Here is a 57,671-nt window from a genome sequence, read left to right as displayed (position 1 = left end):
AATCGCCTTGTCGACCGTATGATGCACTAAAGCCATCATGTCGGTAACGGATCGGGTCGCTAGGATTGATAGATCCGTCGATTTCCGGTCGCTGAACAGCTGGTGGGCTTGAATGCCTCTTAAGCTCAGTACAAAATAAGCCATCTGGAGGAAATTCATTTGAAATTGCCGCAATGCTTGCAAGTCCATGCCGCCCGTCTTCGTCAAGCGGTCCAAATAATCCGCCGCTTCGTTTAAGATGCGTTCTTTTGCCCCGCTCTTGAGCATGGTCGACCAAAGGTTCATGTCGGGAAGTCTTACTTGTCCGTCCGTGCGCGCTATTCCTTGCCAAAGGAACACCTTGTTGTCGAAAGCGACGTTGTTGTATTCCAATGCGGCCAAGTTCTCATACATTTCGGGTATCTCGTGCGCTTGAACCACCTTGCCGATATAGCAGCACAGATCGCAATAAAAATAGCGGCGGCAGCAGTCGATATACGTCTCGCAATGCCGTTCCAGTTCTTCCGGAACGGCTATGTCCCCTTCCCCCAAGGCGAACACGAGCAGCAATCTGCCTCTGTCCAGCGGAACGATAGCGGCTTTCGAATCCGAGCCCACGATGATTTCCTCCGCGCACTTTCGCAAGGCGTATTCCATGATTTTTACATCGCGCGGGCTTAGCTCTTTGTGCCACCTCTGAACGCTGACGATAACGGGGAGGAAAGTCGTCCGGTCCGTATAAGGGAGATTGCGTTCTGCCATCTTTTCTTTAACGGCCACCGGATTAGACGGTATCGTACGATGCAGGAGATCAAGCCAGAAGCTTTCGATAATAAGCGGGTGATGCCGGATCCACAAACGATGATAATGGTTGGCCTCGCTCGTCTGGTGGATTTTCCCCGTCGCTTTGCCGATCGCTCTCTCTAGATCCGAAACGAGCACCGGTTTGAGCAAATAATCCAGGCTACCTAGCTCGATGGCTTCCTTAGCGTATCGAAAGTCCGCATGGCTCGTCACGAACACGGTTTCGGTCTGCGGATAATGCTCGTTTACCCAGGCCAGCAATTCCAATCCGCTTCCTTGCGGCATTTCGATATCGCACAGCAAAATGTCCACGGGATGCCGCTGGAACACTTCCTTGGCTTGGCGGACGTTAAAAGCGGTATATAATTCGGAAATCCCGAGTTTTTCCAAATCGAGATCAAACGTAATCCCTTCGACAACATGGATGTCATCGTCAACGATCAATAATCGGTACATTTTATAGTCCTCCTTTGCCTCCTTCTAGTTGAAGAGGCAATACAATATCGATAGCAGCGCCGGAGGGATTCTCGTTTGCGAAGCGAATTGTCGCGACTTTCCCGTACAGCAATCGTAGCCTTCGCTGGATATTCCAGATTCCGATGTGCTCCCCTTTGTCGTTCGAAACGGAATTCCCTTTGTTCAATTCCTCCAGGATACCGGGCGGAAAACCTTTCCCCGTATCCCTGATGCTTATGCTCAGAGAAGAGTCCGACTGGTCGGCTTTTACATCGATTTCGATCACGAGCCGAACGGGGCTGTCCAATGTAACGGCATGCTTGACGACATTCTCGACGAACGTTTGCAAGATCAAGGGAGGAACGGGTGTATCCAACAAAAAGTCGGGAACCCGGACGTCGGACGTCAAGCTTCCCGGAAACCTTAGCTCCTGAATGCGCAAATAGTTTCGAGTGTGCTCTAGCTCGTCTTTTAACAACACGAAGGTCATCGAGCTCCGGTAGATGAATCGGAAATGTTGAATCAAGCACATCGTCATCTCCATCATCAGGTCGACCTTGTTCGTTTTGGCCATATTGTACAGGATCGTAAGCGAGTTCAGGAAAAAATGTGGGTTCATTTGAAGCTGCAACCGATGCAACTCCTCCTTTTGTTTGCTCAACTGCTCCTCGTACACGTCGATTTTGAGCTTCTGGATTTGATCGATCATCTGATTAAACGTCTCGTTTACGATCCGGAAATCGGATGCGGCCGGGAGATCGTCGATCCGCGTGTCCATATTGCCTTCGCGAATCTTCTTCATGGCGGCAATCAGCCTATTGAGCGGAATCAGGATCGTTCTTCTAAGTAGAAACAGCCCGATCGGAATCAAAGCGAGCGAAAGAAAAGGAGACAACGAGACAATCCGTTGTATGGCGGGCAGGTTCTCCAGTATTTTATCGTCGGGCGTAACGGCGATCAGACTGAAGTTGCCGTTTCTTGACGTCTTCCCTACGATCAGGTAAGCGTTGCCGTGCCCCGAAAGATAATATTCCTCCATATCGTTCCGCAGCTCGATGCCATTATGTTGAATCAACTCGGCATTCGTAATCGGCTTACTTTCGGAGGCGAACAACGCTCCTCCTTGCTCTCCGAATTGGATAAGGTTTAGCGGAATCATCAATTTGTTCGCATCGATTGCGGAAGCCATGTACAGATCGTTAAATTTAATGACATGAATCAAATAATACGTTTCACCGATCCGCACGACTTCCCACCCAAATGAATGATATTGCTCCATCTTGTCGGACATTTGTGCGATCTGCCTAATATGAGATCTGAGACTGTCCTGCTCTTCGTAGCTTTTCAGCCCCCGGTACACCTCAAGAAAATCGTCCTGATTCGCGCCGTATACAAACAAAGAGCTGAGGGACTGGTACATGAAGATATCTTTGGACATTTGATTGAACAGCAGGATTTTGGCCGTGAAATACCGATCATTGAGAGGCGTTTGGGCCATCGTAGCGAAATCCGCGTTGAGTGCGACGACGTTGTTCATATATTTGTCGATATCGTCTAGATTGTTGTCGATTTGATTCATATACAATTGCATCATCTTGTTATAAGAATCGGCAACTTGGGTGCGGACGACTTGAATGGCGTAAAAATTGCTGTAAATCAACATCCCTACGATAGGCAATGTCAAGATCAAAACGCCAATGACCAACTTTACCCGGATCGTGTGGAATGCCATTCGGCCGTTCCAGGACATCACGTTGCGCCACCGCCTTTTTATAATGTTCATGCATTTTACCATAATAGCAAAAAGTCCATCAGATAGCCTATGCAGGCTTTTCCAGCTGGACTTATTCCAAAATGATTACTCGATGGGAACAGATGGAATCGGCGATGCGATTCGCTCTTCGTATTGACTTTTTAACCGAAGCAATTGTTCCATGCTTCGCGCAAGGCCGCCTTCTCTGTTCCTTTGTCGCCAGATCGATTGTAATTTTTCCGACAGTTCTTCGTTTTGTTTAATTAGCCGTTCGAGAACATGCGTTCTTTCGGAGAGTGACAAGCTCTTCTCCGTATCGTTATATCTGTACAATTCCAGCGAGTGCTCCAGAAACTGAATCGCATTGCGCAGCTCCTCTTGCATTAGCGCGCCGTTTACGCCCGTCCACTCGATTTCGTTCAATCTGATTTTCGTTTGTTCAACGAATGCGGATAGACCATCAAGATCGAGAGTCATTTTGAGTTCGAATTTCGTCTGGTCCGTTCCGAAGATAGACTCGATCACGGACGAAATAAGTTCGATTCGCGACTTGTTCGATTCACTACTCGTCAGTCCGCCCATCATAGAAAGCGTCATAAATACGGCGGTTAAATTCTGCAGGTTGGAATTCTCAAACCGGTAATAGTTACCTAGCTCCGATACGATTCGGCCCGCCCGTTCATTGCGATCCTCGAATACGAATTTATCGAGATAGGCTATCCATTCCGATTCAGCATGCACGTTACGTTCAACTTGCCATCCGCATGCGGCAGCATAAGCGTATCCGGGGAAGCTGAACGGTAAATGTTGCCAATGCCCCATGTCTCCCCAGTCCGTCAACAGAATGCCTTGCGCGCCGAATCTTCGGGCGTTAATCGCTGCGTCTGCCACGTTGCCCTTCATGTTGTCCGTCCGACCAGTGATCGAATTCCAAGCGCTTGTTCCGGGACAAAATAAGAAAGGGAAACCGGATTGCTGAAGAGTTTCTCCGTTCTTCTCGAACGATCTCGTCGCTTCGTAATTCCAATCAAGCAAGATGAGATCCTTTGGCATATCGGATAGGAGCTCGGGATGAGCGAATATGACGTCAGCCCACAGCATCGTTTTCTTTCCGTGCTTTTTGGCGATTCCGTTAACGATTTGCAAGAAGTGGAGAAACAAAGCCCCTGTGCCTTCTCGCTCGGCCCATTCTTTGTTCTTCCCTTTGCCCATCTCGAAAGGCTCGTCGAAATTGATGTTGACCAGTCCCGAAGTGAAGTTGGGGAGCAGCTCACTGAATAACGTATTGACTAGTTCGGCGGAGCCGGGGTCACTCACGTCGAGCGTCGTCACCATGCCAGGCATGCCTGGCATCATGGAGATGCCTTCGGGCGTTTCGGCCAGATGGGCGAAACGCGGGGAAGCCAGCCAATCCGCCATATGCCCCAAAGAGTTCTGATTCGGAACAAGATCGATGAACCGTTCTTTGCAGTAACGATCCAATGCCCGAAACTCCGCTGCGGTAATCGGAGTCGCATCTGGGAAAGCGGATCGGTAAGTCTCGTATTCGAAACAATACCCTTCCATATAAAGCTGAAGATGATTGATTTTCAATGCGGTCAACATGTCGACGATGCTATATAGCGTTTCCATCGTCGGAATTTTGTTGCGGCCGATATCGATCATGATGCCCCGGATGTTCAAATCCGGTTCGTCCTCGATCCGAACGGTCGGAATTTCGGAGCCGGATTGACGCACAATTTGAGCTAGGGTCACCATGGCGTAGAATAGTCCGGCTAACCCGCCGTAATGAATTTCGATAACGTCCGTCTCGACGATAAGCTCATAGGCTTGATCTCCAGCCTGTCCAGAATGCCGGAATTGGAACGGAATGGGACGTCCGAGTTTGGCGACGGAGTTTTCGGCCTGTATTCCAAGGAGTGCGCTTAAGCGATCTGCGACCGGGAATGCCTCCTCGTGAACAGGTTGATTCTCCGCTGGATCGATTTCGAGTGAAATTCCATTCGAGATCGGGCAGGTGTCCTTTCCCCAGACGAGGGACTTTGGAAGCGGATAGATAATCGGTTTCATCGGTTTCAACCATGACACTCTCCTCACATGTTATCCTTTTACTGACCCGACGACAATTCCCTTGACGTAAAATTTCTGGAAGAACGGGTACGCGATAAGAATCGGGATTACTCCGATTACGGCGATCGCCATCTTCACCGTCTCGACCGGCGCAGCGGAGGTAAGTTCACTGGCATAGGAGCCGAAATCTCCGCTAGACAGAAATTGGGCATCCGACAGAATGCGGTTGAGCAAATTCTGAATTCCGTAAAGCTTGGAGTCCGTCAAATAGATCATTCCGTTGTTCCAATCGTTCCAGTAAATGATCGTTTGGAAAAGACCTATCGTCGCCATGATCGGCATAGACAGTGGAAGGACGATCGACGAGAATGTTCTCCATTCTCCCGCGCCGTCGATTTTCGCCGATTCGATGACCGGCATCGGGATGGAGGTTTGGAAAAACGTCCGCATCAGCATCACGTTAAAGCCGTTCATCAACAGCCCGGGGACGATAAGCGCCCAGATCGTGTTTTTGATATCGAATAACTGAGTATACATCAGATAACTCGGAACCAAGCCACCATTGAAGAGCATGGTGAAGAAGACGGCGAACGCCATGTAATTTCGCACCGGGTAATCGCCCCGGGAGATCGGATAAGCCAGTAAAGACGTAATAATCAAACTGATAGCGGTACCGAACACTGTGACGAAAACGGTAATCCCGTAAGCACTGAAAATTTCCGATCCGCCTTTCCACAAATAGTCGTATGCTGCCATGCTAAATTCCGATGGGAAGAAGGAAAAGCCATTCTGAACAATCACGTTCTCATCCGTGAACGATGAGACAACCAGAAGAACAAAAGGCAAAATACATGCAAGAGTAAACAATAGATAAAGGATATGTCCGAACAATCGCCACACCCGGTTTTCCGTTTTCATCGATATCCCTCTTTCTTAGAACAAAGCATTGTCTTTATTGATTTTTCGTACGATCAGGTTGGCCGTGATAACCAATACGAACCCGACAATCGATTGATAGAAGCCTGCCGCGGCCGACATCCCGATATCTCCCAGCCCGAGCAATCCGCGGAATACATAAGTATCGATGACGTTCGTCGTATCGTAAAGCGGCCCGGAATTCATCGGAACTTGATAGAACAGACCGAAGTCGGAGTAGAAAATACGTCCGATCGAAAGAAGCGTCAGCATGATGATTACCGGAGAGAGCAGCGGAATCGTAATAGACCGGATCTGCTGCCACTTGGAAGCTCCGTCAAGCCTGGCCGCTTCGTAATATTCTTCATCGATTCCGATGATGGAGGCGAAATAGATGACGATGGAAAATCCAAGCCCTTTCCAAAAGTGGACGATCGTCAAAATAATCGGCCAATACTTTGGTTCGAAATACCACGATATCTCGTCCATTCCAAGCGCCGGAAGCACGACCTTGTTCAATAACCCCGTATCCAAGCTGAGAACGGCGTAAACAATATAGCTGACAATAATAATGGAAATAAGCTGCGGAAGCAGAATAACGCTCTGGTAAAATCGTGAGAAAAACTTGCTTCTGATCTCGTTGAGCAGGATCGCAAGAACGATCGACATCAGGGTGCCGACAAGGATCCATACGAGGTTGTACGCGATCGTATTTCGGGTAATGATGTACGCATCCGAAGTCTTGAACAAATACTCGAAGTTTTTGAATCCGACCCAATCACTTCCCAGGATGCCTTTCGAGAAATTTACGTTCTTAAACGCGATGACAATCCCGAACATAGGCAAATAGTTGTTAATCAGCAAGTATGCCAATCCCGGCAAAGTCATAAGTGTGAGAGGCATGAATTTACGGAATCGGTTCGACTTTTTCGCCGCGCTTATGGTTGCGGGCACCGTTCCGGTACTGGCGGTCTGTGACATTTGCATCCCCTTCCTCTAATCTGTTAGTCAAGACCTATAATATAGGAAAGCCAGTATAGTCACTAACGTTCTGCCGACTATTTCACTATTGCTTTCACGACTTTATTCCGGACTGCCCAATCGATAGAAGAGTTAGCATTATTATCGCTGGTGCGATCAGTGGAACCGTAGTAAAGCGAAGATGATGCCATTTGCTGGCGCCATCTAATCTTGCTGCTTCGTAGTATTCTTCGTCGATCCCGATAATGGATGCGAAGTAGACGACAATAGAGAAGCCGAGCCTTTCCACAGGTGAACGATGGGCAGAAAAAGATCATTTTTTTCGTCTTCTCAATGTGGGATGGCAAACCTAATTACCACACTGTACCCCTTGTTGTGCTCATGCCCCACTTTTTACTTACTAATAGGCAAAAAAAGAACCTTCGTCTCCACTCTCACGGTGGTTTTGAAGGTTCTTTCTGCATATGTATGGGACTCACTCTCTCAGGCTTCCTATATGTTTACAAATTTAAGGGACGCCTATACCTTTGGCTTATATCAGTATAAAGCCTACCCTTTATCTTAAGGGGTGGGCTTTAATTTACACTCATATTGGTACTAAGCAGGTTAGTTCTATCTAATCATTTAATCCCTTTCCACCCAGAATTTTCTGCATACATTTTTCAACCCTTGACTCTCGAGTTTTGGATTGTTTGGGTTCAGAATAATAAAGAATGTATGCTCTTTGCCGTCCGGGCGTCAATGCTTTAAAAGCAGTTTTCAAGGCAGGGATTTCATCGAATTTATTTTGAAGTTCTTCAGGAATTATGAATCTGTATTCTTTTTAAAATCCACTTCCAAATCGGCTTTTCCAACTTCAATAGCTTCATAAATATAGGCTTTCAAGATGGTCTCCATTTCAACTATTTCTCGAACATTGGTGAACCGAATCTGGCGCCCCGCTTGTACATTCTCCGTTTGTTGGATTAGGATACCATGGGCATCTCAACCTTAGGATTCATGTTTGAAAATCAGGCAAATACCTGATTATATTTGTTTTCCTGTATCGTTCATGGTAAAAACACCCTCAAACGAAGCTCTCCCTGTTACTAAGACTTCAATGATTCGGATATCTTTCTTTCAGAAACTTTACAGATTGGTTTATTAATGCACCTAATACATCTACATTAATATCTGATACCTTATTGATGTAGACACACGCTTTGGCTTCCGTATGTTTTCCGAAGTCCTTTAACAACGCTTCCCGCCCTGTGTCACCTGTCGCAAAATACAAACTGATCTTTGCCTTACGAGGTGAAAAACCTACTAGTGGTGCATTGCCTTCATGACCGGATTCATATTTATAATGATACGAACCAAAGCCAATAATACTCGGCCCCCACATCTTCGCTGGGTAACCAGTCGTTTCAGTAAATATATCTAATAGCTTATAGGCATCTTCACGTTTCTTAAGATTTTCGACATTTTCAATAAACTCAATAACACTATTGTCTGTTTCTTTTGTTTTCTGTTCATACATAGGTAGAACCTCTCCTTTCAAGTGGGTACATATTCATATTTATTATAACACCACTGAGCAGAAGAGCGATTACACTCATAAATATTACATCTCAACAGCACTCTGCTTAAGCAAAAAGGCCCCTCACGGAGCCTTTCAAGTAGCGATATTTATAGATAATAGCAGCAAGAAGACAATCGTTATTATTATTCTGGTTGTGTCTTTTTTAAATAGGCCCGCCACGTAATGCACCATTGCTTCGGATCATCGAGGGATGATTCATCGTTACGGTGAACGGTACTGTTATGCGGAGCTGATTTCACAATATCCGGCTGCGTATAAGCTTCGTTTGAGATATGCTCCAGCGCCCCAATATATTCGTCCAAGTCTTCTTTGGAATAAGACTCTGTCGGCTCTAAAGTGAAGGGCTGCTTCACGATATACGGATGGTGGGAAGTCCAATAATGGAGGCCAAAATCACACATGCGACGAGTGATATCCTCGGTTGTGACACCCGTTTCCTCGGTAAGCTGCTTCCAGCTGTAACGAACCTGCTCAAGGCGGCGGCCTTTGATATAAGGTGCACTCGCTCCGCGGATTTGCAGGATTTTGTGATAGAGATAGTTATTGTTTAGAACTGCGGTTTGCGCAACATCCTTTAGTCCATCTGGACCCAGACTCATAATCCAAGCGTAAGAGCGCAGCACCGTTTGAGCTACACCATGGAAGCTCCGAACTTTGCCAATGCTCTCTTCTGCCTGATTTGCTAGTACATACCGGCTTCCAACATAATCGACGAGCGGTCCCGGCAAAAAAGGTTTGAGCTCTTCGCTAACGCCTAGAGCACCTGTAGCTGGACCACCGCACATATGGGGAGCAGCAAAGGTCTTATGCAAGTTGAAGAAACACATATCGAAGCCGGCTTCCTTCGCACGCGTAATGCCGAGCAAGCCATTAGCATTTGCCTGATCGTAGAAACAGATACCGCCCGCTTCATGTACAACATCGGTAAACTCGCGAATACGGTGATTGAAGATACCGGTATCTTCCGGGTTTGCTACTACAAATCCAGCGGTTCGATCAGATATCACATTTTTCAGCTTCTCCAAGTCTGGAAATCCGTCCTCGTCGGGATGTAGCGTAATGATTTTGTAGCCTTTTACAGCAGCTGTCGCAGCTTGAGAAGGGTGGGAGAAAATCGTCGTAATAATCTCATCCCGCTGATTCCCCTCACCTCGCGAATCATGGTAAGCCCGAACGATGGAGGCCATTGCGAGTAATGCTTGCGTCCCGCTGCTTGGCTGAAACGAGAAGGCATCCATTCCGCTAATCTCACGCATCGCAAGATCCAGTTTATAGAAAATTTCCAGTATGCCTTGAACAGAGCCCGCATCCTGCAAGGGATGCAGCTCCATCATATGGGGCGAACGGATCAGCATTTCGTTGATACGCGGAATATATTTCATCGTACAAGTTCCTTGTCCAATCTCAACGTTCAAATCGGAGCCAAGCGTCTCTTGCGATAGGCGCAAATAATGCCGAAGTACTTTTGCTTGACCAATCTCGGGAAGCCCCGGCGCACTGCTGCGACGCATGGATGCAGGAATGCGGCGGGTACCGTCTCCTATCTCAGTTGCAATTCCAGCCTCTGTTCCAGGCGGAATTACACCTCGCTCGCCCTGACGATGAAGTTCAAAGATAATCGGCTCATCCCATTTGGCTTGATGGAAATTTCGGACTTTATGGTCCCTGCGAATTCGTTTCATGGCGCTTTCGTCCCTCCTCTGTATAAGTCAATCATGATTTGCGAACGATGGTTTGAATCGTGTCTGCTAGGCGATCTAGATCAAGCTGCGAATGAATTTCTGTCACGCAGTAGAGTGCAGTTTGTCCCCACTCCGGGAATGCGTCAGACAAATCCTTGCCTCCAAAAATCCCTGCTTCCGAGAGCTTTGTGTTAATCTGAGCGACAGTTAAGCCGGTATGATTAAAATCAACGACAAACTCCTTAAAGAAAGCGACTTCACCGAATCGAAGAGATACGCCTGGAATGGCGGTGAGCTTCTTCGCTGCATATTGCGACTTCTGCATGATCGTCTCCCCGACCTCCTGCATGCCGGTTGGTCCAAGCAAGGACAAGTAGACGCCTGCTGTTATTCCCCATAATGCAGTCTGGGTACCGACGGATTCCTTCCCTTTCTCGCGTAGAGCGAAGGATGTTCTCTCATATGCCACGTCACCGAAGCCGTACTCGCCTTCCACCTCAGTTGGCACGATGCCGAACAACCTTGATGGGTACTCCATGACATACTTTTCTTCATCGCGAGTCGCAATAAAGCCGGCTTGCCCGCCGCCATAGTTCATATGCATCCCGAGCGGCTGCAAATCGCCGCAGACGATATCCGCGCCATATTGACTAGGCGGCTGAAGAACACCAAGAGAGATGGGGTCAACACCGACGATCGAAATGGCATTCACCGAATGAGCAAGCTCCGAGATTTCATGGCCTTGGTCTTCAATAATACCCAGATAACCGGGATTCTCGAAGTAAACTGCAGCTATATCGCTCGATAGCTTGCTGCGCAGATCCTCCAAATTCATTTTGCCCGTTGCCTCGTCGATTTCAACGAAGCGAAGCTCCATCACAGGCGTGCAATAGTTGTTGATTATCATTACTTTGTCAGGATCAACCGACCTTGGAAGCAAGGCGACTCTACGGCCAGTAATACGGCCCGCCATCCGAATGGAAGTTGACGCAGCCTGAGCCCAGTCAAAGGTAGGGACATTCACGACATCCATATCGACCAGCTCAGCCATTAGACTTTGGTACTCGAACAGCGTTTGGAAGCGTCCATGATCTTCATAGGGTTCACCTGCATAAGCCGTTACAAACTCGGAGCGTTGATTGATCTCGTCACAGACAGCGGGAATAAAATGTTGCCAGCAGCCCGCTCCTAGAAAGTTGAGATATGCTGCACCATGCTGGTTTTTCGCAAGCAGGCTCTCAATATGACGGCGCAATTCATATTCGGTCATCGCTGGGGGGAGGTTCATCTCCCGGTTCAGCTTCAAGCTATCTGGTATACCATCATGGAGCTGGTCCATCGAGGTAAGACCAATCTCCTTCAGCATCGCATCGCGAACCTCAGGTACGGTATTCGGTATATAGGGATGGGCATACGTTCTGTTCTCAGGCAAGGTAAACGCCTCCATTCATTGTTTTCAGAATAGGTTGTATCCTGCAGCCGTTCTTAGGCAATACCCCCGCCGTCCACAACAAGCACGCTTCCTGTTACCCAAGAAGACATATCGCTTGCTAGGAACAGCACTGCATTGGCGATATCACGCGGGGTTCCGAGCCTTTCAAGCGGACGGCCGACGGCAGAGGCGACCAGGAATGTTGCTTCGTCCTGCTGCAGCTGCTTGGCTTCATCGCGCAGAAGGGGTGTATCCGTATCGCCTGGAGAAACGCAGTTCACACGAATATTGGCGATCCCGTGATCGATGGCCATCGCTCTGGTTAAATTCACGACGCCTGCCTTGGCGGCGCAATAAGCTGCAGCTCGGTCCCCGCCTTTAAGACCCCAGCCCGAGCCCGAATTAATGATACTGCCTCCACCGCTGCGTTCCATGATCGGAATGATAGATTTGGAGAGCAGATAGACACCCTTCAAGGAAACATCAATAACGAGATCCCAGTCGCGTTCTTCCAGCTCAACGACAGTCTTGCGGCGGATAACGCCGGCATTATTAAACAAGATATCAATTCGCCCATGAGCAGCATCAATTTCTGCTGCTGTACGCTGGCAATCTTCCGAGGAGGTCACATCACAACGATAAAAGCTCGCTCGTCCTCCCTTTTCCGTTATTCCCTTAACCGCCTGTTCGCCCATTGCTTCGTTAATATCAATAAGGATGGCAACTGCCCCGAAGCTCGCTAGAAGTTCAGCTGTCGCAAGTCCAATACCTGAGGCGCCTCCGGTGATTACGGCTACTTTTCCAGATAGATTCAATATGTCTTGTGTATTAAGCATGATTAGTCCCCTCCTGTTGTAGCTGATTTGCTTCCCATCTCATCTGATGACTGAGCCGCTCAGGAGCGGTATCTTCGGAAAGATAAGGCTTCAGCAGCATCCCAAAACGGAATTCTTCTGAAGTAACTGTGCTTTCTGCTGATTGAGCAGGCCCGCAGCTATTGCTGCCAAGACCATTTTGGCGGTAATCCAAATTTAGCGTGATGAAATCCCGCGGAACAAGATCACTCGCATGTTTGGCTGCTTCTAAGTCAGCATCCGTATAACGTCGAGCACTGAATTCTAGAGTCGGTACACCTGTCGCTAGCAGACCAATTCCGCTGCCATCTGTGATGGATACAAAGCGGACATCCGTACGATTTCCGTTCTCTTGTGGATAGATATAAGGGGTAAATAGTTCATCAACAGACTTACTATAAACACCAAATCGTCCTGCTTCTTTGCTATCGGAATAATTCTCTCCCGGACCGCGGCCATACCATTTAACTGTATCCATGTCTGCTGGTATCTCCAGTTGAAGTCCAATCTTAGGAAGCATAGCAGGCGGCTTGCCTTCTGGTACGCCATGCACATCGATCATGATTAGACCTGAGCCTGTGATGGTGTAAGTCGTTTCACAGCGGAAACCCCAATCGTAAACGGGCGGGGCAATACGGGAAGTCCATCTTATCCGAATCGTCCCTTCATCCAATCGTTCCCAGCGGCAAACATCGATTCGTTCCGTCAGCTTATCGAGATGCGCCTTGTACCAGTCGGGCAGGACATACATATCGTTGTCAATCGGCGCTCGCCAGAAGTTGAGACGAGGTCCTTTGTTTAACAACTTTTGACCGTTTATGCGGAGTGAGCTGATCCCTGATTGCCGGGTATCGAATGCCAATTTGAAATAATCGTTCCCCATGATGATCTGTCGCCCATCCTCCGTGCAGGATAAGCTTGGAATCGGTAGACTATCGGCTGCTAAAGTAAATCCTTCATCGACGATATCCCCGTCAGCTCGGATATTTGCACTACTCTGCTCATTACCTACAGGTTCAAGAGCAAGCTGCGCCCATGCGATCTCATGCCCTCGCTCTCCCCAAATGCAAGTTGCTGCAAGCGAAAAGCCGATATTCAGCCAACGCTCCGCACCCTTCACTAATAGGGACAGCTGCGAATCATTCCGAATAGGAACGAACAGCTCTTCACTTTCACCAGGACCAATCTGAGGCAGCAACAGTACACCACTTTGGACCGTCCGTCCTTCTACCGTCACGCTCCAATCTGCATTGAGGTGATCCAGCGTTATAAAATCATACCGATTGGTGATTCGTATGCGATCATTACTTATATACTCGACCCTGACAGGCTCGATAATCTTCTTATATTCAATTAGTCCAGGAGATGGCGTTCGATCCGGACGTACAAGGCCATCAATAACAAAATTGCTATTGTTCGGCACATCGCCATAGTCTCCACCATAAGCATAATCGTCTTTGCCATCGGCTGTCTTTCTGCGAATACCGTGATCGATCCACTCCCAGACGAAGCCGCCCTGCAATCTTCGATAAGCATCAAACATGTCAAAATATAGCTTGAGGCCACCTGGACCATTCCCCATCGCATGAGCGAATTCACATAGAATATGCGGTTTAGGATGCTCTACCATCTGGCCAAAACCTTCCATCTTCACCAGGGAGGAATACATCGTGCTCACAATGTCGCACACTTCCGCTTCTCGATCTTCTTCATAGTGAATAAGACGGGTCGGATCATTTTGCTTGCACCATTCCGACATCGCCCGAAAGTTGCAGCCAAAGCCAGACTCGTTACCCAGCGACCAGAACAGAACCGAAGGATGATTCTTATCCCGCTCCACCATACGGCGAATCCTGTCCACATACGCCTCCTGCCAAGCAGGATCATCACTAAGCTTAGAAATGTTGCCCAAAAGCTCAAACCCATGTGTCTCCAAGTCCGTTTCTTCCATGACATACAAGCCATATTCATCACAAAGATCATAAAACCTCGGATCATTCGGATAATGCGCCGTTCTGACCGCATTAATATTATGCTGTTTCATCATTTTCACATCTTGAATCATCGTCGAAAGCGTGACCGTTCTTCCCGTATCTGGGTGATGATCATGACGATTCACACCTTTGAGTAAAATCGCTTTGCCATTCACCAGGAATTGGCCGTTCTTTACTTCTATCTTGCGGAAGCCTACGCGCTGGGCAACAGTCTCGACCACTTGAGCATTCTGATCCACTATACTAATCGCCAGATGATACAAAGCAGGGGCTTCTGCACTCCAAAGTGCAGGCTTCACGACTGGAATGGCGAATGCTGCAACGAAAGTCTGATCATCAGCAGCCGCAATTTGATTCACTGCCGAAGAAACAAATGCGCCTTCTTGATCCAAAAGGTCCAGCCGCACTTCACCTCGCAAGTCCTCTCCACTCAGTACTACTTGTACCGAAAGTATGGCATCGCAATATTCGGTATCCAGCTCCGTAACGATCCGGTAATCCACAATACGGACCGATGATGGCTCAGAAATCAAATAAACATCTCGGAAAATACCGCTCATATACCACATATCCTGATCTTCCAAGTAGGTGCCGTCCGACCATTGGTAAACACGAACAGCCATACGGTTGATACCCGGCTTCACATAAGGTGTCAAATCAAATTCCGATGTCAAGCGGCTTCCTTGGCTGTATCCGACGAATGTCCCGTTGACCCACACGTGAAAGGCACTATCTACTCCATCGAACTTAACAGCCAGCTTTCTGCCATCCCAATGCCCAGGAAGCTCAAATTCCCTTATATAGCTGCCTGTCGGATTATCATTCGGTACATGAGGTGGATCGACAGGAAATGGATAATATAAGTCCGTATAATGTGGATTCCCATAACCCTTCAGTTGCCAATGACTTGGAACCTGAATGTCATCCCAGCTGGATGTATCGTAATTCTCTTCATAAAATCCGTCCGGGGCCCATTCAGGTCCCTTCGCATATTGAAACTTCCAACTGCCATTCAATGAGCGGAACCAAGGAGAGCTCCCACGATCATAGCTCAAAGCTCCAGAACGATCGGAAAATGGGATGAAATATGATCGGCTTTTCGCACGGCCACGCGCCAGTACTGAAAGGTTATCCCAATCGCGTTCTACTTTCTCGTTTCGCATAGCTGCTTCTCCTCTCGAAACTCTATCTCTATACCTATCCCTTAATCCCCGTACCAGCTATTCCACCGACAATATAACGCTGTGCGAAGAAAAATACAGCGAGCGGAGGAATCGAGATTAGACAAGTAATCGCCATAATAGATTGCATATCGACGCCGAACATGCCCTTGAACTGCGATAATCCGAGCGTCAGTGTGTACTTCGACTGATCATTAAGGAAAATAAGCGGCCCCAGATAATCATTCCAGCAGCTCATCATTTGAAACACAGCGACTAATATGAGCGAAGGCCCCATGAGCGGAACAATAATCCGCATAAGAATGCCAAATTTGCTGGCCCCGTCAATTGTAGCCGCCTCATCAAGTTCACGTGGAATCGTCAGAATAAACTGCCTCAGCAGGAAGATGAAGTAAGCTGAACCGAACCACGATGGAACGATAAGCGGTTTGAGCGTATTAATCCATCCCAAATAATTGAACTCCATATACTGCGGAATCATCGTTACTTCCCAAGGAATCATCATAGTCGCGAGTACAACAAGAAAAAGCTGATTGCGTCCTCTAAAATCAAATCTCGCGAACCCGTAAGCCACGAGGGTACAGGATATCAACTGACCAATCGTAGACAACGCAGTCACGATAACCGTATTTTTCAGGAATAAGTTAAAGGGTTGAATCGTCCATGCTTCGGCAAAGTTACTGAATTTCCAAACCGAAGGAATCCATTTTGGCGGAAAAAGATAAAGCTCCGTTGGTGACTTAAGGGCAGTCGTCACCGCCCAAAATAGTGGTGCAGCGAACATCAGCGAGCAGAAGATCAGCAGCGCATAAACGATGATCCGTCTCATACAGAGCGCCCCCTTCCACCGGACTTGGATTTTTTCTCCGGCATGCGCTTCATTTCGCCTTCATAGAACACCCAAGCCTCTGACGACTTGAAAACAATAAAAGTCAATGTGAGCACAATAAGGAACATAAACCATGCGTTTGCTGCTGAGTAGCCCATTTTGAAAAACTTAAACGCATTCTCATACATATACATCGCGTAGAAGTACGTTGATTTCATCGGGCCGCCGCCCGTGAGCAATAACGCAAGAGTCAGCTGTTGAAAGGCCGCGATAATAGAAGTGATTAAGTTGAACAAAATCGTCGGCGTAAGCATCGGAATCGTAACGCTGATGAACTGCCTGATCTTACCCGCTCCATCGATCGAAGCAGATTCGTAAAGATCCTTTGGTATCCCCTTGAGCCCAGCGAGAAAGACGAGCATCATTGCGCCTTGTCCCCATAGACTTGCGACAACCATTGCTACCATTGACCAAGTTGTATCATTCAACCAGTCTGGGCCTTGTACACCGATGATCGACAAAAAATAATTCAATATGCCGTAATCACCGCTGTACACCCAAGACCAGATCATAGCCAAAGCAACGCCCGAGATGACAGAAGGCAGGTAGAATGCTGTTCGAAAAATAGCACTGCCCCGTGTCTTCTGATTGAGCAAAATCGCAAGTCCCAACCCAACTGCAATATTGAGCGGAACAAACAGAGCTGCAAACTTAATCGTGACGCCGAATGACTTCCAAAACAACGGATCATCCGTAAACATTTCTACATAATTGCCAAATCCAATAAAATGCACCTTGCCCACGATCGGCCAATCAAAAAACGATATGATAAGAGAGAACAACAACGGCCCTAAAGTGAAAACGAGGAATCCGAAGATCCACGGGAAAATGAAGAGGTAGGGCGCAGCCCCACCCCATCTGCGTTTCCAGCTAGGCCTCAGGCTGGCCGAATGTTTCCCTGCTGTCTGCGGGTAGGTCTGAGCCATCTCCTAACCTTCTTTCTGCAGCTTTAATGTTATTTCAAATAACGTTCGCTATCTTTTACGGCTTGATTCAATGCATCCTGTGCATTACTGCCATGCATGACTGCTTCTACTGCAGCAGAAAGCTGTCTATTCACTTCATTCCACTTTGCATGCAGCAGGAAAGCCGGTGTATTGTCCGAACGCTCCAGCATCGTATAATACGGCTTATACAGAGGATCTTGATCCTTCTTGAGCTCTTCCACGACGCTTAACCTTACTGGCAGATCAGCTACGCGCATCTTGATCGCTTCATTGGATACATAAAACTTGATAAATTCCCAAGCTAGATCCTTCTGCTTAGAATCCTTAGCAATGGACAGCGCAGATTCTGCAACAACGCCTTTAGCCTGCTTGCCTGGAAATGATGGCATTTCCACGGTTCCTACATCAATACCTGCTTGCTTGAAGGAGTCGAGTGGCCAAATTCCGCTCTCCCACATAGCGATTTTGCCAGCTTTGAAAATATCCTCACCGCTTTGCTGACCTTTACCACCTGTAAGCACGGCCGAACCGTTCTTTACCATGTCCCCAAACATTTGAATCGCACCAGCTGTTTCACTGCTGTTCATGTAGCCGTCAATCGTTTTGCCGTCATCTGAGATATAAGAGCTGCCATTACTCCATACAAACCCTTGCAGATCATACGTGTCATTCTCAGCCCGAGCACCGAAGCCATACTGCTTCTTTGTTTTGTCTGTCAGTTGCTTGGAGATTTCTTGGAAGTCATCCCATGTCCACCCATCCTTCGGATAAGGAATCTTCGCATCATCAAACATTTTCTTGTTGTAGTACACAACGCGAGTCGTGAACCCTGCTGGAATGCCATAGAGAACGCTGTCAATTGTCGCGTAATTGAATAAACCGCTGTAGAAGTCTTCCTTGTTCAGGTCACTATCCCCGTCTGCGTAGCTGTTAAGCGGCTCAAGCGACTGGTGATAGGTTGGAAAATCCCACATGTACATCACATCAGGAGGATTTGTAGCACCGAAACCTGCAGCCAACTTCTGGTCAAACCCATCCGCGTAAGCTTCTACCTGAACCTTCGTGCCAGGATGAAGTTCTTCGAATTTCTTAGCGATATCCTGCTCAATCTTGAGCGGATCCCCTGTATCCCAAGTGGCAAATCGAAGCGTTTTCACAGCTGTAGAACCTTTTCCACCTTCGGGCTTCGCCGTCGTGCCATTTACACTTTCGTTATTACCCGTGCATGCAGTAAGCATTGTCATGGTCATAACAGTCGCAACAACAATAAGAGAAATTTTGTTCTTCATTCTGGCAGCTCCCCTATCCGTGTGGTACATCTTATTTGAACTGCTTTCATCTTAACTAAAATGAAAGCGCTACAAAACCGTTAACCATTCGAATGTTGGTGTGGTTTTGTTCGATTTACTTGGGAAGGTGTACATCTGTTAGGAGCGTGCCGCCTTTTTGTTGGGTACGGTAGTAGCTAGGCGTTTGCCCCGTACAGCGCTTGAACCATTTACTGAAATATTTGCTATCGCCAAGCCCCGTTCGCTCGGCAATTTCCTGCATCGTAAGGGTCGTTTCTTTCAATAACACATAGGATAATTTGAGCTTGCGTTTATATTGATAGGCGACGAAGCTGTCCCCTACTGCTTTCTTGAACAGGATCGAGAAATGACTGCGGCTGAGGCCGACCTGCCTTGCTACGTCACTGACTGACCATTCCGAAGCCGGGTTGTCATGCAGCAGGTTAACTGCTCGCCAGATTGCCTCCGGCCAATCCACCGCAGATACGCTGAGGGCTTTCTCCAATTCGGCTTCTTTATGAAGCGCAGACCAGGCTTGAAGTCGTTCATCCGCATGTAAAAGCGGTCCTCTTCTGGCCCACTGCAGCTTCGTACTCTTGCTCTTTTGCTCCACCAGCAACATGTCCAAGGCATTCAAACCAGAATTCGGTACGATACAGTAGCATCGTTCCTCCCCATAAGGAATAATAGTCCCTTCACAAATCCTTCGATCCTCGTATGTCACTTTCTTCAATAGATCCAGCCAAGATGACTCGCAGCCTGAGGTCTTGACTAGATAGATATAGACGGGCTCACCATGGAAAGACCACTCCTCGCGGGTACGCTTCTCCATCTCGCCAATAAATTTATCGTTATGTCCGTTCAGCCAAGCGTATAACAGGGTACTCAACCGCTCTCCTTGCTCGCTGGCGTTTTCTTCAAGCGCCGCAGATTCCGAAGCTGCCTTGAGTTCACATTGGAACTTCGCCAGCATCCCTTCCAGCTCTTCATCCTCGAAGGCGGTTTTGAGCAGATAGCCAGATGCGCCCAGCTTTATGCCCTGCTGAGCATATTCAAAATCCCGGTGGCAGCTAAGTAGGATGATTCTTGTATTAGGAGCCTTCTCCTTTATTTTGCGTGACAATTCGATGCCATCCATCTCGGGCATGACAATATCCGTAATGACAACTTGAGGCTCATGTTCAAGGAAGGCTTCCCAAGCTTTGCGGCCGTTCGGAGCATCCGCGACTACTTCCATTCCATATTTATCCCATGGGACGGTCGACCGAAGTCCTTTGCGGACAATACTTTCGTCATCTGCTATTAACACCTTAATCATCTTGGTTGTTTCCATGCAGGTTCTCCTCCTTCTTGGGCCATTCGATGATGATCGTAGTCCCTTCACCTTGAATCGATTGTACGGTTAACCCATACTGCAAGCCAAAATGCAGCTTGAATTTCTGATCGGCATTTTGCACCCCAAGTCCTCCCCGGCCCTTGCGATTCGTCATATTAGGCAACAATAGAAGCTTCAGCTTCTCTGGAGGAATACCAGCCCCGTTATCAGATAACTTAAGCAGTAAATGATTGCCTGTCTCCTTTACGGTTAAATGGATCACACCTTTGCCATCCTCGAAGCCATGGAAAAAAATATTTTCGAATAACGGCTGAAGCGTCATTCGGGGAATCAGATAACGTTTCAAATGCTCATCGCATTCCAGCTCATACTCGAACGTGGAACCATAACGAACTTCCTGGATTTTTAGAAAATGCTCAATCATTCGCAGCTCGCGCTCCATAGGAATCAACTCCTGTGAGATATCCAAATTACCTTCAAGTACCATGGTAAGATGGTACAGCATCTGACGGATATCTTCCGCTCCTTGCAGTCTCGCTTTCCATTGAATCGAATTAAGCGTGTTAAACAGCAGATGGGGATTGATTTGATAATGGAAGGCCTTGAGTTCCGCTTCCTTCTTAAGTCGCTCGCTCCGTTCAACTTCGCCAATTAACGACTGTATACCGCTCACCATACTATTAAAGCTTGTATCCAAGCTGCCCAGCTCGTCATGGGATTCAACCTGAGTCCTCGTATGCAGCTTTCCGAAACTTACCTTCTGCATCGCATCCTTAAGACGGCGAATCCGTGCGGTAAACCGAGAAGAGAAAAAGTATGCTAGTCCAAAGGCCAGCAGACAGGAACCAAAAGCGACGATAATGGTATTCGATCTTATAATGTCGGAAGAGCGATAAAAGGATGCAGCAGGCAATCTTGCCTCGATGCTCCACCCATTAACATCAAGAGTTTTAGTCCATAGGATATCACTCTCTTTTGACTGGAAGGCGGTTGCCGTCTCATATATAATCCTTCCCTGTGGATCATCTATTTTGAGATGTGCCTTCGTATCATTCTCGAACAGTTGGAACATGTGAAGCAGATCTTCGGCATTTTCTTCGATTAGAATTTTACTGCCTCGCAGCGCTCCGTAAGGACTATTAACCGGAACAGCCAAGCCAAGCACCGAAATACCATTCGTTATCGTATCTCCCATACCGTGATTCTGAGGGTAAAATCCCATCCAATACTTACCAGAAGAGGAATTCGTCATTGCTTGCCATGCGGGAATTAGGCTGAGCTTGGATACATCGAGATTATTTTCCCCATAATAATAGCCAGAACGTGTAATGATATAAATCCCAATTGTCCGATCTGATTTAAGCGCTTTCAAAAGTGTTTCAAAATCATTCTTATCCATAATATCTTTATAGGTAATGGGTACCTGATCCCCAAGATCAACTCGCGCAGGATCAAGTAAATAGGAATAAACCGTTTCTGTTGTCTGATTCATTCGGTTCAAATAAGAGCTCATCTGCTGTTCCAATTGAGCTACTGCATTCTCCCCATATTTGCCAAACTGGGAATTAATGACCTTCGCCGATTGGTAATAAGACAAGGCTCCAAGCGATAGAAGCGGAATAATTGTCACAATGAGAAAGCAGAAGAGAAGCTTGGTTCGTATGTTCCGATAAGGGCCAAACAAAAAGCGAATGCCCAGTTTCTTAAGAAAATGATTCATTTAGGTTGTCTCCTCCTCCTCATTTTACTTGAAGTGTATCATGGACCACTTTTATCGAACAATGAAAAGTAAATCCAGCTTTGCATAAAATGCTTTGGAAGGAAGCTTCACCAATCGCAAATGAGATCTTATCCCCTTAAACGTCAAAAGCACCTCCCTTCAGCCCGTTTATGGCTTTTTGGAAGTGCAGCAATTCTTTAGGTTGTATACTCATTACCAAGAATGAGGAACACGCTTGACGTCCATGTAAACGCTCGATCACGTAAACCTTGTCCCGTAATCGCGTCGAAATTCTCGGCCATCCCGCTCAGGTCTAGCATGGTGCAGAACCGTCGTGAGACCATCTCAGCAAGCTCAAGATCTCCTGCTGCGGCAGCACCTTCAACAAGTATCATGGTCGAAGGCGCCCAGATTGGACCTCGCCAATAGCCGTCAGGACTATAGAAAGGACTATTCACACTCTCTGTAGCCCAGCCGTTAGCGGTTAAGAATCTGCTCTCATCCCGCAGCCCTTCTAGCAGTGCAGTACGGATTTGCTCAGGTAGACGTTTGCCCAATATAATGGGAACGAACAATAATAGGCTGTCTCCTTCGGAGAGCTCATGCGTACCGGATCGGCAGGCCGTAAATCGACCATTTTTCCAGAAATGGCTGATCATTTTATCCATTGTGTCCTCAGCAAGCTGTCGCCACTCGGCTGCTTCTTCCCTATGTCCAAGCCCTTCTGCAATCTCAGCTAAAAGCTCTGCTTGCAGAATAAGAAAGGCTGCTAAATCTGGGCTCTCTACCGGAATCCCATTATTAAACGCAGTACTGTTATCCCAGCCGGAGTCGTTGCCATGATTGTACTGTGGAATGCCGTCTCCATCACCATCACGGTACTCAAACCACCACTTTGTCCATTTGGACAGAGGTGCATAAACCTCACGAAGCTGTTCCTCCTTGATAAAGTCCGTTCTGTCCATCATCCAAGCAAGTGTCCATCCATGAATTGGCGGTTTGTTGCAATTCCACAGCTCATACTTATCGTTGATGAAATCCGGAATGAGTCCACTCTCATCCTGCCGGTCAAAGAAAATCATAAACTGATCCCATGCCAGCTTCGGATCATGGCGAACAAGCGCCATCGCATTAAAGCAGTGATCCCAGCTCCAAATATTCGTCATCCAGTTCTTCGACATATACATCGCTGGACGAGTGAGACAGCCTTCTGCCGGAACGAGGCAAGACCACGTAATATAGGCGGCAAGTACCCGGCTCTCTTCCCAGCGTTGTGGCACGAATAAGCTGTTATTCAACCACGCATTAAACTCTTCCTTCACTTGCCTAACGACATCATCAAACGGTTCCCAAGCAGCCCGCGGCTCCAAAATTGTCCGAAATTGTTCAATAGCAAATTCTAAATTACCCGACTTGTTGCCTGGTAAGAAATCTGCGATAACATACGAGCTTTTGATTTTGTCCCATGGCACTTCCATCCTCAGCTCACCAACAAGCGCAGTAAGCATGAACCTGCATTCATGGGTGAAGCTGTTTACTTCCCAACTGTCAGGCGCTGCTTGATATGCATAATCATAAGCAGCCGTACGGAAGGTCAAGCGAATTCCACAGCCGTTCGCCCGTACACGGAATGTCCGGCTGTCAGAGATACAGATCTCAGCCGTTAAGCCAAGTGCCGATTTCAGCTGAATCAGTTCGGGGAAAGCTTTGGACTGGAAAGGCACAGATTGACCGCTCTCATCCAGCATATCGATATGGAAAGCCTCGCCGAATTTATCGTCGCCACCGCGCACGGTACGCAGATACAAGCCTTGTTGTCTATCCTTGGCTTCAGGCAGAATTGAGATCGCTAAGAACGATTCTCTTCGACTGAAGGGTACAATGCTGAGGTCAAAGTTCATATCTAATCTCCTTCACGGAATAGTATGCGCTTTCATTGTAACGAAAGAAGCGTCCAGGAAAAACCGACAGTTGTTTTTGAAGGGTGGGTAATTTGTTTCGAAAGGGACTTTGTTTGAAACAAAGGGGGAGTTTTGTTCGGTGAATGTTGTTCATTTGTTCGAATCGGTAATCAGTCCGTGCGGAGAATTTCAGACATATGGCTTACGAAAGCAATTTACATTTGCATAAGGAAAAAAAATTTGATAATATAACTGACGAACGTTCGTTAATAATGAGGTGGGTTTATTGAAAAGTAAAGAAATTAAAGACATCGCATTGAAATTTTTCACAATTCATGGTTATGAGGGTGCATCGCTGTCTCAGATTGCCGACAATGTCGGTATGAAAAAACAGTCTCTCTATGCACATTTCAAAGGAAAAGATGATCTATTTCTACAAGTATTACAAGATGCCAAAGAAACAGAAGTCTCATCGAAGCTAAACTATTTAAGTAAAGTCGATACCCAAAATCCCAAAGAGGATTTATTTGGATATCTGCAACTAGTCATTGATTTGTTTCAACAGAGCGAGCAGTTAAAGTTTTGGCTGCGTATGTCTTTTTTTCCGCCTCTCCATCTGGCAGCAGCTATTAATGATGAAGTAATCGATTCGGAGAATAAGATTCAAACCGTTCTGGAAGGCAAATTCCAAGATTGGATCGATGCGAAAGCCATTATGGAAGATACAGCCTCCATCCCTACGCTTGCTTTCTTAGGTGTAGTTGATTCCATCATGTTAGAGCTTGCATATGGGAATAATGAAAAACGTCTAATTGATAAATTAAATGCCTCATGGACTGTATTTTGGAGAGGTATTTCACAGCTTTGATTTTACAGAGAGAGGTATTGTTTCATGAAGAAACCATTGAAAGATCAAAAAACTGTCTTATTCATTCTACTAAGTAATATATTCATTGTTTTTCTAGGAGTCGGACTAATCGTCCCTGTTATGCCATCCTTTATGAATATTATGCATCTAACAGGCCAATCGATGGGTTATCTTATGGCGGCCTTTGCGTTTGCACAATTACTCATGTCTCCTCTAGCAGGACGATGGATTGACACTTACGGCAGAAAGAAAATGATCGTTATCGGCTTATTCCTCTTCAGTATTTCAGAGGTGATCTTTGGACTCGGTACAAATGTATCCGTTCTTTATTTTTCCCGTATTCTAGGAGGCATTAGTGGTGCATTTATTATGCCTGCCGTAACCGCTTTTGTTGCGGATATTACCTCAGTAGAGGAAAGGCCCAAAGCGATGGGTTACATTTCTGCTGCTATTAGTATCGGTTTTATTATTGGCCCGGGTATCGGAGGTTTTATTGCTGAGCTGGGAGTGCGTGCCCCATTCTACTTTGCTGCTGGCTTCGCATTAATAACATGTATTTCATCCCTATTTATTTTAAAAGAGCCGCTAACCAAACAGGAACTTTTGGAAATTACTCAGCTCAAAAAAGGTACCAGCTTTGTATCTGATCTGAAACGATCGCTTCAACCACAATACATTATCGCCTTTATTATTGTGTTTGTACTGGCCTTTGGTTTATCAGCATATGAAACAGTTTTCAGTCTCTTTTCAGATCATAAATTTGGTTTCACTCCTCAAGATATTGCGGCCGTTATTACAATAAGTGCAATCTTCGGGGTTGTCGTTCAGGTCTTTATGTTTGGTAAAATGGTAGATAAACTCGGTGAAAAGAAACTTATTCAAATATGCTTGATTGCTGGCGTATTTTTTGCGGTAGTATCCACCATGATCTCCAGCTATTTAGCCGTTTTGCTAGTAACTTGCTTCATCTTTCTCGCATTTGACTTGCTGCGACCAGCATTAACGACCTATTTATCAAAAACGGCCGAAAAAGAACAAGGCTTTATTGCCGGAATGAACTCCACCTATACTAGCCTAGGCAATATCGTCGGACCTGCGTTAGGTGGAATATTATTTGATGTCAACATCAACTATCCGTATCTCTTTGCCGCTGTCATCATGTTGATTGGTCTTGTCATTACGATGATGTGGAAAGAAAAACAATCTGCAAGCATCTTGGCAAAATAATATTCTGAAGAAATGGATGAACTGCACTATTTGAAACGCGGGTTTCTCTACAATCTGAAAGAGGGTGTCCTAATGCCATGAAATTGGCAAAGGCACCCTCTTTTTTCTAGAGTCATTTACAACTGTATACTCTAATCTCCACAATTTCCGCTCGTGGGCTGCCATTCGTACATTCAATAACCAATCTTAGCTTGTTTGTTTGTACTCCGTTTATGGAATGAACTCTTTTTCTTATTCGATTATTCGTTTCTCTATGCAAAACAGTCCACCCGCTGTTTGCCCAAGCCTCGATTCGGTAGTCTTTGACGAGCTCCGGAATAACCGTGAAAGGCGTTTCGTGATGATGGAGGTTAATTAAATCCTCGTTTACGTCGTCGTTGAAGGTCACATGGATTTCGGACACATTCGTCGCTTCAACCAGATCAACCTCAATCCATTCGTCAATACCGGCTTTCAGCGGTTCCGATACCCAAATGTGCGGTCCGCCGAACGGTCTTGCGTAACCATCGTTTGCCTTGCTCGCCGCATATGCTCCCGTTGCCACCGAGAAACAAAATGGCTCGCGAACCAGCCGTTTCATGCTCCATTCGGTGACAGGCGTATATCGCTCGTCATCACCGAGATTAGAGTGTTCGGTATGCATGCTCTCGAAAGCGAGTACGCCAGTTAGTGGAACAGCCGACTTAAACAAATTGATTCGGTCGTTTGCGCGGACGATGACAAATGCATTTTTCGCCGCTTCGTCGCTACCCAGCACCAGCGGAATCTCGACCCATTGCCGCTCACCCGTGCTTACTGTCACCTTCACACTTTGACAGAGCGATGCCGGAACGTAGTTTTCTGCACGTCCGGTATCCCATAGCTCAACGGTAAGCTCACTTTCCCCGCTTGCCGACAGCAGAAGCTCGAACCGTCCCATCTCACCTTCAATCGGAAATAGCAAGCCGACGTCCTTCGCAAGGGGGTAAGCAACCGACGGCTGATCCAAGCGAATTCGCGTTAAAGCACTCGAAGAGCACATGGTTCCTCTCCTAGCCAAGTCCAATTCGTCCATGTTCCGTAATCCGATGATCGAAGCGTCACTCTTAAGCATGATCTGCTGAAGTTCGGCAATATGGCTTTCGCGCAGTTCGCGCGGCGTTACGCCTTTCATGACGGACAACGCAGCGCCAGCCCCAGCAGCTTCTCCCATCACCGCGCAAGTTGCCATTACCCTCGTCGTGCCAAAAGCAACGTGCGTCGCGCTAATGTTTCGTCCGGCGAATAACAGATTGCTCACGTTTCTTGAATACAAAGACCCGAACGGAATATGGTAGATTCCATCCGCATGCAAATGTTTAGATCCGCGCTCAGACGCATACATGCCTTGAGGGGGATGCAAGTCGATCGACCAGCCACCGAAGGCGATGCTGTCGTCGAACGGACGCTGTGCCATAATGTCGTTTTGATTCAACACCGTGTCGCCGATAAAGCGGCGGTACTCTCGCTTGCCCGGGATCGAGCCAACCCATTCGAGCGTCATCGTCTCAGCATCGAATTGACCCGAATTTTTGATATAGTCCCATATCCCATAAATGACCGACCATAGCTCATCGCGGATTCGCTCGTTCTCATGAACGTTATCCAGCTCACCACCCCATTCGATCCACCAATAGTGGCAGCCCGAATCGCCGCTGCGGATGACTCGTTTGATCGGAATAGATGTCGTCAAAATGTCCTTAGCGAATGACGGTGCGACAAAACGAACCGGCTTGCCGGTATCCTTCGTGTAAAACAACAGGGTGCTGCCTAACGTAATGTCGTCCGCGACCTCTGGCGCCCAATCCTCTTCGTATTCGTGTTGCGCTTCACGCCCTATACGATAGGCTGCTCCCGCTAGGAAACCGACCAAACCATCTCCCGTGCAATCGAGGAACACTTCGCTCTCGAAACGAATAAGCAGCTCCGAGCCCATCATCCATCCGGTAACAGCGCGGATAACTCGCTCTTCAAGCTCTCCGTCCGCTTCGACTTCCCGAACGTCTGTGTTCAAGTACAGGCTAATGTTCGGTTCCGCGCGAACCGCTTCCAGCAATGTCAAATCCCACAAATAAGGATTTCCTTCGGGATTGCGGTACTGGTTCTCAAGGAACAACTCTCCCATTATCCCCGTCTCACGGGCATATCGATTTACTCCATGACCGGTTGCGCCGCATACCCACACTCTCACCTCCGAGCTGGAATTGCCCCCGAGCACTGGACGGTTATGAACAAGTGCCACCTTCAAACCCAATCTTGCCGCGGCGATGGCCGCACAGATGCCCGCCAATCCGCCGCCAACTACTGTAATATCCGTTTTCACTAACTCATTTCTCATGGTAATCTCCCCTGAATATAAGTTGTGTGTATCTTCAATTTCAAATATATTGCTATTCAAAGTATAAGAAAATACACTATAATTACATCAATGATATACTTTATTTCAAGGAGCTTATAAAAATGGATAATCTCGCGCTATGGTCGCACACACCGACTGTAATATCCTATAACTATTGGCAGAGTATCGATCGATTCCAACTTTCCGTGGACACTTATGCCAACTGGGTTATGTTCATACCTGAAAGTGGCCGCTTCTCATTCCGGATTGCCAATCAAGAAGGAGAATCCGGCTTCGGCAGAATCGTTATATGCCCTCCTCATATTGCATTCCATAGAGAAACGCTTGAGGCGTTAACTTTTCATTTCATTATGTTTCATTCAAACGAAATGAACACCAACATACACGCATCTGAAGAAAGCTGTCCACATGGCCAATTGATTATCGGAGACCCGGAACGCTTAAGGTCTAATCTTCGATTGCTTCGTAAGCTTTCGGGGCGTTCGGATCAACAAGCGCAGCTTTGGAAGAACACGATTATTCACGACATCCTCCTGCTTGCCAGCGATCATTTCAATCCACTATTTCAGGAATCGATGCCGAGCGCGGACGATCCGGTGCTTGAAGCCATACTCGAGCGTTTGCAAACGCTCGCTTATACACCTTTCAACATAAATAGTGTGGCCGCTGAATTTGGTTTAAGCGCTGTGCAGTTGACAAGAAAGTTTAAACAAACTTTCTCTGTCAATCCATGCGAGTACATCACTACCTTAAGAATCCATCGAATAAAATCTCTATTGCTGGAAAGCGATTATACTTTGCAGGAAATTGCTGTACAATGCGGTTATGACAACGGATATTACCTCAGCCGTATCTTCTCGTCACGTGTCGGAGTAAGTCCGTCTGACTATCGAAAGAACAACAAAGTTTAGATTTATGAAAAGGCCCAATGTTGAAGATTGACCCTTTCACTCCTTAGTCGGTTGCCCCGCTAAACGCACAAGAAGCTGTCCATGAACCAAATCGGTCATGAACAGCTTCTTTCCTTTTTTATTACCGCAACTTATCATTCAAGCTCCCCACGATATCGAAACTCACTATCATAATCGTCCTCAATAATCCAAAGTTGTTCTTGTACGGCCTTATGCAGCAATTGTTGCCTTCACGGCTCCGAAATAACGATCCCTGTCGCGCACAGGTGCGAAGGGGTGACAAAGATCAGTTTGGATAATTTCTCAAAGTTGCTCCATATAGCAAAAAAATTGAGAGATTGGGTAAGTTAAAGTCTTTATTTTGATTAAATACATTTGTAATCCTACGTCAAAGCTCCGAGTTCAGGTTACTAAATAGTAAAGACCGCCTCAAATGAGACGGTCTAATAAGAATGCGATTTTCGCATTAAGGCTGATCCCCTAAACTTCTCTCCCCTACTCAATCCGCATCCGCTTGAACTGTTTGAGAAGGCTGTCCTCGTGATAAATCATCCAGTCCACAAGCGACTGCCGCAGCTCGGCAAGCGTTTGCTTGTAGTCCGAGCGGTCGATCAGATTGGTCAACTCGTGAGGATCGTTTGCCAAATCGTAAAGCTCATCCATATCACCGCAATTAAATACATATTTGTATGAACCTTTGCGGAGCATACGTTGGGTGAACATTGCAGCCTCAAGGCCAGCACCCTCCGTTACGATACAATCTGGCCATTCGACCAAGGCCTCTCCCACGAGCGTCGGTGCAAATGACCTGCCGTCCGCTCCAGGCGGCGGGGATCCAGCACCCGCGAGATCAAGAATCGTTGCATGGATATCGCAGGTGCCGACGAAGCTGGTTTCCGTCCGCGGCTCCATTCGACCACCGGCCGGCTTGACAATGAGCGGGATGCGGCAGGTTTCTTCATACATGAAAAACGATTTGTCACACAAGCCGCCGTGAATGCCAAGCGACTCCCCATGGTCAGCGGTAAAGATAATAACCGTATTCTCGTATAGATCATGCTGCTTCAAGTAATTTAGCAGTCGTCCGATCTGCTCATCAATGCTGCTCATCGCTCCATAATAATGTTTAATATAGGGAACAAAATCGGACCATTCCGTCGTGTTTCCTTTTTTGATGCGATGAATGGATGGTTTTCCTTTATTGTCGTCGTAAAAGTTCGGCCACGGCTCAATAGCTACATCGCGGTATAAGTCTAAAAACCGCGTTGGCGCTACATAAGGCTCATGCGGGCCCCAAAAATTTAATGAGAAGAAAAAAGGTTCCTCTCGCTGACGAAATTGACCGATATAATGGATTGCCCGCTCCGTCAAATAGTATTCAACAGTAGACTCAATAGGTGAGGTCAATTCAGAGGCGTAATGATACTCGAAGTGACCGCTCACTTTATTTTCTTCCTGCCAGGTAAGTCCGTTATCCTGTAAATATTGCCTGAATTGCGGGTAGTTCATCCCCCCGCCCCCGTGGCCAGCAAAATCGTCGCCCTCATAGCCGACATCGGTAGGCATGGACTTGATTCCAGCGGCAATGTCCGGAAAACGTACATAAGCGAGATTCTCCCGTAAGTGGTTGCCCATCTCCGGTCCGAAGCCCAGATGCCACTTGCCCGTATAGCCAATGCTGTACGACTGCTCCTCCAACTGTCTGCTGAGCAGTCGGGACGTATCGGGCAGTTCTTGAACCATGCTGCCCATGCCGTAGCCGTTCGTCTGCATCCCGTGCTTGAACGGATACATCCCCGTCTGCATCGAAGCCCGAGCCGGCGTGCATACTGGGCAGCTTGTATAGGCATTTTCGAAGACAACGCTTTCATCCGCAAGGGCATTCAAATATGGCGTTTGGCATACTTGTCCACCATAACTGCGCAGCGTATCGACGCGCTGCTGATCCGTTTGAATGAATAGGATGTTCGGACGGCGTGGTGATTGTTCTTCCTTATGGGACATGGTTGTACCTCCTCAAGATTATCTAAATAGTGAAATAAGTTGTCTCTTCTTATATGAATAACTTATTGAGTTAGCCATTGTAAATATGTCATTCATGCTGCGAATTGTCATTTTTCACAATCAAAACCCCACACCCCTTGTACTTACTGGATTTGTAACAGTAAAAAAACATTCCAACCAAATAAATACTTCTTTCGCGGGGAATGGCTTGTAGACGAAATAAGTTAATAAAACACGATTTATGCTTGCAGCTAATGCATTGGAGGGTATGGATGATAGATTTTGAAGCAACCTTTTGAGTGGATATAAATTGGAAAAAGTAATTGACATAAAAGCTGTCCCAATGATACATTGTGCATACACAACATACACAATTTATAAGGAGGTTGACTATATGCTTGCGTTAGATATTAAAAATTTAAATAAGAAATATGAACATTTTCATTTAAAAGACATATCCTTTCAACTGGAAAAGGGTTATATTATGGGATTTATTGGAGCCAACGGCGCAGGAAAAACAACCACTATAAAATCCATTTTGAATTTGATTAATATGGATAGCGGTGAAATCTTTATTTTGGGCAAAGAGATGCTCGAGCACGAACTCGAGCTAAAACAAGAAATTGGCTCTGCTTTTGGAGACATCAATTTCTATACTCGAAACAAAATCAAAACGCTAACTAACGTAATCAAAAAGTTTTATCGTAATTGGAATGATGATGCCTATTACAATTATTTGAAAAGATTTAATTTGAATGAAAACAAAAAAATAGCTGAATTATCTACCGGGATGAAAGTGAAATACAGCTTGGCCATCGCTTTATCACACGGCGCAAAGCTGCTTATTCTTGATGAACCAACAAGCGGGCTTGATCCGGTTGCAAGAGACAATTTGTTAGATATTTTTCAGGAACTAGTGGAAGATGGTGAAATCAGCATCCTGTTTTCAACTCATATTACAACTGATTTGGAAAAATGTGCCGATTATATTACTTTTATCGATAACGGACAAATTATCAACAGCTCTGAGAAAGAAGAATTTATTGATACCTACCGCTTGGTGAATGGGAAAGAAGAGCAATTGGATTTGATAAAAGACCAGTTAATTGCCTACAAAAAGAATTCATTCGGCTTTACAGCCTTAATCCACACTAGTGACTTTGATCCCTCTTGGGATATTAAATCAACTTTGCCTAGTCTTGAGGAGATTATGATCTATTTCGCGAAAAAGGAGATTTTGCATGTATAATTTACTAATGAAAGAATTAAAATTAGGCGTAAGCCCATTCTTCTATGTCATGCCTTTTTTGACAGGTGCCTTAATGCTTATTCCCTCATGGTTATATTTCCTTGTCATCCTTTACTTTTGTTTTCTTACGATACCGAATATGTTTGCAGGGTATAAATCTCAGAACGATTTAATATTTACAAGAATGATGCCCGTAACAAAAAAAGACATCGTGAAAGCAAAGGTAACCGTTATTGTAATCATGGAATTAATACACATCATTGTTGCAATGATTTATGGGATGATTAGTACTCGCTTATATCCAAATCTGACCTACTTTTTCTTCAAACCATCCTTTGGTTTTTGGGGACTATGCTTCGTTATGATTGCGATCTTCAACATTATCTTTATATCGATGTATTTTAAGACAGCCTATAAATACGGCGCAGCATCGATTGCTTCTATTACAGCTGCTATACTGTTTGCTGGAGGCGCAGAATGGCTCGGAATACAGAATTCATTTGTATCTAATCTCTTCAAAGGAAATGGTACTGACCATTTAGGAACTCATCTATCCATCCTGATCACGGGCATCGTCATATTTGCGATATTTACGATAATCGCTTATCATATTGCAATCAAACGTTTTCAGAAAGTGGAAATTTAATGAACATAGCTATTTCGAACTCCTCTGATAAACCCATCTATCAACAGCTTTTCGAACAAATCAGCGCACAAATTCTCAAGGGCGAACTAGAAAATGGGTATAGTTTGCCACCCATACGACAAGCAGCCACGGAGCTTCGTGTTAGTATCATTACCGTAAAAAAAGCTTGGGAAGAACTCGAACGACATGGTTTGATTTACACCGTAACCGGCAAAGGATGTTTTATAGCTGAACTCTCGACCGACGAGATGCTTCAAAAACGCAATGAAATGATCTTAAAGCAGATGGTTATTGACACTTCGTATTACAAATCCTTTGGACTCACGATAGAAGAAGTTTTTGAGCTTTTGAAGGAAGTTTATTGAAAATATAGATATGAACAGAAAACCACGTCCTATGGACGTGGTTTATTTGTTTTATTGGTGATGCCTAGGGGGTCCATCACCCCTGACTTCATCGCTGCCAGTGTCCGCCGCGAGGACGCTTTTCATAATGCCTCGTTCGTCTCGCTGACCAAATCATGCTGCCAGCGGCGGGACCTGTAGCGAAAGTAGCCGATGAACGCTTTGGAGATTTCCTCTGCGGCATACAGCGCATACACGATTTCGATCGGCCACTTCATGATCCCCGCTCCTATGAACGCTAGCGGAAGCCCGATCAGCCAAGTCGATCCCAGCACAAGCTTCATTGAGTACCGCGTATCACCACCGCTGCGGAATACGCCGACAATCCAGATGTTGTTAAGAAAATTGAATATTAACATACAAGCCATTATGCGCACGACTGACACTGCTTGCTCATGCAAATACTCACTGATTTGAAACAGCCGAACAGCTTGAGGAGCAGCTGCGAACAATGCCAGCCCAATTGCAATGCCAGCCGCGATGCCGATTCGCGTAAACCGCTCGGCGTAGAGCTGCGCCCGCTCCCGGTGGCGAAGGCCGATCTGCTCACCGATCATAACGCTCGCCGCTAGGGCAAAGCCCTGCACGCCAGCCATAACAAAGTTACCGATCACTTTGGAAACTTGAATAATTGCAATTGCAGTAGCACCCAACAGGCCAAACGCCATCATATACATCGTTGTGCCAAGTCCCCAAAGCGTTTCATGAATGATGATCGGCAGCGTAACCGTAAACACTTTGCCAACCAGAGCGCGGTCAACCGGCACCCGTCTCAAGAGAGGCACAGCAACTTCTCTTCTCTTTGTATACACATACACTATTGTTAACACCATCTGCAGCAGCTTTGAAATTAGCGTGGCAATCGCAGCGCCGTCGACTCCCATGGGCGCGAATCCGAAATGTCCATAAATCAGCGCATAGTTCAGAACCGTGTTCAACAGCAGCGACAGCGTAGTCACGTACACGATTACCTTAACGACTCCGATGCTCTTCAAGTTCATCGCGAAAGCGCTCGTGACAGCCGAAGCAATATACCCGTAACTGACAATGGAAACGAAAGACGATGTCATTTCCACCAGTTCTTTGTCATCGGTGAACGGCATAAAGACATGAGGAGAGCTGAATGTCAGGACAATAAAATAAATAAAGCTGATGGCCAATCCGCAATAGACGGTTAATGCCGCCAGCTTTTGGATCGAATCGTAATCTCTCTTGCCATAGTATTGCGCTATAAAAACTGCCGGTCCACTTAGAACACCGGCCAATATCATCCCAAGCATAAATTCGAATTGACCAGCAATGCCCACGGCGGCAATTGCCTCAACCCCCAAGCCTGCCACCATGATCGAGTCAATCAGGAAGAAGGACGAGGAGAACAGAAACTGAATCGTCAGCGGAACAGCAAGCCGGTACAGCTTGCTGTAGAATTCATCGTTCAGTCGCATCATTTAATCGGCACAAGCTGAGGAACACGCTTGTGGAATTGAACAATTTCACGAATGCCATAGGACTCCAACAGTTCGATCGCCTGACCGAAGCCTTGCTCGTAGTTGCTCAGGCTGTGCGCATCAGAGCCCAGCGAAAACCATTTGCCTCCCAAATCCAAGTACATCTCAATTAAATAGGAATGCGGGTGAATCCACCCTTGTCGAAACAGTCCTGTCGTATTTAGCTCCAATACCTTATCCTTGCGAATAATTGTCTTCAATAAATCATATAGGATCAACCGGCACCGCTCATAATCCTCCATGCGAACGTTGGTTTTCGTATATCGAACGACGTAATCGAGGTGAGCGACGACATCGTAATTGTCCATCACATCGACGGCTTCCCGCACATGCGAGAAATAATTGTCGAGTATATGCTCAATCGGTTGCTGATGAAAAGTATCTTCGGCAAAATCGTGCACGCCGTTATTATGAACGGAGAGCAGCACCAGATCGAATGAATACTGCTGCAAATAGTCGTTTATCGGGCCAATGTAGTCTTTACGATACCCAACTTCAATGCCCTTGTGGATGTCGATATCGTATTGACCACGCAATTTGGCGATTTCTTGCTCATAGCTCGGCATATCAATCAGCACGTCTTTTTTGAAATATTTGCAGTCGTAATCGAAGTGATCCGTCGTCACGACCGCCTTTTTACCTAGAGACTGGGCGTGACGAACGATATCCGCCAATAACTCACTCGAGTCGGGGGAGTAGGCGGAATGAACGTGCTGATCCACAATTTCCTTTGAAACCTGCATTTCCTTTTCCCTCTTTCTTCATCTTGATCTATGCTGCAATCGTATTCCTACGCTTTCACCCAGGTTACACCTGCGTCCAGCAGTCGCGTACTCCAATCGTTCGGTGGCTCGGAATCGCAAATGACGTAATCAGCCTCGTCGAAATCAGCATATTTGTAAAGCGATTTCGCATCGATTTTTGAGTGATCAATGACGATATGAACTTGATCGGAACGCCGAAGCATCTTCTTGAGTAAATGACCCTCGTCGATCTGGTAGGTCGTAATCCCGTTGGCGATGGAGTAACCGTTGGCGCCAACAAACACTTTATCGACGTGGAAGTTGTTCAGCAAATCCAACGATATTGAGCCTGTGGCGAACATCTGGTCCGTGTCAATTTCACCGCCGAGAAAAATGATTTTCCCCGTAAAATAACCCGCCTTTTTTCGCTCGATCAAGCTGTTTAGGATCGGAACACATCCAACGAGTATCGTCACATTTCTCTTATTCATCAGGTGGTTGGCGATTTGCAACGTCGTGGTACCTACACCGAAAGCGATCACATCATAATCATTAATCATGTCCGCGGCTTTAATGCCTACCCTTATCTTCTCTTCGATATGAATTGCATTCCTTTGGCTGTATGGCGCTTCGTACAGCGTGAAATTCGGTTTGACCGCCCCTCCATGAACGATGAGTAATTTACTTTCCTTGCTTAACAAGTCCAAATCGCGGCGAACCGTCACCTTGGAAACTTCCAATCGTTCGGCGAGACCACTCACCGTCACTCTTCCGTTCGCATTCAATTCCGCCATAATCATACTAACTCTCTCAACCTGCAGCATTGAACTCTCACCCTGTTCATTAGTTAATGGAATTCAAGCCGGAGTACCTACGGTCGGTACTCCGGCTTGATAGGTAATGCTTGCCTTAATCCAGGAAAATCGGATTTGTATAAGCAAATTTACCGTATTTGTCGTAGCATTCGATCCTAATATACTTCTCGTTACCATGCAACTTTTTGCGAAGCTTGGTCACATTGTCGCCAATCTCAATTTGGTATTGCCTTCCATCACCGTTCATATAAATGCGTTCGACGGGCGAGCATTCGAAGATAACCTCGTTGTCTTCGATACGGAAATCATAGATTTCCGGTCCTGTTGACGAATAGAAACTGCCTTTAAGAAGAGCGTCCACGATGGAATTTCGGGCCAGCTCCTTCGCCTTCACTACAACCCATCCTCCAAACGAGTCGTTATAAGGCGAGTCTAACGGAAAGCGGTTATGATTGTCGTCCGTGGCCGTTCCCCACAGCCTCTTACCTTTACGCAGCAGGCTGTCCCACAAAATCCGCGAATTCCCCATGTTCTCTTGCCATTCGGAGCAGTGATTGTAAACCTCAATTGCAAACAGGTTGTCGAGCTCGATCAAATCCTCCCATTCCACAATCGACCAGTGGGGATGGTTAAACATGACAATATTACCGCGTGCGACCATGTCGTCGATGAACTGCTGGGCCGTATCATACCCTACAAAATCCGGCCATATAATCGGCTGCATATGGGTCAAAGGCTCAAGCGTCGCTGCGCGAAGATGCTCATCCGTCCCCATGATGACATGCAGATGGAAGATTCGATAATCGCCCTTAGGCATTCTGATTCCCACTTCACTGGACGGAAGCGTAATGAAATCCGGTTCATTCAAGTGCTCGAAGTTGGAGAAGAAATCATGTTCTGAGTGGGCGAAAAAATGGTAACCCTTCTGTTTGTACGCCTCACGAAGTTGATCGGTCGTCAGTTCGCCGTCGGAGAGGGTGGAATGCCCATGCAAATTACCTTTATACCAGCTCCCATTGTCTATAAATCCATTTGTTGTATTCATTTCGTCTCTCCTTTCGAAAGGCACCTTATTTATTTTCGTTGATGATCGCTTGCGACTGTTCAGCTGCTTTATGAATGATTTGCTGCGGATCTTGAGTCGTGTCCATCATCGCGAGCTGCAAGTTCTCCACGATGGACGTATACATCGCTCTCCAGTTTTTTTGCCACGGCCGTTTATGAGCATATTCCAGTTGATCGATGGCCACTTTGTACTGTGGCTTCTCGGCAAGTAGCTTTTTCATCTCATCCGTTTCCAGCGAAGATTTTGTTATGGGCAAATAGCCAGAATTTTGGAAGAAGGACATTACGAATTCATCATTGGCCAAATACTCTAGAAATTGTCCTGCCGCTTTCTTCTGCTCTTCCGTCGCGCTATCCAGAATGATCATGTTAGCTCCGCCTGTTACGACCGAATTTTTCTCTTTGAACGGCTGATACGCAGCTTGCACTTCAAACCCACTAGCTTCTGCTTCCTTAAATACCGGTCCAAGTGATCCGACTGAATCCATTATCATCGCAATTTTGCCTTCGAAAAATTTCTTCTTTATAAGATCGGATTGGCTGCCTTGCGCGCCATAAGCGTTAAACATGACATTTTCCTTAACCATGCTCTGCCACAGCTCGACGATTCCCCAGCCCTTGTCGTTGTCAAACAGTACCTTCGAGCCATCTTCACTCACGACTTCACCGCCATAGGAATACACTGCAGACTCCCAGAACCATGCATCGCTGTCCCAATGGGAGGAAAATCCGTAAATCCCCTTGGCTGGATCACTCAATTTTTTGGCATATTCATGGAGCTGATCCCACGTCTTCGGCGCTTCCACCGGAATTCCGGCTGCCTTGAACAAATCGGCGTTGATGTACATAATCGGTGTGCTGCGATTCATCGGAGCGGCTTTGAACACCCCGTCGGCGTAGCTGGAGCGAGTCAAGCCGTCGATATAATTGTCGATTGTCGCCTGGGACATATATTTGCTCAGATCTGCAGCTACCGGGTGATAGCGGGAGAGGAAGGATTCCTCGATTTGGGCAATAACCGGCGTGTTCTTGGCAACGAGCGACGCCTCCAACTTCTCGGCTACTCCGTCGTAGCCGCCTTGTCCGAAGATGGTAACTTCCACACCTGGATGCAGTTCATTGAACTTTCCAGCGGCATCGACAAGAGCCTTGCCATTACCATTGCTAACATCAAAAATTGACCACATATCGACGACGACTTTCTCTTGGCTGCTCGCAGTTGATTGTCCGCCAGCATTATTATTTGTTGGTGATTCCTTGCTTTTACCGCATCCAGCCACAAAAATGATTACTAAACAGAAGAGAATAAATACCGTATTTTTCAAAGATCGTTTCATGTGATAAGCTCCTCCTTAGATGGGGTCCTTATTTGTGAATAACTATTTAATGCCTCCGTAAACAAAGGCATTTTTGATGAAACGATTTGCCAATAAATAGAGGATGACAACAGGAGCCATAAGTAACATATTACCCGCCATTGCAATGTTCCATAGGGTTACCCCGTCGCCGACGTCCAGTAAGCTTTTGACCGCGATCGGCAGTGTCCGTACAGATTCGGAATTGGTTAGAATCAATGTCCAGAAGTAATCATTCCATTTCGAAATACATGTGATCAACATCACCGTAAACACGAACGGCTTGGCCATCGGGAGCATAATACGTATTATGATTTGCAACTCAGATGCCTTGTCTAATTTGGCTGCGTCAATTAACTCGTCCGAAATTTGCTTAAATGCCTGTGTCATAAAGAAGATAGTGAACGATGAATACGTGAACGGAACGATCATACCCTGGTAGGTGTCGATCCATCCGAAATTGCTCAATAGGACATAAATCGGAACGAAGGTCACTTGTGCTGGCAGCATCAAGTCGATTAGAATGAGTCCAAAAAACAATCCGGATAACTTAAACTTTTTTTTGGCAAATGCATATGCTGCAGGTATACAGACGAGCAATTGTCCGAACACAGTAAGACTTGTGACGATGACGGAATTCAGCCCGTAATGAAGAAACCGAACTTGATCCCATGCTGCCACGTAATTGGAAAACTGCGGGATCTCCGGCAGCAAAGCCGGTGGAAATTGGATAGCCTCCACATAGGTTTTCAAGGAAGTGCTGATCATCCATAGAAAAGGGAAGATAAACACGAGGACCAAAGCAATAAGCAGCACGATACGCAACACAAAAGCAATCTGTTTCATGGTGATCTTTGTTCCTTCCTTTACTGATAGTGGACTTTTTTAGAGAAAAATAAATAGTTAGCCAGTGAGATGATACCGATGATGATTAAGAATAAGACGGAGCCTGCCATCGCTTTGCCAAGTTGGAATTTTAAAAACCCGGTTTGATAAATCCAATGCACGAATAGATTTGAGGAGTTCTGCGGCCCTCCCTTGGTCATCAGGCTGACGATATCGAACGAACTAAACGAACCTATGATCGAAGTAATTAACAAAAACAACAATGTCGGTGATAGCATCGGAAGCGTGATACGGAACATCGTATTCAATTTGCTGGAATTATCCAGCTTGGCGGCCTCGTAAATGTATTTGGGTATACTTTGCAGCCCAGCGATGATGATCATTACATTGAAGCCAAGCCCCTTCCAAATCGAAACTATTATAATCGATAAGAGGGATGTATCCGGACTCATCATCCATTTTAGCGGCTCAAGCCCCACCATTTTCAACACATAATTGATGATGCCCATTTGCGGATCAAGCAGCCACATCCACATGATCGTTACAGATACGAATGAAATAATATGGGGTGTAAAAATGATGCTCTGAACGAAATTATCCAATACCGTATTCTTTTGCAGCAGAATACCAATGAGGACTGCAAATACCAAACCGAACACGACCGTAAAAAGTGTGTAGATAAGCGTATTTTTCAGCACCTTTGCAAACAAGGGATCACTCAAAATATTGGTATAATTATCGAATCCGACGTAGCTTTTAGTGTCTGTCACAATGTCCCAGTTCAAGAAACTGACTTTGAACGAGAACAAAAGCGGATAGATGGAAAATAAGCAAACGAGAATGATGGCCGGGGCTATAAGTACATACGGATTTCGGATGATTCCATTAAAGAGCTGTTGTATGGACTTGATGCTCATTTTCGACATATACGCCCTCCAGGTAAGAAATCGAATTTAACACGAACCTGATTTGCTGGGCGTCCCGGATACGCTGATCACTCGCTTCATCAAAGTAATACAAGTCCTCTTCCGTAATGTATACCTTCACACGGTCACCAAAGTCCCTATCTTCCTCGGATTTTACAACGATCGCCCCCAAGCTTGTCGACACATGGTACAAAGTCTCCAATCCCAAAGTTTCCCTCAAGACGATTTTCCCGGATAGGACAATGCCTTGAAATTGTGCCGGTTTCATCAGCTTGACCTTTTGGGGACGAAAGCCGAGCAGACAAATATTCGGAAGCAAAACAATGTTCATGCCTGGATCACCGATAAATGTAGCTACAAAAACGTTATCCGGATCATTGTACACTTGCTTCGGAGTGCCGTTCTGCATCACCTTGCCTTCATTGAAAATAACGATATCGGTCCCCATCGTCATCGCTTCCACCTGATCGTGAGTAACGAACACAAACGTCGATTGCAAATTGTGGTGCAACTGGATGAGCTCACTTCGCATCTGATTGCGCAGCTTGGCGTCCAAATTGGAAAGCGGTTCATCCATCAGAAAAACCTGTGGATTTTTCGAGATTGCTCTGGATAACGCAATCCGCTGCCTTTGTCCTCCCGAAAGCATAGACGGCTTGGCGTTCATGTAGTCCTGGAGCCCGACCAAATTCACCACATGCTCCACGCGCCGCTTGATCTCATCTTTGGGAAACCCCTGGTTTTTCAGACCGAACTCGATATTTTTGCGGACGGTCATGTGCGGATAAATAGCGTAGTTTTGGAAAACCATGGCGATACCACGATCGCCGGGCTCTGCCTTCGTGACATTGCGCTCTCCAATGTGAATCTCACCGGCGGTAACTTCCTCCAGACCGGCAATTAGCCGCAGTGCAGTCGTTTTTCCACATCCCGATGGGCCCACCAATACGGTAAAAGAGCAGTCCCGAATTTCGAGCTGTAAGTAGTCGATAACGGTTTTTCCGTTCGGGTACGTTTTGGATACCTTGTCTAGATGAATAGCCGACATGTGATATCATTCCCTCTCTCTTGCTCAAGTTATAGTCTACTGGGCCACAGTTGAATCATAAATCTCGATTGTAAACTGTATGTTTGAAGCGTATCTTTTTTTTGTTAATCTTTCTCTTATTAGACTAAATTATTGTTTTTTGTTTCTTTTTTACTTAGAGTTATCCAATCGACCTTCATTCCAAAGCCTCCTCGGGCCATTCAAGCTTCGGAGCGGCGTTGTAGGTCAACGCCCTCTGGTTTAAAACGGCATTAGCCCATCTGGATTTGTGGATTCGTTTGGGTTTATCAAGGTATGTACGAGTATCCAATTTCTTCGAAAAACGGATATAGTCAGAAAACTCCCCCGTAAAACTTTTGACACATCCCTGCTTTAACGAGTGTTTACTCCACTTACCTCCTTTTTTAGCATCATGGAACATACGCTCCATTGCGTCCATACCTGTATGGGTTATTGAGGACACACTATCTTTCCAAGTCACAGTAAGGGCATTCAGCCCGCCAGCCAAAAGTGTACCGTGAATTCCCCATTGCACATAGGCTTGAGGTCGATTCTGATGCTCCCGGGCTTCGGTTAAAGCAGCCTTTGTGGTGATGATGTATTCATGGAAATAAGACCATATCCCGGACAGTTCCAACGTTTGCGGGTCATATCTGACCCATATGATTTCATGATCGCAAGGCATACTATCATTTGGGGAATTCCAGTCATCCTCCCAGAACAAATGATACGCAATCAGGGGCATTTCCGGGTGGATGACCGCTACGCAATCCTGCAAAGCAAAAGGCTCACTCTCCACCAGATACAGCTCCGGAGCCAATCTGGAAACCAAATCGGCTAATTCCGCGGAAACGGTATGCTGTGGCCCCTGCTCCAATAAACAACCGTACCAGAATCCCGCTTCAGGAAAAGATCCATGGCTGTGATAAAAATCCGTAAGTTTGCTCATGATTCTCGTATCTTTGGGAGCGGCTTGCTGGAGCAGCAACAGAAAACCCACAATTCGCTCCTTTATTTGTAAAGCTTGTTCTCCTTCCACGATGTTACGATTCATGTGGTAGTATTGCAGAAATTGAGCAAGAAGCCCAAGGCCTTGTTCGGCAAACGCCGCGTCCAACCACTGTTCCTCCGGGGGGGTGACCCCTTCAAAGCCAGAGGATCCAGGCGGTTCAGCATTATAGGAATTCCCTGCTTCAGGATGATGGACAGGCTGCTTCAATTCAACTGTATTGTCTTCCAAACGAAGCCATGTCTCGAAATCCCTGACCCCTTCTCTAAGGCGGATGATTCTTGCCCCTCGGGAAAACCCGCTTTTTCCATACGTGTTATAGCCAGTACTTCTGCCATAACATAGACGAATCCCATGCCAATCTCCATAAAAATCGTTAATATGGTCGTGTCCCACAAAGGTCCCTATCACATCTCCCTGTTCAAGCATCGCAGTGCCAAATCCAGAGTTGATTTTTGGTGGAACGATATCTTCGTATTTGACTCCGTGGCATATTTGCTCATTCCAAACCTCTATGTATTCCGGAAGTGGAATGTGAAAAAACGCCAAGGAGGGCAATGGAGCTCCATTTTCTGTGGTAAGCTTTTGGGAATTCTGTACATACCAATCTATTTGACTTCGCCGGATCCAATCGTATCCTTCCAACGGCGCCGGCGCATAGCTGCCTGAATCGAGAAAGTAGAGAGCAGCTGCAGGATTTCCTTGTAATCCATAGACTTGTATAACATAATTTCCGATGCCGTCAATGTGCTCGGGTCCTGCCTCGGAAAGACAAAATTTACAGGTTTGCTGCAGCTCCATGAGCTCCTGACGGGTTATTCCTTTCTCCGAATCATGGTTGCCAAAAACGGCCGCCCATGGAACTTCGGAATTTTCAGCACAGGACACGGCCTGCAGAAAGGCAAGCTTCGGATTTTCACAGTAATCGCTGTAGATCACATCACCTGTAAAAACGATAAGATCTGGAGACTCCGATCTGATCACTTCTTCCATTAATGATTGCGTGCGCAAATCCAGCTCGCCACCACTGGTCCAATGGACATCCGTAAACTGAACAATCGTAAATGTACCTTCTTGATTGAAACTGAGCGCTTTCTCTGCCACATTGAATCCACCTTTCATAAAACCACTCCGCTAAACCTGACTCTTCTCAAACTCTAATAGAAAATGAACAGCCTGCTTCCAGCGATTGCGGATTTCTAACCGCTGTGCTTCCGAACAACTCAATCATAAATCTCGATTGTAAACCGAATGTTATCCGTGAATGATTTTTTTGTTAATCTTTCTCTTTATGAACTTAACTATTGTTTTTTGTTTCTTTTCTTCCTGAGAGTGATCAATTTCGCAGAGTTGATGTCCATATCAGCGATTAATTTACGTAACTCAGAAAATGAAAATGCTTCGAGTAGCTGCTTCATTTTTGGTAGTTTAAAGTGTATTTTGGCAAGAAAGAATCAAATTACAGCAGCAGGAAACAAGTATGGTATGGCAAAAACATAATAAAGGTACCTAAGACAAAAAACTTTATACGAAAGGTCTCCCTTCCTGATGCGTTTCTATCTGATCTTATCCAATATAGAAACAACTCTAAAACCGTTACGTTTTCATGATCTAAGACATACATCAGCAACCTTACTTATCAACCAAGGTGTCATGCAAAAACAATATCAAGCCGGTTAGGGCATGCAGATATTCAAACAACCATGAATACCTACGGACATGCTCTTCAATCTGCTGATCTTGCAGCAGCGAGTACATTCAATTCGATTTTGTTGTCCACGATACCAACTTTACTAAATTAAACGGCGCATAAAAACGTGCCGTTTTTTATACAGCCCAACACTTTTTTTCGTCCCCAAAGCCCAAAAATTTAATGATTTGATTACTTCGTAGGACATTAAAAAAAATAAAAAACCCTTGATTATCAAGGGTTTTGGCAGTATTTGGTGGAGCCTAAGGGGATACCAGCAAAATAACTAGCCCCCCACAAGAGATGTCCGAATCCTGACGATCGTTCCCCTATTATGCACAGGAAAACGGCCGCCTTTTAATTTACTACTTCTTCCCGTTCTCCCCAAGTCGTCACTCTGACGTTGACTAGAGGTTTCGGATCGCCTTCGAATTTGCAACTGAATGATAGCGGCTGTCCACCTGTCCTTACGATTGGCGCATCGGCGGAAGCATTAACGGTTCTCAGCAGATTCCAGTTCTGATCATAAACTTTACCGATTCTGTCACCTTCACAAATGAGATATTGGTTCACGAAGATTTCTGTATCAAACGTCATGTATACACCGTTCGTGTAGAATGTTGGACGTTTAATCGAAGCGTCATCGTTACCATATGAAGGAATGACGCGCAGCGTAAACTTTAGCGGCTGATCCGCATATCGGTTGAAATACGTCCAATCTGCCCCCCCTGGCTGGCCTGGCTGCAACTCCGCCGGGTTGCATACGAGCGGTTTTGAGATATGAACAGGGTATAAATTCCACTTTCCTTCACCTGCAGCTTCCAAATGCCAATCGCTTTTCGGGTCTTTCAGCCGTTCCCGTTGTTCGGATGTGAAGGCGCCGGCTTGCCTTGCTTTCTCCCACTCCCGCACGGATGTAAATACCGACTCGATGTTACCGTTTCGCCCAAGCACCTGCATATCAGCAACTAAAGCAAAACCAGCGTTAAAACCTGCCGCTTTCGATAATACCCACTCTATTTCATCAGGTGACGTCGCTTCGAACTGATCGGAAGCAGAACGAACAAGAAACCATCCAAGCATTGACGGAATGAAGTTACGGGCAAAAAACCGTTGGTTGGTAAGCCGCCATTCAAGCTGCCCTTCACGTGTTGCAGCACCCCAAGGCTCGCCCCAATTGAACCTTGTGAATACATGCCACAAATAGTTCGGAACGACAATGCTAGCATCGTTAATGACTTCTTCTCCCCAGCCGTCATAACACATTTTCACAAAACGATTCACTCCGTACCCGTCATGCCCTGTTGCATAGCAGCCTTCCAAACCATCAAATGATATTTGCTTCAAGCCCGTTTTCGTAAATAGATCGTTGATGCGGACGCAATATTCATCCTGCAGCTCAATGTTCGGGAAGAATACATCGTAAGGGTGATCCCATAGTCGACCTATCAGCGTTCCGCTTTCATGCGTCGCGATGGTTGTTCCATTTGCTCCACGCTTAACGCCTGTCAGCTTCCAAGGCGCACTTTCTGTAACTCCATCAAATTCTATTTGTTCACTTCCGATTTGTGCTGTATGTCGGAACAAATTCAGTTGAAACGGCGCGAGATCATCAACCTCGATACAATCTGCTTCTAAGTCAACCGTTGCAACTAATCGCGACGTGCCTGCCATTTGCAGCCTTCCATCCGGCAGTGGCGTTACATAGGAATCATTCAATGTCGTAAAGTTGGATAGTGTATGCACGCCGACATGAACACCCTCACTTTCTGCCATTGCCACAGAAGACTTTAAACCCTCATCCCCGTTTGGGAAGCTTTTTGGTTTCAGAGTGAAATGTCCCCAATTGATGAATGGATCGGGATGATACACGTATTTGAGACCAGCCATTTTCGTAAAACGTACGGCTTCGGACATTGTCGCTTCGGAGAAATCCGTAATCAGATAGGATTGGTTTGCCGCAGGTGATATTTTACCCCAGATCCCTTCAATCATAGGATGAGGCAGTCCTTCTCCAATCTCAATCGCTTCAATCGTCTCAAGCACATGCTGGAACTCACAACCGAACAAAGCAATACTTGTTCCAACGATAGCTGCGTCAACCCCACTAATGGGCGCTACATGAACAAGCGGTAAGTTCCATGCTGGACGACGAAAGCTCTTCAACCGATTTCTAGCAAATGCCTGCAGCAGGCTTCCTTCGCTTGTCGGCCATGCTGCGCAAACATCATACTCGAATTTACTATCGGATATTTGCGGACTGTCAGGATCCGGCTTTACGTTTCCGTTGTCCGAATAACTTTGCTGCACATTTTCCAATCGATCGAGCTCGATCGGCCACCCTCCGACAGTCTTGATATTCAATGCCTGAAGACCGATCGCGAATTGTCCATTATGAACGACACCAACCGATTCACCGATCGAACCGGCAACCGTTGTCATATACGGTCCCCATATGATCCCATCCACATCGGCGCCTTCAATACGTTGAATCTCAAATGTCGCATACAGCGACTCTTCTACAATCAATACATCGACTACAGCACCGCTATCTGCAAATTCAAATGTTATTTGCCCCAGTTCCACGTTGAAGGATGCCTTCGAAGGCACCTCCATTCGACCATCGATGACAATGCGAATAAGCACAGTTGTTTGTGTCGTTGATGCATAAGCATGATCTTTGCTATCGTTCATAGCTGTGATTTGACCTTTTTCGTTTAACTGCAACTTTAAGGCTCCAGCATTTATTGTATACATGATTCTCCTATCTCCCTGCCGCATAATTTTTCTTTTAAGCGCATCCTTAGATCGATAACTATCTTTTCAAAATGATTATGGTTTTAAATTGTCGTCATATACTTTTTGCGCTTCGTTTAGCACATCATCTCCGCCCATCTTTTTCCATTCGGCTACAAAACTATCGAATTCGTTCAGCGGTTTGCGACCCGTAATAAAATCTATAAAATTTTGTAGTGTATACTGTTTCAGCTTATCCTGCGTTTCGTTATAAATGGGCTTGTTGAACGGTGCTAGAATATCAATATTTCTCGTTCCCGTGGCACGGGTATCCTTCGCAAGCTGACGCAGACTTTCTTCTGATGTATACGACGTTTGGAAATCGTAATCATTGAATGAGCCTGCCATCGAGTAACCGCCAAGCCCTATTTTTTTGCGTTCTTTCTCATCTGTGTATGGAGCGATGAATTCAACCGTTCCTTTGTCGCTCTTATTCCAATGGACACCTTGCTCACCAAAGTTCATTTTTTCATAAGTTTCCGGGTCGAATTGGGTAGCTTCGAAAATTTGCATGTATTTGATCATTTTGTCCTGATCTTTTTCTAATTGCTTGCCGAACATGACACCCGAAGCAAAGGCCGGGTTGTACTGTGATATGCCGTATTTCCCATCAGGTCCCTTAATTCCGCCTTCAATTGCAAATTTAAAGCCTGGGTGCTTCTTCGCCAGCTTGTCATACCACTGTTCTCCACCAAGGAATGCGTTGCCCGGCAAGAACGCCCACCAGTAATATTCAATCGCTCCTATTTTGTCTGTCAGCACTTTGTCTTCGACATTACTACCTTTATTAACGACAAATTCGGGATCAATCAATTCATTTTTATACCAACGGTTCAGAACTTCAAGCGCTTGCTTCGCGCCTGGCTCAATTTCTCCACGGACGATTTTTCCATCTTTCTCACGGAATATATTAGGATAAGCATCATACGCGCCAAACACGGAGCTGAAAATGGATTCTATATTTTCACCTGCTGCAGTGATGCCATACGTATCTTTCTTACCATTACCGTCAGGATCCTCGTTCCGGAATTTCGTCAAAGCAGCTTCCATCTCATCAAGCGTTTCCGGTGTTTTTGTTATGCCAACTTTTTTCAACCAATCTTCGCGAAAACCAAGCTGCATACCATCGATACCAATATCCCAGATGACCGGTAATCCATAGATTTTTCCATCTCTTCTTATATACTTAAATGGATCCTCCCCAAGATATCGTTTAAGCCATTCCGTATATTTCGGCATATTTTGTTCAATTAACTCTTGCGGAATTTCGGCTGCAACGTCCTGTTGGAGAAATTTATCGTAATCCGTGAACGATGGCTCTTTCCACCAATCTGGAATTTCACCCGAGGATATAAGAAGGTTCAGTTTTTCTTTCATCGCTTCCCTGGTTGTCGCAATACTTTCCAAATCGACGCCGTACTTCTCTTTCAGTGCATTTAGTCCGACAGAGTCTGAAGTTTGATTCTCATCTAAATTCCAAAACATCAATTTCATTTTTTTATTCGTCGCTTCTCCATTGACTGCCGGTTGTTTTTCCCCATTCACAGCCTGATTACCCGAGGAATCACTTTTGCCACATCCCGCCATGATCGACATCAGCATGACTGCGGATAGTCCTCCTAGCAATATTCGCTTTTTCATCATTTCAACCAACCCTCTCTGTTTGTGAAATATTATCTATTAGGGGGGTTACCCTTTAATAGCACCAATCATAACGCCTTTGACAAAATATTTCTGGATAAATGGATAAACGACCAGCATTGGAATGATCGAGAACATGACAACCGTGGCTTGCAACTGTCTTCCCGAAAACTCCGTTGTTTTACCGATATTTTGAATGACGCTGTTGATGTCCGCCATGTTGTTCTGAATAATAATTTTGCGTAAAACAATCTGCAGCACTTGTTTGTTAGGATCTGAAATGTAGATCATACTGTCAAACCATGCATTCCAGTGGCCCACACCTACCCATAAAGCAACCGTAGCCAGCACCGGCTTCGATAGCGGTATGACAATCTGAGTGAATATCCGCAAGTAACCGGCTCCATCCACTCGTGCCGATTCTTCCAGTTCTTCAGGAATCGAACGAAAAAAGTTTCGCATAATCAACACGTTAAACGCACCAATCATACCCGGAATAACAAGCGACCAAATCGTATCAAGCATATTCAGTTCCTTAATAAGCAGATACGAAGGAATCGTCCCCCCAGCAAACAACATCGTGAACAAAATCATGCTCGTAAACGTTCTGTTGAAGGGAAGGTCTTTTTTTGCTAAAGGGTAGGCGGTTATGGCCGTGAAAAATAGAGATAATATAACACCCAGCGCGGTTCGAACAATCGTATTCCAGTATCCCGTCCATAACGCATCGAACTTAAAGGCGAGCTTGTAGCTCTCGAACGTGAGCTGTGTCGGCAGCCATATGATGCCTGATGAATAGGCAGCACTGTCTGCTCCTGCTCCATCTAACGAAATCACGACCTGCGTCCAAAAGGGATACAATGTGATAAAGACAATACCTGCCAGAATGAGATATAAAAAGACGTCGACTATTTTATCTGCCGTTGATTTTTTTACGCTAATCATCGTTCTCGCTCCCTCGTCTAATTAAGAAAATTACCATATGGCATGCTCCTTGCCGCCGATCCATTTCACTATCTTATTGACGATAAAGATCAGGATCAATGCAACCACGGATTTGAACAATCCAACGGCCGTCGCATAGCTGTAGTCCATCTCAATTAAACCTTTGCGATACACATAAGTATCAATAATGTCTGAAACGTTATAAACTTTGACATTATACATATTGAATATTTGATCAAAGCCCGCATCCAATATACCGGACATTGATAAAATAAGCATAATGGCTATTACGGGCGCAAGCATCGGGATCGATATATAAAACATCCGTTTAAACCGACCAGCTCCATCAAGTACAGCAGCTTCGTACAACATCGGATCGATACTTGAAATGGCTGCGAAATAGATAATTGACCCCCATCCGAAGCCTTGAAAAATACTCGTCACCACAAGTATGGTGCGGAAGTAGCGATCATCCGCCAAGAATAACATCGGGTCGCCGCCAATAAGTTTTACAATGCCATTGATAGGACCGTCCAGGGAAAACAACGTAAAGAATATCCCAGCCATGACAACCCATGATATAAAATGTGGTAAATAGGATACAGTCTGAGCCAACCTCTTGAATTTCATATTGGAAATCTCACTCAATAACAGCGCAAAAATGATAGGGACCGGGAAACCAAACACCAGCTTACTTAAACTGATAATTAATGTATTTTTCAAAACAGTGTAGAAATACGTGTCGCTCATGACTTTTTCGAAGTGATGAAGCCCAACCCAGGGACTTCCGATGATGCCTTGTGTAATTTTAAAATCTTTGAATGCCAACAATACGCCGTACATTGGGAGATAATGAAATATAAGGTAATAGACAACTGCCGGAATCAACATAATCAGCAGCACACGGTATTGTTTATATTTTTTTATCTTTTCCCTTCTCAGCACATGTTTCGTGCTAATAGCCCTAATCGTATCGCTCATTGTTCCATTTCCTCCTTTTTGTAAGCGATTCCATTACGCTAAACAAACTATATCATAGGGAAGTTATTTAAGAATTATCAAATATTTTAGAAATCATGCAGTTTATTACGGAGTTAAAAAAACCCGTCCGGCTAGCCGGCGGGCGAAGTTGAATTTGGGAAATTAAGTGGTTTATACTGTGGAACTATGCAAACTCTGTGGAATAACGACGGTCATAACCGTACCATAGCCAAGTTGACTCTGGATGGAGATACCGTATTTAGTGCCGAACCGCAGTTGCAGCCGCTCGTTTACATTTCTAAGCCCATATCCGGTCGATTGCATCGTAAGTATCGTATCGATCGTCTCTTGCTTCATTCCTGGACCGTTGTCTTCAATCGCGAAATTGACCGTTCCTTTATCAAGCCAGGCACTAACATACAGAAGGCCCTGTCCTTTATTTTTCTGTTTGATACCATGCTTAATCGCATTTTCTGCGAGAGGTTGAAGAATTAAATTTATTGTTGAATAATCGTTAACTTCCTCATCGATCTTATAAACGACATCGAAACTATAATCACCCATAACCTGAATAATCTCAATATATGATTTGATATTCTCCAATTCGTTACGCACTGTAATAATATTGTTGCCTTGATTAAGAGCCGTCCGATAAAATGTCGACATCGATGTAACGACATGACTAATTTCAGGCGCATCGTTTTTGAGCGCCTCCCAATTGATGAACGAGAGCGTATTGTATAGGAAATGAGGATTGATTTGCGATTGCAGCGCTTTTAGCTCTGCCTCTTTCTGAATGATTTTACTGCGATAGGATTCATCGATCTGTTCATTAAGCCGGTTAAGCATCTTGCCGAACCGATTGGTCAGTTCGCCGATTTCATCTCTGGCCTCACTTTGAACCTGTAAATCCAACTCTCCCCATTCGACCCGCTTCATTATCGCATTGAGTGAGAATATCCGTTTGATAAATGTTTTGGAAAAGATCGAAATAATGATCAGCAAGCTGACAATACAAGCAAGGATCACAATTAACGTCGCATTAATGATTGAACCCGCGTTCTGGTACACAAGCGCTGCGGGGACGAAACAATAGACAGTCCAATTAGCCTGCACGATCTTCTTCTTGACAAGAAACATCTCTGTTTGACCGATCCGTACCACCCCCTCATTCATTTTCATTATTTCCTTGAAGTCGAAGGCAGTCAACATTGCACTTTGATTCGCATATACGATCCGGTTATTGTCATCAGAGATGACGACACCATACTCCTGAGCTAGATCAGTAATGTTTTTGAAGAAACTGCTCTCATTAATTCGCATATAGACAATATTCGTGTTGGACTCTTTTAGAAAGTTTGGGAATTTATGGACTACAAACAGTTGGTTATCCTCATATTTCCATAGCGGTTTTTTCCCCTTGATAGCTTCGTTGTACCATGGCTCCTCATTAACACGTTTGGATGAGACTACTAAATCACCGAATTCCGGTACAGTGCTTTGCGTGTAAAAGGTTATTTTCTGAATTTCCTTGTCAAGGTTCATCATCATGATGAAATACGGATCTAAGAAATCTTTCAAATCCCGTGAAAGATTAACTAAGTCGATATAATCATTGGCTACGATCTTCTGAAACATCTTATTGAATACGATCGATCGAATCGTATGATTGTAGCGTTCAACCGAATTGTCAATACTCTGAGTAACGGTATTCACATTCTTATCAATCCCTTGCAATGCCTGCAATTTGAGCATGTCCTTTGATTGTTTGTAGGCGTATATGCCAAGCACCATAATAGGAATGATAATAACGATTAAATAGGATAGAAATAGTTTTTGATTAAACCGCAAACGATTGAACAATCCATAGATCATCCGTTTCATCGTTTATGCCTCTTCTCTGCATTTGGAAGGCGTTCGACCAAAATGATTTTTGAATAAAGAGCTGAAGTAGGAAAAGTTGCTATACCCAACATCTTGGCAGATATCGATAATTTTACGGTTGGTTGTTGTAAGCAGCTCCTTCGCCTTATCCATTCGGTGCAAGGTCATGAACTTATTGAGACTTATCCCTTTCTGCTTCTTGAATAAATGGCTCAAATAACTAGGAGATAAATAAACCCGCTCCGCCAATAGCTCCAACGACAAGTCAGTCTGATATTCGTTCTCGATCATTCGGACGACTTCATCGATCGCTTTTGAAGTCGCTTCCAAATTGGTTTCGCCGGAAGACTCGTTTACCTTTAGAATATTCACTATTACTTTACGCAAATCGCTCAGCTTTACCGTTTTATATATGTCCTCCAAACTTTGCTTGAATCTATCGTTATTCTTTTTTATAGAGGCATTGAATGTGGCTTTGACAATTTCGGTGCACACATATTTTACATAGATAACCGTAAAATGCTCGCTGTTTTGTAAAGCATCAAACAGTTGCTCGACATGCAGTTGCGCGATATCATATCGGTTGTGCTGAATATTTTGCGTCAATTCCATTAGCACATCATTTACTACTGCCGTCATATCGCCCCTAACAAATGACGTGCGGTTCGCTAGCATCACCGTACCCTCATCGAAAAAGAACTTGTTTTCCAGCATCGTTTCCATCTCGTGAAATTCTTTGTGGAGCTGCTTCGCATCGTCCATCAATCCGCTGATCACAACACAGATATCATTATCGTACATATCCTGGAATATCCGGATCAAATGCTGGCCAAGCTCCGTAATAGCTTCCAGTGACTCGTCGGGGGCGGTTTCCAAGAGCAGCAAACCTTGAAATTCATTCAAATGAATAAAATCGACGTTGCGATGAATGAGTTCTCCCAACTGCCGTTCGATATCGAGATCAAGCCGATCGAAAAAGCGTTTACGAGAATCCAGCATAAGCATCCGCATGTAAGGATAACTATCGAACCCGCCGGTAGGCACCTTCAGATCCCGTTTCTCCTCCGTCACCTCTGTCTTGCTGAGTATAATATCGGTAATCTGCTTCTGCTTTTCGTATCTGACTTCCTTCAAATAGGCAGCTTCGAGCTTTTCCTGCTGAACCTTCAATTTCAACGCTTCCTCGCACAGTTGGATGACCTCGGTCATATTCTTAATAAATTCGCTAACCTGCACCGGTTTTAATATATAATGGATTGCCTTCAAATCGATTGCCCTCTGTGCATACTCGAACTCACCATAGGCGCTCATAAACATCGTTTTGATAGGCTTACCAAGCTCACGTACCTTCTCCGCAAGCTGTAATCCGTCCATCCCATTCATCCGGATGTCGGTGAGCAAGATGTCAATATCATGGTTTTCGATAAACAAGAGAGCGCTTTCACCACTGTCAGCTTCAAAGATCTCCAAATGCAGTCCATATTTATCAACGAGAAACCTAACCCCGTCCCGTTCGAACTTGTCATCATCAACAACAAGCATTTTTAACAAGTACATCACCACATTTCGCCAGAAATAACAACGGGAGTTTACCATAAACTCAAGCATAGAAAGAATGTACTATTTCAGTTTGGACACAGTTTACCCAATCCAGAGGACAATTGCAAGATTCATTTAGCACAGCCTTAGTTCATGGCCTCCAAGCTATTCATCCCATGACGTCTCCATTCATAGGGCTATGATCGCATGATCAATCGCGTATATCTCGAACGGTAAGGTAGTCTTGGGCATTCCACCAGATAAAACAGAAAACCACGTCCATAGGACGTGGTTGATTTTGTTTTATTTGTGGAGCCTAAGGAATAAGACTCGCACAATTAATTTAAAAGGACTGATGGCTTTTTCTTCAAACGTTTATTTTTTCAACATTTTCACTGCTACTTCTCTTGTGGATGCCTCTTTCTCAATTCCTCCACGTAACGTCCTCTGCCCGACTCGATAAGTCTTTCGGCATATTCGCTGAGATTGCCTTTGGCATGATAGGGCCCGCCTTCCCGTATGACGGTCCAGAGCGGGTCAGTATCGTGCTCCATCGACATCATCATCTGATCGTGCCAGTCGAGCAGACGGTATGCAGCCTCTCTGCATATGTCAGGGCGGACGGAAGCCAAGTTGTGCACCTCATGAATGTCATCCTTGATATGAAACAGCATCTCTTTGTCGAACAAATGATAGCCATCGTGGTAGGTGCGGATGTAGAGCCATTCGTCGAACCTTACGCTGCGCTGGCACACATGAGCACATTGCGAAATAATGAGGCTGTCGCGTCCTGTATCTTCGCCCGTTAGGAGTGAGCCGGCATAGCTGCGGCCGTCCCAGCTCGGCGCCGGGTTTAGTCCCAACAGTTCCGCCATCGTCGGCGGCAAATCCAGATGGTAGTGAAGGCCTTTATCCACATGTCCGGCTATGCGGCCCGGCCAGCGGATGATCATCGGGATCCGGCACGTCGCTTGGTCTGCCGTACCATGTTCGCCGTAGATGCCAAGCTCGCCCATATTCTCTCCGTGATCAGCCGTTATAATAATTACGGTATCATCCAGAATGCCCTTCTTCTCCATCGCGTTCAGAATCATGCCGATGTTATCGTCCATGTGACGCACACCGCAATCGTACCCGTCGATCATGCGGCGGAGATCATTCCGGTCCATAAGCTCCCCGGGATAACGGGGATATTGGGGCGAGGCACGGTTGTTATACATATTGATCTCGTGCGCGCTGTGCGGTCCCACCTTTTCCCGGTGCGTTGCAAATATATCATCGGTAATCCATTCCGGGAGCGGATCGTCCTTGAACGGGTTCCCGAATTCCTCCGGCGCACGATATGGCGTATGCGGGTCCCAATAGTTTACGTAAAGCATCCAATCATCCTGCTCGGCATTGCGCTCAAGCCAATCGAGCACGACCGGCGTCACCTCCTCGGCCGACTCCATGCCGCCCTTGCCCGTATTGTAAATTTCATTGAAGCCGGCATAGAAAGTCCAGGCGGTGTGCCGTTCTCCGAACGGGCTGACAAGTGAGGTTTTCATCCCAGCGCTGCGGAACAGGGAAGGGAAGCTTTCACTGGCCAGCCTGCTGCGGAACTCGCGGGATTCGCCTTCATGACGCACATCCGCAGCTGTCCCTCCGTGACCGACAACCCCATTATGAATACCGAATCTCCCTGTCATAAGTGCGGTTCTAGAGGGGAAGCACGGCGCATCGGACGTATAATAATTATCGAAGCGGACGCCTTCGGCGGCGATTCGGTCAATATGGGGTGAGGTATTCCTATGATACCCGTAACAGCCAAGATGGTCAGGTCTAGTGGAATCAAGATCAAGCAGCAATACTCGCATCGTTCAATCTCCTTTACTACGATTATTAGTCGTTCGTCCCTGCAACTGCTGCAGCTCCCTGCAAGTAATTAGCCCTTGACTGCTCCGAGATTCCCATCGTTTTCGGATGGAAGCTGCCTTCATCCTTCATCTCTTCGAATAACACAAACACCTCGTCCCCTAAGAACTGAGCTGCGTGTATTCGATGTTATGTTCAGTATAAGAGTCAGGCCTTTTCTTTGTCGATGTACATAATCTCCGGAAGATGTACATTTCAACACTAACTTGAAGATTCCAGCACGTTTTCGTTTACATTGTGATAACCATCAATGCTATAATAAAGGCAACTATTTTCATTAAACGGGTGATGTTCATGCTGACTATTAAATCTGTACATTTTGACGATTTCATCCCGAATTGGCGTACGCATTCAGAGGTTATCAATTACAATGTGCTTGTTCTTGTCACGGAGGGCAAAGTTTCTTACAGGATCGAAAACGAGGATTATACCGGTGAGCGGGGAGACTTTTTGTTTATTCCGCATGGCTCGCGTCGCGCCGGAGAAAATCACCCCTCCGGCCCACACCAAAAATTTACGATCATCTTCAACTATGAAGTTGATTCCGTGCCATTTATTCCTTTTCTTCACGATAAGAAATTTGTACAATTCAAGCTGTGGAGGCTTCAGTACGTGCAGCGAAGATTTGAACGCTTGTATGAGGAACTGCGGCAGGGGGAGAACTTTAGAACCTTCATTTGCCACGGCATTCTGCAAGAGCTGATCGGCATCATCGCAAGAGAACTGGAGAAGCCCGAGGTTACACCGATCAAATCGAAATATGCCGATATGATAAAACACTATTTGCTTGACCACTACCGAGAACAGATTGAGATCAAGGATCTGGCACGATTGATTCAGCGGTCACCGAACTATACGATCGCAATATTCAGAGAGGTTATCGGACAATCGCCGATCAAATACATCCATCAATTGCGCGTGATAGAAGCATGTAACCTGTTGCTGAACTCCGACATGTCCATCTCCAATATCTCAAGCTATTTAGGCTACTATGACACCTCTTACTTTTTCCGGATATTCAAGAAATACACCTCGATGTCACCTACTGACTTCATGACCCACGGGAACCAGCAGGACGTGGCCCAATTGTTCACCTGAGCTCGGTACCATACCCAAAACAGCCCGCAAGTATCGCATCAATATTTATTCAATATCTTCAGCCGCAGTCGCAAAGTACGGCAATGCAAAAAAAAGCTGACTTCAGGTTTTCCCCCAAGATCAGCTTTTTCTTCAACAACTCCCACTTCGCCTTATAAAACTCTATGAACTTACCCAAAAAGATGGGGCAGTTCGTCTGCATATAAGAATACTACTGCAATAGCAATCAAGAGATTCAATAAGGCCGGTATCACTTTTCCGATCGGATGTTTGACTCTGAAATGCGCGAGGCACGCCAATAGCATCATAATGCCTATCAATATTCCTGCCCATGCGGCAATCCCCGGATACCAGTAGCCGATAATGAGTCCTATGCATCCAACAATTTGAACGTAGCCCGTAATGACGCGGAACCAT

General features: G+C 45.8%; 43 protein-coding genes and 2 pseudogenes (2 of these 45 only partly in view). 7 read left to right on the top strand and 38 right to left on the bottom strand.

All coding sequences use genetic code 11. The features are described from left to right. The 18 genes and pseudogenes from AC787_RS05345 to AC787_RS05265 form a co-directional block, all read right to left on the bottom strand. Positions 1 to 1,239, bottom strand: partial view of a response regulator gene (locus tag AC787_RS05345; RefSeq protein ID WP_054023830.1) — the 5' portion only. 375 nt of this gene lie to the left of the window's left edge; the window shows 1,239 of its 1,614 coding nt (coding positions 1–1,239); the start codon lies at positions 1,237 to 1,239; its stop codon lies beyond the left edge, outside the window. A gap of 1 nt (position 1,240) precedes the next feature. Continuing rightward, positions 1,241 to 2,989 carry a sensor histidine kinase gene (locus AC787_RS05340; protein WP_054023829.1) on the bottom strand — a complete coding sequence of 583 codons (1,749 nt, stop codon included), beginning with the start codon at positions 2,987 to 2,989 and terminating at the stop codon, positions 1,241 to 1,243. 108 nt (positions 2,990 to 3,097) lie between these two features. Then, a complete protein-coding gene (locus AC787_RS05335) occupies positions 3,098 to 5,062 on the bottom strand; it encodes a glycoside hydrolase family 20 zincin-like fold domain-containing protein (protein WP_235561051.1) in 1,965 nt (654 codons plus the stop codon). A gap of 30 nt (positions 5,063 to 5,092) precedes the next feature. Beyond that, on the bottom strand, positions 5,093 to 5,980 hold the full coding sequence (locus AC787_RS05330) for a carbohydrate ABC transporter permease (RefSeq protein ID WP_054023827.1): 888 nt from the start codon (positions 5,978 to 5,980) through the stop codon (positions 5,093 to 5,095). Between the two features lie 15 nt (positions 5,981 to 5,995). Next, positions 5,996 to 6,958 (bottom strand): ABC transporter permease, encoded by a 963-nt coding sequence (locus AC787_RS05325; protein WP_082360636.1) that lies wholly within the window; start codon positions 6,956 to 6,958, stop codon positions 5,996 to 5,998. Between the two features lie 94 nt (positions 6,959 to 7,052). Next, positions 7,053 to 7,247, bottom strand: a complete 195-nt coding sequence (locus AC787_RS33085) for an ABC transporter permease subunit (RefSeq protein WP_082360635.1) — start codon at positions 7,245 to 7,247, stop codon at positions 7,053 to 7,055. Positions 7,248 to 7,574: 327 nt separating this feature from the next. Next, a pseudogene (locus AC787_RS05320) lies at positions 7,575 to 7,942 on the bottom strand (YdeI/OmpD-associated family protein); the annotation flags it as partial. A 112-nt stretch (positions 7,943 to 8,054) separates the two neighbouring features. Then, complete coding sequence (locus tag AC787_RS05315) at positions 8,055 to 8,477, bottom strand: DUF1801 domain-containing protein (RefSeq protein WP_054023826.1); 423 nt, start codon at positions 8,475 to 8,477, stop codon at positions 8,055 to 8,057. Between the two features lie 185 nt (positions 8,478 to 8,662). Continuing rightward, positions 8,663 to 10,222 carry an aminomethyl-transferring glycine dehydrogenase subunit GcvPB gene (gene gcvPB / locus AC787_RS05310; protein ID WP_054023825.1) on the bottom strand — a complete coding sequence of 520 codons (1,560 nt, stop codon included), beginning with the start codon at positions 10,220 to 10,222 and terminating at the stop codon, positions 8,663 to 8,665. Positions 10,223 to 10,253: 31 nt separating this feature from the next. Next, a complete protein-coding gene (gene gcvPA, locus AC787_RS05305) occupies positions 10,254 to 11,669 on the bottom strand; it encodes an aminomethyl-transferring glycine dehydrogenase subunit GcvPA (protein ID WP_054023824.1) in 1,416 nt (471 codons plus the stop codon). A 38-nt stretch (positions 11,670 to 11,707) separates the two neighbouring features. Continuing rightward, entirely contained in the window at positions 11,708 to 12,490 is a 783-nt protein-coding gene (locus tag AC787_RS05300; protein WP_054023823.1) for an SDR family NAD(P)-dependent oxidoreductase, read from the bottom strand. Continuing rightward, positions 12,483 to 15,665, bottom strand: coding sequence for a glycoside hydrolase family 2 TIM barrel-domain containing protein (locus tag AC787_RS05295; protein ID WP_054023822.1), 3,183 nt, complete (start codon positions 15,663 to 15,665; stop codon positions 12,483 to 12,485). The genes AC787_RS05300 and AC787_RS05295 overlap by 8 nt, the downstream gene beginning before the upstream one ends. A gap of 34 nt (positions 15,666 to 15,699) precedes the next feature. Further along, complete coding sequence (locus AC787_RS05290) at positions 15,700 to 16,512, bottom strand: carbohydrate ABC transporter permease (RefSeq protein ID WP_054023821.1); 813 nt, start codon at positions 16,510 to 16,512, stop codon at positions 15,700 to 15,702. After that, a complete protein-coding gene (locus AC787_RS05285) occupies positions 16,509 to 17,498 on the bottom strand; it encodes a carbohydrate ABC transporter permease (protein WP_054023820.1) in 990 nt (329 codons plus the stop codon). The genes AC787_RS05290 and AC787_RS05285 overlap by 4 nt, the downstream gene beginning before the upstream one ends. Before the next feature lie 29 nt (positions 17,499 to 17,527). After that, positions 17,528 to 18,808, bottom strand: a complete 1,281-nt coding sequence (locus AC787_RS05280) for an ABC transporter substrate-binding protein (protein ID WP_054023819.1) — start codon at positions 18,806 to 18,808, stop codon at positions 17,528 to 17,530. Between the two features lie 115 nt (positions 18,809 to 18,923). Further along, entirely contained in the window at positions 18,924 to 20,141 is a 1,218-nt protein-coding gene (locus AC787_RS05275; RefSeq protein ID WP_054023818.1) for a response regulator transcription factor, read from the bottom strand. Next, complete coding sequence (locus AC787_RS05270) at positions 20,119 to 21,864, bottom strand: sensor histidine kinase (RefSeq protein WP_054023817.1); 1,746 nt, start codon at positions 21,862 to 21,864, stop codon at positions 20,119 to 20,121. The genes AC787_RS05275 and AC787_RS05270 overlap by 23 nt, the downstream gene beginning before the upstream one ends. Positions 21,865 to 22,061: 197 nt before the next feature. Then, the gene (locus AC787_RS05265) at positions 22,062 to 23,765 is read right to left on the bottom strand and encodes an amylo-alpha-1,6-glucosidase (RefSeq protein WP_054023816.1); all 1,704 of its coding nucleotides are present in this window, start codon (positions 23,763 to 23,765) and stop codon (positions 22,062 to 22,064) included. A 286-nt stretch (positions 23,766 to 24,051) separates the two neighbouring features. On the opposite strand from AC787_RS05265, the gene AC787_RS05260 reads away from it, so the two are divergent. Next, a complete protein-coding gene (locus tag AC787_RS05260) occupies positions 24,052 to 24,633 on the top strand; it encodes a TetR/AcrR family transcriptional regulator (RefSeq protein ID WP_054023815.1) in 582 nt (193 codons plus the stop codon). Positions 24,634 to 24,657: 24 nt separating this feature from the next. Further along, positions 24,658 to 25,860 (top strand): MFS transporter, encoded by a 1,203-nt coding sequence (locus AC787_RS05255; protein ID WP_054023814.1) that lies wholly within the window; start codon positions 24,658 to 24,660, stop codon positions 25,858 to 25,860. Positions 25,861 to 25,972: 112 nt separating this feature from the next. Here the strand turns inward: AC787_RS05255 and AC787_RS05250 are convergent, their stop codons facing one another. Then, positions 25,973 to 28,216, bottom strand: a complete 2,244-nt coding sequence (locus AC787_RS05250; protein WP_054023813.1) for an FAD-dependent oxidoreductase — start codon at positions 28,214 to 28,216, stop codon at positions 25,973 to 25,975. Between the two features lie 122 nt (positions 28,217 to 28,338). Between AC787_RS05250 and AC787_RS05245 the strand changes: the two genes are divergently transcribed. Then, entirely contained in the window at positions 28,339 to 29,148 is an 810-nt protein-coding gene (locus AC787_RS05245; RefSeq protein WP_054023812.1) for a helix-turn-helix transcriptional regulator, read from the top strand. 143 nt (positions 29,149 to 29,291) lie between these two features. On the opposite strand, the pseudogene AC787_RS35305 reads toward AC787_RS05245, so the two are convergent. Beyond that, a pseudogene (locus AC787_RS35305) lies at positions 29,292 to 29,444 on the bottom strand (PLP-dependent aminotransferase family protein); the annotation flags it as partial. Between the two features lie 199 nt (positions 29,445 to 29,643). Next, a complete protein-coding gene (locus AC787_RS05240) occupies positions 29,644 to 31,152 on the bottom strand; it encodes a sulfatase-like hydrolase/transferase (protein WP_054023811.1) in 1,509 nt (502 codons plus the stop codon). A 394-nt stretch (positions 31,153 to 31,546) separates the two neighbouring features. Between AC787_RS05240 and AC787_RS05235 the strand changes: the two genes are divergently transcribed. Genes AC787_RS05235 through AC787_RS05225 form a run of 3 tightly spaced genes read left to right on the top strand, consistent with a single transcriptional unit; the run spans position 31,547 to position 33,412 of the window. Continuing rightward, positions 31,547 to 32,401, top strand: coding sequence for an ABC transporter ATP-binding protein (locus AC787_RS05235; protein ID WP_054023810.1), 855 nt, complete (start codon positions 31,547 to 31,549; stop codon positions 32,399 to 32,401). Then, positions 32,394 to 33,047, top strand: a complete 654-nt coding sequence (locus tag AC787_RS05230; protein ID WP_054023809.1) for an ABC-2 transporter permease — start codon at positions 32,394 to 32,396, stop codon at positions 33,045 to 33,047. Before AC787_RS05235 ends, AC787_RS05230 begins: the two co-directional genes overlap by 8 nt. Then, a complete protein-coding gene (locus tag AC787_RS05225; RefSeq protein WP_054023808.1) occupies positions 33,047 to 33,412 on the top strand; it encodes a GntR family transcriptional regulator in 366 nt (121 codons plus the stop codon). The genes AC787_RS05230 and AC787_RS05225 overlap by 1 nt, the downstream gene beginning before the upstream one ends. Positions 33,413 to 33,534: 122 nt before the next feature. Here the strand turns inward: AC787_RS05225 and AC787_RS05220 are convergent, their stop codons facing one another. From AC787_RS05220 to AC787_RS05145, 16 genes are all read right to left on the bottom strand, one after another. Further along, positions 33,535 to 34,899, bottom strand: a complete 1,365-nt coding sequence (locus tag AC787_RS05220) for an MATE family efflux transporter (protein WP_054023807.1) — start codon at positions 34,897 to 34,899, stop codon at positions 33,535 to 33,537. Further along, entirely contained in the window at positions 34,896 to 35,702 is an 807-nt protein-coding gene (locus tag AC787_RS05215; protein ID WP_054023806.1) for a histidinol-phosphatase HisJ family protein, read from the bottom strand. The genes AC787_RS05220 and AC787_RS05215 overlap by 4 nt, the downstream gene beginning before the upstream one ends. A gap of 47 nt (positions 35,703 to 35,749) precedes the next feature. Further along, positions 35,750 to 36,526 carry a DeoR/GlpR family DNA-binding transcription regulator gene (locus tag AC787_RS05210; protein ID WP_054023805.1) on the bottom strand — a complete coding sequence of 259 codons (777 nt, stop codon included), beginning with the start codon at positions 36,524 to 36,526 and terminating at the stop codon, positions 35,750 to 35,752. Between the two features lie 85 nt (positions 36,527 to 36,611). Then, complete coding sequence (locus AC787_RS05205; protein ID WP_054023804.1) at positions 36,612 to 37,562, bottom strand: hypothetical protein; 951 nt, start codon at positions 37,560 to 37,562, stop codon at positions 36,612 to 36,614. A 25-nt stretch (positions 37,563 to 37,587) separates the two neighbouring features. Beyond that, entirely contained in the window at positions 37,588 to 38,919 is a 1,332-nt protein-coding gene (locus AC787_RS05200; protein ID WP_054023803.1) for an ABC transporter substrate-binding protein, read from the bottom strand. A 42-nt stretch (positions 38,920 to 38,961) separates the two neighbouring features. Next, entirely contained in the window at positions 38,962 to 39,783 is an 822-nt protein-coding gene (locus AC787_RS05195; protein WP_054023802.1) for a carbohydrate ABC transporter permease, read from the bottom strand. 20 nt (positions 39,784 to 39,803) lie between these two features. Then, on the bottom strand, positions 39,804 to 40,709 hold the full coding sequence (locus AC787_RS05190) for a carbohydrate ABC transporter permease (protein ID WP_054023801.1): 906 nt from the start codon (positions 40,707 to 40,709) through the stop codon (positions 39,804 to 39,806). Continuing rightward, positions 40,669 to 41,757 (bottom strand): ABC transporter ATP-binding protein, encoded by a 1,089-nt coding sequence (locus tag AC787_RS05185; RefSeq protein WP_054023800.1) that lies wholly within the window; start codon positions 41,755 to 41,757, stop codon positions 40,669 to 40,671. The genes AC787_RS05190 and AC787_RS05185 overlap by 41 nt, the downstream gene beginning before the upstream one ends. Before the next feature lie 175 nt (positions 41,758 to 41,932). Further along, the gene (locus AC787_RS35160) at positions 41,933 to 43,888 is read right to left on the bottom strand and encodes a metallophosphoesterase family protein (RefSeq protein ID WP_063847488.1); all 1,956 of its coding nucleotides are present in this window, start codon (positions 43,886 to 43,888) and stop codon (positions 41,933 to 41,935) included. A 925-nt stretch (positions 43,889 to 44,813) separates the two neighbouring features. Continuing rightward, positions 44,814 to 47,213 carry a hypothetical protein gene (locus tag AC787_RS05175; protein ID WP_054023799.1) on the bottom strand — a complete coding sequence of 800 codons (2,400 nt, stop codon included), beginning with the start codon at positions 47,211 to 47,213 and terminating at the stop codon, positions 44,814 to 44,816. Positions 47,214 to 47,288: 75 nt separating this feature from the next. Continuing rightward, entirely contained in the window at positions 47,289 to 48,896 is a 1,608-nt protein-coding gene (locus AC787_RS05170) for an extracellular solute-binding protein (RefSeq protein ID WP_054023798.1), read from the bottom strand. 45 nt (positions 48,897 to 48,941) lie between these two features. Then, on the bottom strand, positions 48,942 to 49,838 hold the full coding sequence (locus tag AC787_RS05165; RefSeq protein ID WP_054023797.1) for a carbohydrate ABC transporter permease: 897 nt from the start codon (positions 49,836 to 49,838) through the stop codon (positions 48,942 to 48,944). A gap of 30 nt (positions 49,839 to 49,868) precedes the next feature. Beyond that, positions 49,869 to 50,819, bottom strand: coding sequence for an ABC transporter permease (locus AC787_RS05160; protein ID WP_054023796.1), 951 nt, complete (start codon positions 50,817 to 50,819; stop codon positions 49,869 to 49,871). A 171-nt stretch (positions 50,820 to 50,990) separates the two neighbouring features. After that, positions 50,991 to 52,703 (bottom strand): sensor histidine kinase, encoded by a 1,713-nt coding sequence (locus tag AC787_RS05155; RefSeq protein WP_054023795.1) that lies wholly within the window; start codon positions 52,701 to 52,703, stop codon positions 50,991 to 50,993. A gap of 3 nt (positions 52,704 to 52,706) precedes the next feature. Beyond that, positions 52,707 to 54,260: a response regulator transcription factor gene (locus AC787_RS05150; protein ID WP_054023794.1), complete on the bottom strand. Its 1,554-nt coding sequence runs from the start codon at positions 54,258 to 54,260 to the stop codon at positions 52,707 to 52,709. Positions 54,261 to 54,640: 380 nt separating this feature from the next. Further along, positions 54,641 to 56,098, bottom strand: a complete 1,458-nt coding sequence (locus AC787_RS05145) for a sulfatase (RefSeq protein ID WP_054023793.1) — start codon at positions 56,096 to 56,098, stop codon at positions 54,641 to 54,643. A gap of 352 nt (positions 56,099 to 56,450) precedes the next feature. Here AC787_RS05145 and AC787_RS05140 point away from each other — a divergent pair, with 352 nt between their 5' ends. After that, positions 56,451 to 57,254, top strand: a complete 804-nt coding sequence (locus AC787_RS05140) for a helix-turn-helix domain-containing protein (protein WP_054023792.1) — start codon at positions 56,451 to 56,453, stop codon at positions 57,252 to 57,254. A 170-nt stretch (positions 57,255 to 57,424) separates the two neighbouring features. On the opposite strand, the gene AC787_RS05135 is transcribed toward AC787_RS05140, so the two are convergent. Continuing rightward, positions 57,425 to 57,671, bottom strand: the 3' portion of a protein-coding gene (locus tag AC787_RS05135; RefSeq protein WP_054023791.1) for a DoxX family protein. The gene runs 122 nt beyond the window's last position; only the last 247 of its 369 coding nucleotides appear in the window; its start codon lies beyond the right edge, outside the window; the stop codon is at positions 57,425 to 57,427.

Source organism: Bacillus sp. FJAT-28004 (assembly GCF_001280845.1).
Lineage (GTDB): Bacteria > Bacillota > Bacilli > Paenibacillales > Paenibacillaceae > Pristimantibacillus.
Note: the sequence above shows the minus strand (reverse complement) of the source record. Positions and strands in the feature narration are given on the sequence as shown.

Bases quoted from the DNA above. Each gene is read 5' to 3' on its own strand.
- AC787_RS05340 (WP_054023829.1), bottom strand. From the start codon at position 2,989: ATGTCCTGGAACGGCCGAATGGCATTCCACACGATCCGGGTAAAGTTG.
- AC787_RS05335 (WP_235561051.1), bottom strand. From the start codon at position 5,062: ATGAAACCGATTATCTATCCGCTTCCAAAGTCCCTCGTCTGGGGAAAG.
- AC787_RS05330 (WP_054023827.1), bottom strand. From the start codon at position 5,980: ATGAAAACGGAAAACCGGGTGTGGCGATTGTTCGGACATATCCTTTAT.
- AC787_RS05325 (WP_082360636.1), bottom strand. From the start codon at position 6,958: ATGTCACAGACCGCCAGTACCGGAACGGTGCCCGCAACCATAAGCGCG.
- AC787_RS05315 (WP_054023826.1), bottom strand. From the start codon at position 8,477: ATGTATGAACAGAAAACAAAAGAAACAGACAATAGTGTTATTGAGTTT.
- gcvPB (WP_054023825.1), bottom strand. From the start codon at position 10,222: ATGAAACGAATTCGCAGGGACCATAAAGTCCGAAATTTCCATCAAGCC.
- gcvPA (WP_054023824.1), bottom strand. From the start codon at position 11,669: ATGGAGGCGTTTACCTTGCCTGAGAACAGAACGTATGCCCATCCCTAT.
- AC787_RS05300 (WP_054023823.1), bottom strand. From the start codon at position 12,490: ATGCTTAATACACAAGACATATTGAATCTATCTGGAAAAGTAGCCGTA.
- AC787_RS05295 (WP_054023822.1), bottom strand. From the start codon at position 15,665: ATGCGAAACGAGAAAGTAGAACGCGATTGGGATAACCTTTCAGTACTG.
- AC787_RS05290 (WP_054023821.1), bottom strand. From the start codon at position 16,512: ATGAGACGGATCATCGTTTATGCGCTGCTGATCTTCTGCTCGCTGATG.
- AC787_RS05285 (WP_054023820.1), bottom strand. From the start codon at position 17,498: ATGGCTCAGACCTACCCGCAGACAGCAGGGAAACATTCGGCCAGCCTG.
- AC787_RS05280 (WP_054023819.1), bottom strand. From the start codon at position 18,808: ATGAAGAACAAAATTTCTCTTATTGTTGTTGCGACTGTTATGACCATG.
- AC787_RS05275 (WP_054023818.1), bottom strand. From the start codon at position 20,141: ATGGAAACAACCAAGATGATTAAGGTGTTAATAGCAGATGACGAAAGT.
- AC787_RS05270 (WP_054023817.1), bottom strand. From the start codon at position 21,864: ATGAATCATTTTCTTAAGAAACTGGGCATTCGCTTTTTGTTTGGCCCT.
- AC787_RS05265 (WP_054023816.1), bottom strand. From the start codon at position 23,765: ATGAACTTTGACCTCAGCATTGTACCCTTCAGTCGAAGAGAATCGTTC.
- AC787_RS05255 (WP_054023814.1), top strand. From the start codon at position 24,658: ATGAAGAAACCATTGAAAGATCAAAAAACTGTCTTATTCATTCTACTA.
- AC787_RS05250 (WP_054023813.1), bottom strand. From the start codon at position 28,216: ATGAGAAATGAGTTAGTGAAAACGGATATTACAGTAGTTGGCGGCGGA.
- AC787_RS05245 (WP_054023812.1), top strand. From the start codon at position 28,339: ATGGATAATCTCGCGCTATGGTCGCACACACCGACTGTAATATCCTAT.
- AC787_RS05240 (WP_054023811.1), bottom strand. From the start codon at position 31,152: ATGTCCCATAAGGAAGAACAATCACCACGCCGTCCGAACATCCTATTC.
- AC787_RS05235 (WP_054023810.1), top strand. From the start codon at position 31,547: ATGCTTGCGTTAGATATTAAAAATTTAAATAAGAAATATGAACATTTT.
- AC787_RS05230 (WP_054023809.1), top strand. From the start codon at position 32,394: ATGTATAATTTACTAATGAAAGAATTAAAATTAGGCGTAAGCCCATTC.
- AC787_RS05225 (WP_054023808.1), top strand. From the start codon at position 33,047: ATGAACATAGCTATTTCGAACTCCTCTGATAAACCCATCTATCAACAG.
- AC787_RS05220 (WP_054023807.1), bottom strand. From the start codon at position 34,899: ATGATGCGACTGAACGATGAATTCTACAGCAAGCTGTACCGGCTTGCT.
- AC787_RS05215 (WP_054023806.1), bottom strand. From the start codon at position 35,702: ATGCAGGTTTCAAAGGAAATTGTGGATCAGCACGTTCATTCCGCCTAC.
- AC787_RS05210 (WP_054023805.1), bottom strand. From the start codon at position 36,526: ATGCTGCAGGTTGAGAGAGTTAGTATGATTATGGCGGAATTGAATGCG.
- AC787_RS05205 (WP_054023804.1), bottom strand. From the start codon at position 37,562: ATGAATACAACAAATGGATTTATAGACAATGGGAGCTGGTATAAAGGT.
- AC787_RS05200 (WP_054023803.1), bottom strand. From the start codon at position 38,919: ATGAAACGATCTTTGAAAAATACGGTATTTATTCTCTTCTGTTTAGTA.
- AC787_RS05195 (WP_054023802.1), bottom strand. From the start codon at position 39,783: ATGAAACAGATTGCTTTTGTGTTGCGTATCGTGCTGCTTATTGCTTTG.
- AC787_RS05190 (WP_054023801.1), bottom strand. From the start codon at position 40,709: ATGTCGAAAATGAGCATCAAGTCCATACAACAGCTCTTTAATGGAATC.
- AC787_RS05185 (WP_054023800.1), bottom strand. From the start codon at position 41,757: ATGTCGGCTATTCATCTAGACAAGGTATCCAAAACGTACCCGAACGGA.
- AC787_RS35160 (WP_063847488.1), bottom strand. From the start codon at position 43,888: ATGAAAGGTGGATTCAATGTGGCAGAGAAAGCGCTCAGTTTCAATCAA.
- AC787_RS05175 (WP_054023799.1), bottom strand. From the start codon at position 47,213: ATGTATACAATAAATGCTGGAGCCTTAAAGTTGCAGTTAAACGAAAAA.
- AC787_RS05170 (WP_054023798.1), bottom strand. From the start codon at position 48,896: ATGATGAAAAAGCGAATATTGCTAGGAGGACTATCCGCAGTCATGCTG.
- AC787_RS05165 (WP_054023797.1), bottom strand. From the start codon at position 49,838: ATGATTAGCGTAAAAAAATCAACGGCAGATAAAATAGTCGACGTCTTT.
- AC787_RS05160 (WP_054023796.1), bottom strand. From the start codon at position 50,819: ATGAGCGATACGATTAGGGCTATTAGCACGAAACATGTGCTGAGAAGG.
- AC787_RS05155 (WP_054023795.1), bottom strand. From the start codon at position 52,703: ATGAAACGGATGATCTATGGATTGTTCAATCGTTTGCGGTTTAATCAA.
- AC787_RS05150 (WP_054023794.1), bottom strand. From the start codon at position 54,260: ATGTACTTGTTAAAAATGCTTGTTGTTGATGATGACAAGTTCGAACGG.
- AC787_RS05145 (WP_054023793.1), bottom strand. From the start codon at position 56,098: ATGCGAGTATTGCTGCTTGATCTTGATTCCACTAGACCTGACCATCTT.
- AC787_RS05140 (WP_054023792.1), top strand. From the start codon at position 56,451: ATGCTGACTATTAAATCTGTACATTTTGACGATTTCATCCCGAATTGG.